Source organism: Arthrobacter sp. NPDC058127 (assembly GCF_042884555.1).
GTDB lineage: Bacteria > Actinomycetota > Actinomycetes > Actinomycetales > Micrococcaceae > Arthrobacter.
On record NZ_JBHVTT010000020.1, the window covers coordinates 55,510 to 97,585 of the forward strand.

The window sequence follows — 42,076 nt, forward strand, 5'->3', positions numbered from 1 at the left end:
GTGTGGGAATCCCCCGCGCGGGCGCCGGCTCAGCCTCGCTCATCAGACCTCGAGCAGCTCGGCTTCCTTGCGCTTGAGGAGCTCGTCGATACCGTCGACGTGTGCCTTGGTGATGGCGTCGAGTTCCTTTTCGCCACGGGCACCCTCGTCTTCGCCGGCTTCGCCGTCCTTGACGAGCTTGTCCAGGGCGTCCTTGGCCTTGCGTCGGATGCTTCGGATGGAAACCTTTGCGTCCTCACCCTTGCCCTTGACGATCTTGACGTATTCCTTGCGGCGTTCCTGGGTGAGCTCCGGGATGGTGATCCGGATGACGTTGCCGTCGTTGGACGGATTGGCGCCAACCTCGGAGTCGCTCAGGGCCCTTTCGATGTCGCGCATTGAGGTCTTGTCAAAGGGCGTGATGAGGATGGTCCTGGCGTCCGGAATAGCGAAGGAAGCCAGCTGCTGCAGCGGTGTGGGGGTGCCGTAGTATTCCACGATCACCTTGTTGTAGAGTCCGGGGTTCGCGCGACCGGTACGGATCGACGCGAAATCCTCCTTGGCTACCTCGACCGCCTTGTCCATCTTTTCCCCGGCTTCGAGCAAGGTTTCTTCGATCACGGTTTCTCCTCAGAAATAGTCGCGCCCCGGTCCACGGGCCGCAATGCACAATAAATTTCCGCCCCTGCGGGCGGAAGAGTCCTAGAAATATCCTAGCCCTTGCTAGGGGGTGACCAGGGTGCCCAGCTTTTCGCCGAGGATGGCCCGGGTGACGTTCCCTTCGCCTTCCATGCCGAAGACAACCATGGACAAATCGTTGTCCTTGCACATGGTCATGGCGGTCTGGTCCATGACGCGGATGTCACGGCGCAGGGCCTCGTCGTAGCTGAGCTTTTCGAGCTTCTCGGCCGTGGGATCCTTCTTGGGGTCCGCGGTGTAGACGCCGTCCACACCGCTCTTTGCCATGAGCACGACGTCGGCATGCACTTCGAGTGCGCGCTGGGCGGCCACGGTGTCGGTGGAGAAGTACGGAAGGCCTGCGCCTGCGCCGAAGATGACAACGCGGCCTTTTTCCATGTGGCGGATGGCACGGCGCGGAATGTAGGCCTCGGCTACCTGTCCCATGGTGATGGCGCTCTGGACGCGGGTCTCGACGCCCGCTTGCTCCAGGAAGTCCTGCAGGGCCAGGCAGTTCATGACAGTGCCGAGCATTCCCATGTAGTCGGCGCGGGAGCGGTCCATGCCGCTCTGGGACAGTTCGGCGCCGCGGAAGAAGTTACCGCCGCCGACGACGATTGCCACCTCGACCTCGGAAACCGCAGCGGCGATCTGCTTGGCGATGGCGCGGACGGTTTCCGGGTCCACACCAAGCTTTCCGCCGCCGATGACCTCGCCGGACAGCTTCAGCAGCACACGACGACGGGTCTTCTCCGGATGGATTGCAGTGTTCTCGGTTTCCATGGTGCCTTCCCGTTTGTGGACTCTGGCTAGATTATCTTGCTGGGGGCCGGGCAGAAAGCTGCCGGCTGTAGATGCGCTCGTTTGCGGGCCTGCCGTTGCATGCAAAAGGGGCGGCCACCGAAGTGACCACCCCTTTTGTATGTCTAACTAGTTTCCGACGCGGAAACGGGCAACTGCGGTTGCCTTGACGCCGGCCTCTTCGAGAACCTGTGCAACGGTCTTCTTGGAGTCCTTGGCGAACGCCTGGTCAAGGAGAACTTCGCCCTTGTAGAAGCCCGTGACGCGGCCTTCAACGATCTTGGTGAGAGCGGCTTCCGGCTTGCCTTCGGCCTTGGCGGTCTCTTCGGCGATGCGGCGCTCGGACTCGACCAGTTCGGCCGGGACGTCTTCGCGGCTCAGGTAGTTCGGGGCCATGGCTGCAACGTGGACGGCAACGTCGTGGGCCGCGGTAGCAGCGGCGTCGCCCTCGCCCTCAACGGCGAACAGGACGCCGACCTGGGCCGGGAGGTCCTTGGAGGTCTTGTGCAGGTAAGCGTCAACCGTGCCGCCTTCAATGCGGGCGATGCGGCGGACAACAACCTTTTCGCCGAGAACGGCACCTTCTTCGACGACAACCTCGGAAAGGGGCTTGCCGTCGACGTCGATGGCCAGCAGGGTCTCGAGGTCGGCAGCGCCGGACTCGACGGCGACGGCCAGGACCTTGTCGGCCAGCTGGATGAACTTGTCAGCCTTGGCGACGAAGTCGGTCTCGCAGTTGACCTCGATCATTACGCCCACGCCGTCGGTGACCTTGGCTGCAACCAGGCCCTCGGCGGTGGAGCGGCCTTCGCGCTTGGTAGCGCCCTTGAGGCCCTTGATGCGGATGATCTCGATGGCCTTCTCGGCGTCGCCGTTGGCCTCGTCAAGAGCCTTCTTGACGTCCATCATGCCGGCGCCGGTGCGCTCGCGCAGGGCCTTGATGTCAGCAGCAGTGTAGTTCGCCATGTGAACCCCTCTGTCTAGAAATTTATGTGTTTACGGACTGACAGGACGGCAGCCCACCGAGTGGGCCGCCATCCTGTCAGTAGCTCCCCGCGCCGAAATCCGGCGCAGGAAAGGTCCGGATTTACTTGTCTGCTTCGGCTTCGCCGGCAGCAGCTTCCGTGGCCTCGGCGGCCGGGGCTTCGACAGCTTCTGCAGCCGGAGCTTCAGCAGCTTCGGCCTTGCTGCCTTCGAGGAGCTCGCGCTCCCACTCAGCCAGCGGCTCTTCCGGGGCCTCTGCAGCACCGGTTGCGCGCTGGTTACGGGCGATGAGGCCCTCAGCAACGGCGTCGGCAACCACGCGGGTCAGCAGGTTTACGGAGCGGATGGCGTCGTCGTTACCCGGGATCGGGAAGTCAACTTCGTCGGGGTCGCAGTTGGTGTCCAGGATGGCAACAACCGGGATGTTCAGCTTCTTGGCTTCGTCAACAGCCAGGTGTTCCTTCTTCGTGTCAACAACCCACAGAACGGAAGGAGCCTTGGTCAGGTTGCGGATACCACCGAGGTTGGTTTCCAGCTTGGTGAGTTCACGCTTGAGGAGCAGGAGCTCCTTCTTGGTGTAGCCCGAGCCTGCGACGTCCTCGAAGTTGATCTCTTCGAGTTCCTTCATGCGCTGGATGCGCTTGGCGACGGTCTGGAAGTTGGTGAGCATACCGCCCAACCAACGCTGGTTGACGTACGGCTGGCCAACACGGGTAGCCTGCTCAGCGATTGCTTCCTGAGCCTGCTTCTTGGTGCCGACGAACAGGACGGTGCCGCCGTGGGCGACAGTGGCCTTGACGAACTCGAAAGCGCGGTCGATGTAGGACAGCGACTGCTGAAGGTCAATGATGTAGATGCCGTTGCGCTCCGTGAAGATAAATCGCTTCATCTTCGGGTTCCAACGACGGGTCTGGTGTCCAAAGTGGACGCCGCTGTCAAGCAGCTGGCGCATAGTTACGACGGGCATGCCGACGCTCCTTCCGGCAGGTCATTCATGAGAGAGCCACACGGGCCGCTCTTACCCTGCCAATAGTTGACGGTTAATTAGCCGGACCCGAACGGGCCTTGGCTCCTGGCATCCATTGCACTTCTCATCCGGCCAATGACTCGCCGGACCGCAAGAGGCACAATCCTCCGCAGCACTGAATCCACGAGGATTCGCAATTGGAGGGTTGGATACGCGTAGTCAGCCTGGAGCCCCCGCGCAACTGAATGAGAAGCGCTTCTGAACAAGCCTGAGGGCACAGCAAACTGCTCCACCAAGTGTACTACAGCGCCTTCGACCTCATGACCGCTTAAGCCCCGGGTTCAGCCTCTCGCCTTCGGCAGGTTTCCCGCATCGTTTTCCACATAGCCGCACTGGAGGCTTTCGGGATCTGCAGCGCCAACGAAGGCTGGTTCCATGAGAACCGCACATCTCCTGGCCAACGTTCTATTGCTCGTTGCCCTGGGCGCGCCGCCTGCCGTGGCATCGCCGCCTCCGGGCGCACCCAACCCGCCCGGCATCCGCCCGGACTGGGCGTGGCCGCTCTCCCCCAAGCCCGCCGTCCTGCGTGGTTTCGACCCTCCGGACAAGCCGTGGCTGAGTGGGCACCGCGGCGTGGATCTGCAAGCAGCCGACAACGGCGTCACGGTCGCCGCGCCTGCCGACGGCACCGTGAGCTTCGTAGGCGTCGTGGTGGACCGGCCGGTGATCACCATCGACCATGGGGGCGGACTGCGGAGCAGCTTTGAGCCAGTGGACAGCGACCTCGCAGAGGGGGCCACGGTGAACAAAGGACAAGCCGTCGGCGCCGTGAGGATCGGCCACTGCGCGGGATCACCGTGCCTTCACTGGGGAGTCCGGCACGGGGATGAGTATGTCAACCCGCTTGCCTTCGTCACGGATCTCCGGCCATCCGTATTGCTGCCCCTGGACGATGTATTGCCCCTAGACGATGTGCTGGCGCTAGACGATGGCGGAAATCCCCGTGATGGCCCGCCCGGTGACAAGGGTGTTGATTTCGTGGGTGCCTTCGTAGGAGTAGATGGCCTCGGCGTCGGCGAAGATCTTGGCCATCTCGTAGTCCGTGACAATGCCGTTGCCGCCCAGGATGCCGCGGCCCAGGGCAACGCTTTCGCGCATGCGGGCCGTGGTGAATGCTTTCGCCAGCGCGGATTGCTCGTCCTTGGCCACCCCGGCGTCCTCAAGCTGCGCGAGACGCACCATCATGCCCATGGAGCTGACGGTGTTGCCCAGGATCTGCACGAGTTGCTGCTGCACCAACTGGAACGATGCCAGGGGCCTCCCGAACTGCATCCGTTCAACCGCATAGCGGCGGGCGACGTCAAACGCTGCGAGCTGCTGGCCTACAGCCTGCCACGCAACCGAAAGCCGCGTGACTTTGAGGACCTTGTTGGTATCCCTGAAGCTGTTGGCATTGGCCAGTTTGAAGAAGTCCGGGACCACCACGTTTTCGAGGGTGATGTCGGCATTCTGAACGGTCCGCAGCGAGATCTTGTTTTCGATCTTGCTTGCCTTGAATCCAGGGAGGCTTGTGTCCACCAGGAAGCCCTTGACCTGGTCGTCGCCGAGGTCGCGGGCGAAGATCGCAACCCAGTCCGAGAAGGTGGCATTGCCGATCCAGCGCTTGGCCCCGTTGAGGATCCAGTTGCCGCCTTCGCGGCGCGCCGTGGTCCTGGTGCCGCCTGCGACGTCCGAGCCGCCCAATGGTTCCGTAAGTCCAAAGGCGCCGATTTTCTTGAGGGAGTAAATGTCCGGCAGCCAGGCATCCTGTTGCTCTTGGGATGCCAACGCCTCGATGGAACCGGTGAACAAGCCGTCGTGAACGCCCATGAACGTGGCAATTGAGGCATCGGCGCGGGTTGCCTCTGCGTGGACAAGGCCGGCGAACACGTTGGAATAGCCTTGCCGCCTTACCGGACTGACCAGGTCAATCTCAGCCAGCTTGGGAATCAGGTCCATGGGGAATTCCCCACGGTTCCAGCAATCGACGGCAATCGGCTTGACCTCACGGGAAAGGAAGGCCCGGATCTCAGCCAGCCGGTCTTGCTCCTTGCCCGTGAGCAATTGCTCAAAGCCGTAGAAGTCACCGTCGGCGTATGGGAGATTCTCAAGATCGATTGCTGCCTTGGACATGGCGCTCCTTCGCATAAGTTACTGATGAGTAACTTACAGTAACCACGGACCTCCAGACAAGCAACCAGGCATCCCGGGCTCCTTGTGCGCAAGGCAGCCCATTGTGTCTTGTTGATTCAAAGGGTTAGACGACTCGTTCCCGTGGTGCCGTCCTCATAGCTCACTTCGACCTCGACGCCATCGCTCGACGCATTCCGCAGTTCGTCTCCTGGCAACCACAGAGCGAAGTGTCCCCGGGACACGGTCGCTGTCACGTCCCCACGGGTCCGGCTCCTGTAGACGACTGCGAGAATGTCAGAGCCCGCGTCGCCGGCCGCGATGGAAATGTCGCCTGCGCTCATGGTTCCCGTCCCCAGAGCCGTGGCCGTTAACCCGCGAGGGCCCGGAACCGGGTGAGCGGTTGACTTTCCTGCCGAGCCGATCATTCCCTTACCGAAAAGACTGACGGCGTCATCAGTAATACACAGGGCCGAGAACCCGTCCTCACCCGTGAGCACCACCGTGGTCCACACGCCGCGCCGCTCGGCAATCGCCACCGCAGCCGAGTCGACGTCGTCCGCGTACATTCCACCACCCACATTCTTCTTGGACGCACGGCACTCGGCCGCTGCACTGTTACGTTCAGTCTCAGTCATGCCGGCAGGAGCGGGAGTCCAGCTGGCAAATGCCGGGTCCCCACCTGACAAGGACGGCAGGACAACCAGGCCTGCGGTGACTACCGCCACCATTCCTCCGACCACGGCGACCCTGCGGGCCGTCCATCCGGTACCTCCAAGACGACGACCTTTGCCGGCAGCGGTTTTCGTCGACGGGCCCGGGGATGGCGCCTGCACCGGGGCGGTGGACAAGATGCGGAGAAGATCGGCACGGGCCCGTTCATTGTCGACGGGGGCCTTGTGGTCCGCGACGTCCAATGATCGAAGGAGAGTGTCGATCTCTTGATTGCGGGTCATGGCGTGGTTGTCCTTTCGAAGGAAGCCGCAGGTGTACTGGAGTGCCGGGGTAGGTGTTCGAGAAGGAGGCGAAGCGCTCGGCGGGCACGGCTCAGTCGAAGACGGAAGGCAACCGGTGAGATGCCGAGTACCGCAGCTGCCTGTGGTGCGTTGAGGTCTTCGAAGACAACAAGGCCCAGGGCCTCCTGATGGGTCTCGGAAAGCGCGCACCATGCTTTGCCCAGGTCAATGCGATTCACGATCGGGTCTGCGTCCTCGTCCAGGTAGGCGAGAGCTGCGGCATCCGCGAGACGGACACCGAGCGCCAGGCGACGCCGTTCGCCCCGGTGGGTGTTTAGAAGAATGTTGCGCGTGATGCCGAAGATCCATGCTCTCGCGTCGTCATGGCGGCTCGGCAGCTCATCGAGGCGTCGCCACACGACAAGGAATGCGTCGGCGACGACGTCTTCGGCGTGGTCCGGGTGGGCGCGGCGCTGAACAAATCTCATGAGCTCCGGGTGGACCAACTCATACAACAATCTGAAGGTGCGCTCCCGGTCAGGAGCTTTGGAAGGTTGCCTCATGCTCTATACCTGTCTGCCACCCGACCCAGTGTGTCGCGCCCAGGGAACTGATGCCGGGAACCGACCCTCGTGGCCATCCCGGCCAAGCGATTCAGGCTTCGGGGCCAAGCCGGGCTCGGAGCCACGCGTCCATGTGGCCGACGGCGGCCCGGCCCATCCCCGTCCCGTGTCCGGTGAAGCCGTGAGGGGAGGCGGGATAGATACGCAGGTCGACCTGGACACCGGCGTCCGACATCCGTCCGGCCATGGCGAGATTGTCTTCCAGGAGGATGTCCTCGCTGCCGATCACGATCATGATCGGCGGCAGGCCGGCGAGCTCGGCGAAGAGTGGTGAGAGGTCGGGGTGTGTGCGATCCGGCGTGTTCCCGGCATAGGCGTCAAGAAAATACTCGTCGGCGATGAGGCGTCCGGCCGGCGTCGTCGCGGAGAGGTCATAGGTGCCGAACTGCAGCACGCCGCCGCTAAATGCCGTAACCCCGCGGTCGCGCAACCGGACAAGCGTAGCCATCGCCAGCGTCGCACCGGCAGAGAAGCCACCGATAGCGAGTTTCGCTGTGCCAAAACGGCCTTCGGCGTGCTCCACCAGCCACAGCGCCGCTGTCTCGCAGTCGTCGGGGGCGGACGGCCACGGGTGCTCGGGAGCGAGCCGGTAATCCACGCTGACCAATGCAATGCCGAGCGCGTCCGCGAGCCGCCTGTTGCGAAGGTCGCTTCCGGCGGCCGAGCCCATGTAGAAGCCGCCGCCGTGGATTTCCAGGAACACGCCCGCCACCGGCTTGCCGACCGGCAGGTGGATCCGCACCGGAACGCTTCGGCCAAGCGCGCTAGCCAGCTCTGCGATTGGCCGTGGATCACACTCTGCGGGTGCTGCCATGGCCGCTCGGAATGCGAGCAGCTCTTCCCGGCTGCCCGGACCACGGCCAGACGGCCTGCGGGCGTAGAAGGCGCGGGACTCATCGACGAATGTCCACAGGTCAGGATCGATCAGCGAGGGCAATTCGACGTTCACAGGATAACTCTAGGATGCGCATCCGGCTCGTGAGTTCAGTAGCTATTGCCCGCAGCCTGCCGTGGCGGGTTCGGCCCGGTAGGAGCAGTATGGAGGGATGAACGCTCCCAGCGCCGAAAGTCCGGCGCAGGGTAGCTCCGTTGGTTCCGGGGCTCGCCTGCACCCGTGGAGCCGTTATGTGGCCTTAGGTGATTCGTTCACCGAAGGGGTGGGAGATCCGGAGCCGCGCAGCCCGGGAGGCCTGCGGGGGTGGGCGGACCGGGTCGCGGAAGAACTGAGCACCGGACACGAAGATTTCGCTTACGCGAATCTGGCGGTCCGTGGACGGTTGCTCCATCAAATACTGGACGAGCAGGTGGGCCCCGCGCTAGCGCTGCAACCGGATCTGATCACTCTCAATGCCGGGGGCAATGACCTGATCTTCCGCAGAAGCGATCCCGACAAACTCGCCGTCCGGATGGACGCCGGCGTGCAACTTCTTGCCTCGACCGGCGCAACGATTGTTTTGTTCGCCGGCCCGGACTGGGGTGCTACGCCCGTGCTGGGCCGCACCCGCGCCAAGGTAGCCATCTTCAACGAGAACCTGCGGACCATCGCCGCGCGCCACGACGCGATAATCGCCGACCTCTGGGCCCTGCGCCAACTCACCCATCCACGAATGTGGGATCCGGACCGCCTGCACTTCTCCCCCCTGGGCCAGCACACCATCGCCATCATGGTGCTCGATACCCTCAACGTCTCCCACACCTTGGAACCGATGACACCGAAAGACCTACCCGGGCGCACCTGGCGCGAAGCAAGGACCGATGACATTATCTGGGCACGCGAGCACTTGTTCCCATGGGTCCTGCACCGTCTCAAACAAGGAATCTCCGACGACGGGCGGCACGCAAAGCGGCCCGATCCGGGCCCGGTCTTTGGCGCCTGGATGCCACCAGGGACCTTCCTGGGAAACGATCCACCAAGCTGATTGCAGTCTCTCCCCACAGGATTTCCCAAGGATTTCCCCGGGAACGCTACTCTTGGCCGTCCTACCTGTGAGCATTGTCTGGGGACGACGATTCGGGCCGCTCCAGTGGGATGGGGCCACCGACACGGGAGAAGTTGAGGAAGATGTCCGACGCCGGACCAGCAAGGCATGACACGGGAGTCATGCGGATGCTCGAGCTGGAACTGCGGACCGATGGTGTCGTCCACATGATCTGGAAACCGAAGGGGACCATCGAGGCCTCCCATGCGCTTGCGGCAATGGCGGCCGTCGAGGAAACCTGCCGGGGGTCCCAGTATCCGTTGCTGGTCGACATCTCAATGACGGAGGGTCTCAGCCGTGATGCCCGCTCCATCTTCTCCACTTGCGCCGCCTCGCGGATTGCGTTGCTTGGGTCCAGCCCGGTGGATCGGGTCATTGCCAGCCTTTTCCTCGGCGTCCACAAGCCGCCGTGTCCGAGCCGCTTTTTCACGTCCAGGAACGAGGCGATGGCATGGCTGGACCAGTCCGGCGGGCACTTCGTTCCGACGGGACAAGGGATAGAGGGAACCTCGTGAGATCTGAACCTGCATCACAGGACTTTCCGCTACGGCCCGGTGGCAATCTGGAGCGTGGCGGGCTGAGTGACCGGATCCCGGGACAGTCGGTCATCGAGAAGTTGCTCGCCGACAGGGCAGGTGCGTCCTCGCGGTCCTTTCTCGGCCGTATTTTCGGTGCTGACCCGCTGACCCCGGACAACCACCCCTGGTACAAGGGCGCCCTCGGCGAAGTAGCAGTTGGGAGAATCCTTGAACGTCTAGGACCGGAATGGACGGTCCTGCACGCCGTCCCGGTCGGCGCCGGCACATCGGATATCGATCACGTTTTGATAGGTCCGTCAGGGGTCTTCACCCTCAATACCAAGAACCACACGGGTCAGTCCGTCTGGGTGGCCCTGGTTGCAGCGGCGGCCTTCCGGGCGGGGACCTGGCACCGGAGCCCGCCGGCCGGTGCGGACGCCGCATCTCTCCAGCATGAATTCGCCGCGCTTCGTACTCTCGTTGACCGGGCGCGGCTCCGGCGGGCGGGATGGATGCTTGCCCTGTCTATCCTCGCCCTGGTTGTCCTGGCCAATCTCACGCGATTCTTCTGATTTCAATCTGCCCCCATCGCCCGATGACGAAGGCGGCCTTGTAACGCGCGCTGTTCTCGGCAGGCTGCCTATCGCTGGAAGGATGTGCGTGCTTTGGACTCCCGAGTGAATTTAGCCTTGGTCCTATGAGACCTGTGGCCACCCTTGTGACTGGTGTGGCATTCGGCCCTCTCCTGGCCCGACGGGCAGGTGCACGTTTTCTCAAGATCTCCGCACGCTATTGCAACCCACCGGTAAGTTACCGCAAGGTAACTAGGGATGCCGCGGACATAGGGGTTCGCGGCCAAGAGAAAGGCAAGGCCATGCGCCGATTCCGACTCACCGCCGTGCTCGCCGCTGCAGCGCTTACGATTGGACTCTTCGCCGCACCCGCGGCTCAGGCCGACTCGATCTCGCCGGACCCGCCCGGAGCCAACGATTGGACGTGCAAGCCGTCGAGCGTACATCCGTACCCGGTGGTCCTCGTCCCGGGAACGTTCGAGACGATGTTCAAGAACTGGGCGCTGCTTTCACCGGTGCTCAAGGACCAGGGGTACTGCGTCTTTTCGCTCAACTACGGCGTGGTCAATGGCGTCCCCGCCAGCGGGGCAATCCGCAACTCCGCAGTTGAGCTTGCGACGTTCGTGAAATCAGTTCTCGGCGCGACGGGCGCGAAGCAGGTCGACCTCGTCGGGCACAGCCAAGGCGGGATGATGCCGCGCTACTACATCGGCTTCCTCGGTGGCGCCAAGTACGTGCACCATCTCGTTGGCATTGCTCCGTCGAACCACGGCACACAAGGCCTCATCGCGCCGTCTCCCGCGGGGATGATTCTCGACACGACCGCAACGAGCACCCTGTGCCAGGCCTGCACGGACCAGCATGCCGGGTCGGCGTTCATGGCCGAGCTCAACTCGATCGGCGACGCCGTACCCGGCCCGTCCTACACCGTGATTTCGACCCGATACGACGAGGTCGTTACCCCTTATGCGAGCCAGGCTCTTGTTGGGCCGGTGAAGCAAGTGTCCAACCTCGTGCTCCAGGACTACTGCCCCCTCGACACCTTCGAACACGATCAATCTCCCAACGATCCAAACGTGTGGTCCCTTGTCTCCAACGCGCTTCTCCAGAGCGGCCCCGCAGATCCGACGTATCGCCCGGAGTGCGTCTAGCAACCCGGGGTGGGTCTAGCAACCCGGAGTGCGTCTGGCAATACGTAAAAGAGCCCCCGAACTGCGTTTCCGCAGCTCAGGGGCTCTTTTCGGGTAGGGCTACTCGGACTTGAACCGAGGACCTTAGGAGAATGATTTCGCGTTTTTCATTAGTATTCGGTGGATGCCAAAAATGCCTAGATTCCGCGGCAAAATGGCCCAAATCGGGCGACGGGCATGTCATCATTTTTCGTTGCGCGCCATCGTTTCCGGTGGGTAAACGGTGGGCGAATCGCGATATGAGGTTCAACCCGCGCCAACCGTCATGCCGCTTGCTTCTTCCGCTCGCATGAAGAGGAATAAGGGCCGGCGACTTCCTGGCCCGGCGATCAACGATAGATACGACGGAGACATTGATGACGACAAAGCCAGAAGCCAACAGCACAGCGGAGGCTGCCGATGAACAATGGCTGAGCCCGAAAGACATTTGCACCCAATTACAGATTCCTGAGCAGACGTTCTACCAGTGGAGGGTGAAACATATCGGCCCCCGCGCCTACAGAATCGGCCGACATCTGAGGATCAGCCGGAGCGACTTCAACTCGTGGTTGTCTTCGCACATGGAAGCATAGACACTGGCCGGGACGGCGGCATCCTCGCAGGATTCGCGGCAAAGTCCGCCGCCGAGATACGCGCCCGCCAACATGCTCGCGAAGAGGCACAGGGATCATCGCTGTTGTCGTTCGGATACTCGATCATCGCTGGGCGGGTCCTCCGCGCAACCAGGGCGCTTCGCGCCTGTCCCAATCCGAAACTTCGTTCGGCGCTCCTACGTCGCTTATTTCCTCGCGAACTTTTGGATTGTTCCCGGTTCCCCAAGTTGCACTCCGGCCCTCCATGCCCAGCAGACGATCCTTTATCAGAACGACGCCGAAACCTAACGGCCTACGCAAGTGGCCATCAGGATGCCCGATGGTGCTCCAGAAGGACCAAAGACGCTTCGTCGACCTCCAGCCCTGCTCACTCACTGTGGGTACGTGCGGCCAGTTCTGCAATTTTCCGGGCTGCCGGAGAGAAGTAGGACGATTCGCGTTGCACCAGGGCAAGCGTGTCGTAGAGAGGATCAACGAAATGCACGACCTTCAAGTTTTCTTGGAAACGCCCTGCTCTTGACTCACGAGTTTCCGCCCGTCTAACGGGCGGATCGTCGCTAAGCCGTTCCTGCGCATGGGCTGCGTCATAACGGGCGTGCAAATTCTTGTCCTGCTCCTGGGAAGTTTTGATAGACCCGCGACAGCGCGGCTGGGCAGAATTGCCAGGTGCCGGCCGCCTCATGAACATTCGGTTGAGCCTGCCTGATTCCGACGGGATATGATCCGGGATCATGAGCGCAACGCCGAAGACCATTGGGAATGTCCGCGCAGTCTTCCTTGACGTGGACGGCACGTACGCCGACTACGGCGTTGTCCCCGAGGGCCATGTGCGGGCTGTGAGGGCGGCGCGCCGGGCCGGGCACCGCGTTCTTTTGTGCACGGGACGCCCGCTGTCCATGTTGCCCGAGAGTATTCTCGCCGCGGGCTTCGACGGTCTCGTGGCCAGTGCCGGCGCTTACGTGGAGGTACACGGAAAGGTACTCGTGGACCGGCGCTTTCCGGCCGGCCTTGCGGCCAGAACATTACAGGCGCTTGACGCTCACGACGCCGTGTACGTGCTGGAGGCGCCGGACCAGTTGCGCGCGCCGTCGGCAGGGCTGGCGCGCTTGCGCACTATCCTTCAAGCCCATTTCAGCAAGGGCCCCGGCGGCCCGGTCGGTTCTTCGGCCATCCTCGACGCTGTCCGCTCGGCCGAGGACGCTGCGGTTGTGCGTTTCGCCAAGGTGTCCGTGTTCGACTCGCCAGTGACCATGGAGTCTCTGTCCGGGCAAATCGGCGGGGAGGTCGCGGTGATCGCCAATTCGGTGGCCGACGAGGGCCGGCACGCGGGGGAACTGTACCAGCGCGGGATCAGCAAGGCTGACGGGGTTGCGGCGGTCATTGCCCATCTTGGCATTGCCCGCGAAGACACGGTTGCCGTCGGTGACGGTGCCAACGACCTGGAAATGATCGCGTTCGCTGGGGTCGGAATAGCCATTGAAGGGTCCCTTCCCGAGCTTGTCGCGATCGCTGATGGCATGGCTGCCGGGCCCAGGGAGGAAGGGCTCGTCACAGCTTTTGCCGAACTGGGCCTTATCTGAACGATCCGGCGCGGGGACTTTCATCGAAAGTGCCTGTTGACATGACGGCTGTGACACAGCTAACCTTCAATTAATTCGTCTCACGAACAAACTAAGCCCTTTAGCCTAGACGGAGTCTTGAAAGGAGATAGCATTGGCTTCCAGCTCAACGCTCCGTCACATCAATCAGGCCCGGGTGCTGGATGCCCTGAGGAAACATGGACCACGTTCCCGCGTGGGACTCTCCGAGCTTCTCGGGCTCCAGCGCTCGACGATTACCGTTATCACCGGGGCCCTCATGGACGAAGGGCTTGTCCGCGAGGTTCACGATGACGCGGTGTCCCAGAAGGGTGCCGGACGGCCGCGCGTGCAGCTGGAACTCTGCCCTGATGGGGCGTATTTCGCCGGACTCGATCTCGGCAATGAGATCTCCACGGCGATAGTTGTCGATCTCAGCGGCGCGGAAGTCGGCAGGGCATCGGCCGCAACAGACCGCACCGACCCGGCTTCCGCCGAACGGAAACTGCTCGAGCTCCTCGGGGCCATCCTTGGCGACCACGACGAAGTGCGCCCACGCCTCCAAGGCATTGGCATCACGGTGCCGGGCACGGTGGTCGAGGGCAAGATCGAACGGGCCCCCATCCTGGGATGGCGCCAGGTCAGCTTCGGCGACGTCATTGCCCGCGAAACCGGACTCCCGGTCCTGATCGACAACGACGCCAACGCGGCGGCGATCAGCGAAGCGCAATTCGGAATCGGGCGTGACAGCAGCGACCTGCTCTACATCCTCCTGGACACCGGCGTGGGAACCGGACTCGTTCTTGACCGCCGCGTCTACCGCGGAAGCCTCGGCCAGGTGGGAGAGGCCGGGCACATCCGCATTCCACAGGGCGCCACTCCCCTCGCCCAGTGGCCCAGCGTTGAAAGTGTCATCGGCCTTTCGGCCCTGCGGGACAGGTACATCGCCCTTGGTGGTACCGCCGCGGATTTCGACGGCATGCTGCAGGAACTACGGGACGGCGAGCAGTCAGCAGCAACAGCCGTCACTGAATGGCAGCAGCACCTAATCTGGTTCACCTCCACCCTCGTCTGGATGCTGTCCCCGCAGCTGGTCGTGTTCGGTGGGCGCACCTCGGCCATCCTCGAGACCGACGAAGCGATGTCCGCCGTCGTCCGCGGCACCGAAGCCGATCCGGAACGGACCAACTTCGCCGTCTCCGCCTTCGGCACGGACGCGATTGCCATGGGAGCCGCAGCCCTTCCGATGAGCGAGTTCTTCTCCCTTCCCGTTTTGCGTCCCGAGCAATCAAACGCTCCGCGACGCGCAAGAACCTCAACCGGTTCCACCGCCTGAGGCCCGCGCGGCACAGCCGCAGCACACCCCCATCCATATTAATTCGTTCGCCGAACGAACATCAAAGGAGATATTCGATGGAATCCTTGACAGACACCCCGGCTCGCCGCGAACGCGGAAAGGCGCTGCGTTTCGTTGCGGCCGCCGGGATCACGGCGCTGGCCTCGGCCCTGGCCTTGACGGGTTGTTCGCCGGCGTCCAGCAGCGCGGACGCTTCTAAGACCATCACGGTCCTGGCTCCCCCGGACAGTTCGGGCTCGATGCAGAAGCTCATCGATCAGTACAACAAGGACCATGCCGGCGGGACGCAGATCAAGGTCGATACCGCCCAGACGGACATGAGCGCATACTTCGACCAGTTGCGGACGCAGTTCACTGCGGGCAGCGTCAAAGACGACGTCGTCATCGGCGACGTGACCTGGGCCGCCCAGCTGGCCGACAACGGTTGGGTCCAGGACCTCTCGGACAAGTTCCCCAAGAGCGAGCAGGACAAGTTCCTCCCCGGCGGCATCGCCGCCGACTCGTGGAAGGGCAAGATCTACGGAGTGCCGTGGTTCAACGCGACGGCGTACCTCTTCTACCGCAAGGATCTACTGGCCAAGTACGGCTACACCAGCCCGCCCAAGACCTACGACGAGCTCGAGACCATGGCAAAGAAGGTGCTCGCCGGCGGTGACGTCAAGGACGGTTACCTCATGCAGGGCGCCAAATACGAGGGCCTGGTGTGCAACGCTGCCGAGTTCGTCTGGAACTCCGGCGGGGACATTCTGGACCCGCAGGATTCGAGCAAGGTCGTCGTCAACGGCGCCCAGGCCACCGCGGGCCTGGCCCGGATGCGCCAGCTTGTTGCCGACGGCGTCGCCCCGGCGGCCTCGACCACGGACAAGGAGCAGGAGAACTACACCGACTTCTTCAACGGCAACGCCCTGTTCATGCGCAACTGGTCCGACTTCTACCGGCTCGTGAACGACCCGAAAACGTCGAAACTGACCGCCGACCAGGTCGGGGTCGCCTCGTTGCCGGTGGCCCAGGCCGGGCAGACGAGTTCCTCGTCCCTGGGCGGATGGAACCTGTTCATGAACGCCTCCAGCACCAACAAGGACGCTGCCTGGGACGTCATCCAGTACCTCTCGAGCGATGCGGCCCAGAAGGTGCGCGCCACCGACGGCGGATTCCTGCCCACCCGTGCCGCCCTGTACAGCGACCCGGACGTGAACAAGGCCAATCCGCTGACCGTGATCGGCAAGGACGCGGCGTTCAACGCACGCTCGCGGCCCGTGACCCCGTTCTATTCCGACGCTTCCCTGGCGATGCAGGACTCTTTCTACAAGATCCTCAGCGGCCAGGAGCCCGCTGCCCAGGCCACGACCGAGCTGCAGACTGCCCTTGAGAAAGTGGTGAAGGCAAAGTGAGCCAGACGGCGACACTGCACCGGCGGAGCCGGCGGATCAAAGAGTCCCGTTCGCTGCCGTACCTGCTCATCGCCCCGGCCGTCCTGATCGTGGGCGCGGTCGTGGTCTGGCCCGTGGCCCAGACCGTCTGGCTGAGCTTCTACGCGGGCACGATCCGGCGCACGGGCGACTTCGTCGGCATCGGGAACTACCAGGCCCTGTTCGCGGACCCCAACTTCACCCGTGCACTTGGGAACACCCTGGTCTTCACCGTGTGCAGTGTCGCCGTCGAACTTGTCCTTGGCACGGTGGTGGCCCTGATCATCAACCGCAGCTTCCGCGGCCGCGGCCTGCTGCGGGCCGTGACCCTCGTGCCGTGGGCCTTCCCCACCGCGATCTCGGCAATCATGTTCCGGCTGATGTTCAACGACCCCAACGGCGTCCTCAGCTGGATCGCCTACGGACTCGGCCTGATCCACCAGCCCGTCCTGGGCAGCCAGGACCTCATGGTCGTCGCTGCGGTCACGGTCGACATCTGGAAGACCACCCCGTTCGTGGCGCTGCTCATCCTCGCCGGCCTGCAGACGATCCCGGGCGAGACCCTCGAGGCCGCCTCGGTGGACGGTGCCGGCGCCATCCAGCGGTTTTTCCGGATCGTCCTGCCCCTGCTGATCCCCTCGGTGCTGATCGCCGCGCTGTTCCGGACCCTGGACGCGTACCGCGTCTACGAGCTGTTCTGGGTCATGGGCAACCGGCAGGTGGACTCCCTCTCCACCTACGTCTACGAAGGCGTCAGGGTCAGCCAGCTGCAGTTCCCCACCGGTTCCGCGGCATCCGTGTTCGTCTTCGTCTCCGCTTTCGTCATCGCGTTGTTCTTCGTCATCGCGCTCGGCCTCCGACGCAACAAGGTCTGAACCCCATGAGCATCTCCACCGAAAAGTCCTCACCTGCCCGCACCGCCGCCCCCGCCCCGCCCGCCAGCCGACGGCGGGAGCGGGGACTGTGGGCCTTCCGGCTCCTCCTCGTCTGGCTCTTCGTCGCCAGCGTCGCCCCGCTGGCGTGGATCCTGAGGATGAGCTTCTCCCACCCCGGCGACATCCAGCGCCCGCCCCTCGAACTGCTCTTCGCCCCGGTCACGATGGACTCCTGGGGACGGATCTTCGGCGACCAGACCTTCCTCGGAACTCTCGTGAACAGCGTTATCATCGCCTCGACCACGACCGCGGTCTGCATGGCCATCGGCTCCCTCGCGGCCTACGCATTCGCCCGCTTCAGGTTCCGCGGGTCCAACGTGGCCCTGGTCCTGATGCTGATGGTCAGCTTCTTCCCCCAGGTCTCGGTCATCATCCCCCTGTTCAAGCAGTTCGTGGGCTGGGGCATCATCAACAACTATCCCGCAGCGATCATCCCCAACATCGTTTTCTCGCTCCCGACGACGGTATTCGTCCTGACGGTCTTCTTCCGCGAGATCCCGGACAGCCTCGAAGAAGCCGCCAAGATCGACGGCGCCACGCAGCTGCAGACGTTCACCCGCGTCATGCTCCCGCTGGCCGTGCCCGGTTTGCTCACCGCCGCAATCCTGACCTTCGTGAATTCCTGGAACGACTACCTGTTCGCCAACACCTTCCTCTTCGACGCCTCGACCTGGACGGCGACCGTGCAGATCCCCCAGTTCGCCACCCAGTACTCGATCGACTACGGAGCACAGGCAGCAGGTGCCCTGGCCGTGACCGTCCCCTTGGTGCTGGTCGTGATGATTTTCCAGCGCAACATCGTCTCCGGCCTCACCTCCGGCGCCGTGAAAGGCTAGACCCCTTCCTCCCCTATACAAGAAGAGCTGTTTCCGCCGCGCGGGTTGCGTCCACCGGGGAAACAGCTCTTCTGCCTGCCTGGAAACAGGTCGCCTTTCCGCACGGCAGTCCGTCCTCTGATTGGCCTTTCGGTGGCCGTTAAATGGCGATGTCCCCTGGCATGCCAAGATCGGTTGGCACGGCAGGGGACAACCAGGTGCGGCTATTGTGCGTCCAGGTCGGTTTCCAGGAGGGCAGCCAGCTCCTCCAGGGCGGCCCCGGCCCCCGGGCCCTCGGCACGCAGCACCACACTGTCTCCGTTGCCGGCGCCGAGGGTCATCAATGACAGGATGCTTGACGCGTCCAACGCTTCTTCCTCCGGAGTTCCGGCCAGGGCGATGGTGACGTCGACATCCAGCCGGGCTGCCGCGTCAGCGAAGATCGCTGCGGGGCGCGCGTGCAGTCCGGAACGGCTGGCGACGACGGTGGTTCTTTCAGGCATGGATGTCTCCTTGGGTTGTGGGTTCTTGCTCGAAGTTGTGCCGCTTGCTGCGGCAGGGGGGCGGGAGGGGGCCGTGCCGCACGGCGGGCTCCGGTGGTTGTCAGGTCAGGAAGAGGCGGTTTTGCCGGGTCCGGTTCCGAACGATTCCGCTGCGCGTTTGCCGGCGGCAGCCGCCCAGCGCACCGGTTCATTCATGGCCGTCCGGGAATGGCCTGCCAGTTCGTCAAGACCAAGGGCCCAGGTTCCAGGGTCGGCCCTGAGCCGGCCTGCGATGAGGGCTGATCGGACGCCTGCCTCCGCGGTCCGTTGCAGGACGTTGCCCACGAGTTTGCCGGTGCGGCTTTGACCATCGAATGATCCCTCACCGGTTATGACGACATCTGCCCGGCGGATCCGCCGGTCCAGCTGGACGAGTTCAGCGATCCGGTCAGCACCCGAATCCACGGTGGCGCCATAGGCTGCCATGAATCCGTAACCGGCACCTCCCGCAGCCCCGGCCCCGGGAGCGTCCGGGTGGTGCCCGGCCAGACGTGCGAAGGACGTCAGTGCCTGATCCAGGATCTCGACCTGCTCGGGCGAGGCACCTTTCTGGGGCCCGAAGACAGCCGCGGCACCGCGTGGACCTGTCAAGGGTGCTGTCACGTCGGAGAGCAAGGTGATGCCGCCCGGTACCGGGAGCATGCCCGTGAAATCAAGGGAAGCGACCTCCTTCAGCCCGGCCCCACCCTCGGGAAGGTCGCGGCCCTCCGAATCACGGGCCACCGCCCCCAGTGCGCGCAGTGCACCCAAACCGCCGTCGGTTGATGCGCTGCCGCCAAGCGCCAGCCACACCTCGTGGGCTCCGTCCTCGACGGCAGCCCTGACGATTTCGCCGACACCGCGAGTGGTGGCTGTCAGCGGAGCCAGTTCATCCATGAACGGCAGTCCTGCGATCTGGGCCAGCTCGACGACGGCGACGCCGCCCGGGAGCTTTAGCCATTCGCCGCGCCGGGGTCTGCCGTCGGGCCCGGTAGCGCCTTCGATCCTTCGCCGCGCAGCCCCGGGTACGGCAGCTTCAATGGCGTCCAGCGTCCCCTCTCCTCCGTCAGCGAGGGGAACGAGTTCAAGCCCATCCGACGGTCGCACGGACGCCCAGCCCTGCGCAATGGCAACTGCCGCTTCGTGGGCAGTGAGGGTGCCCTTGAACGAATCGGGCGCTATCAGAACGCGCAACGACGACGATGTGGGTTCCTGATCCTCTTTCATAGAACGCACACACTACCATTAATTCGCGTCATGAACAATTTACCTCAGTTCCGCCTGTAGGCCTTGACACTGCGATGCGCCGGTCATAAAGTTCTATTAATTCGACTCGCGAACAAACACGCGGAAGTCGACCAGCTCCAAACCCCAAGCAGCCGCGCCACGCAAGGCGAAGGCACTTTTCAACTCAAATAATTCGCTCGGCGAACGAACATCGTTTCGAAGGAGACCACGATGACCGCCCCAACCGCCACTTTCCGCGCAACGCAGCGCGGATCCCGTCAAGGAGTCTGAGAGCATGTCCGTGAAAGAGTCTGTCGGATCGCGCATCATCGAACAGGTGGGCGGCATTGAGAACATCAGCAGCCTGACCCACTGTGCAACACGGCTTCGTTTCGAACTTCGTGATTCATCCCTGGTCAACGACGCAGCGGTAGACGCGCTTCCGGAGGTAATGGGAGTCGTGCGCCAGGATGCGCGCCGCTACCAGGTGATCGTCGGCGGGGCGGTCAACCACCTGTACGTCGAGATGACGAGGGAGTTCCCCCAGCTCGGCAAGGGCGGGGCCGATACCGACCCGGACGCGATGCGCGAGCTCAAGGCCGAGCTCCAGGGCCGTGGGCCGCGCGGCAAATTCGCCTGGCTCAACTGGTTCTTCGAATTCCTCGCAGACTCCTTCCGCCCCGTTCTGGGCGCCATGCTCGGAGCCTCGATCTTCATCACGGCCATGGCACTGCTGGCGACCATCAGGGTCATTCCGGCGTGGAACGCCCCCGGTGTCACACTGGATTCTTCGCTGAGCTTCGTCAACCTCGCCTGGCAGGCCGTCTTCGTATTCCTGCCCCTCATGGTGGCCTACAACGCGACCAAGAAGGTCGGCGCCGATCCGTGGGTCGGGTTCTCGATCATGGCCGTCCTGATGCTGCCGGCCTTCACCCAGTTGGCAGGAGCCGGCGCCAAGCTTCCGGCCGTGGTGGATGTCTTCGGCCTGCCGCTGACGATCTTCAATTACAGCTCCCAGGTCTTCCCGCCGCTGCTGATGGCGCTGCTGCTCGGACCTCTGTACGCCTTCCTGCGCAAGGTCATCCCGAGCAACCTCCAAGTGATCTTCGTTCCGTTCCTTTCGATGCTCGTCATGATCCCCGTCACCGCCTTTGTCCTTGCGCCGCTGGGCGTCTACGCCGGCAGCGGCATCGGCAACCTCTTCGTCACTGTGAACCACTTCTCCCCGTTGATCTTCTCCGTGCTGGTCGGTGCCCTGTATCCCTTCCTCGTGATCACGGGCACGGCATGGTCGGTGGTGCCGATCATGTTCCTGAACATCTCCACCCTCGGATATGACTTCATCCAGGGCCCCATGGGCGCATGGAACTTCGGCTGCTTCGGCGTGACCGCAGGCGTGCTCCTGATCTCAGTTCGCCGGAAGAACGGCCAGATGGAACAGGTCGCCGGCGGCGCCCTGACAGCAGGCCTCCTCGGTGGCATCTCCGAACCCTCGCTGTATGGCGTCCACCTGCGCTTCGCCAAGCGCACCATCCCGGCAATCCTCGCAGGCAGCATCACGGGCGCCTTCATCATGGGCCTGGGCGGCGGCGTCACCACCAACGCGTTCCTCTTCACCTCGCTTCTGACCATCCCGGCCTTCAACAACATCCCCCTGTACGCCATCGGCATCACCGTTGCGTTCCTTGTCTCCATGCTGACGATCGCAACACTGGGGTACGAAGGTCCGAACACTGGAATCTTCGGCCGAAAATCCAAGAACAACCGCGATGAGGCTCGCGAAGCCACCCACACCCGAGCCCGGCACGCCGCCGATGCCCAGCAAGAACTCCTGGCACCTGCCAGCGGCACGGTCATCCCGCTCTCGGAAGTCCCCGATCCGGTCTTCGCCGGCGGGACACTGGGCAACGGCTTCGCGATCGATCCCGGCGACGGGCGGTTCGTAGCGCCCGTCTCCGGCACCGTCGTGACAGTCTTCCCCACCGGCCACGCCTACGGCATCCGCACCGACGACGGCGTGGACGTCCTGATCCACATTGGCATGGACACCGTCAAACTCAAGGGCAAAGGCTTCACCGCCCACGTCTCCAAAGGCGACCACGTGTCCGCAGGCGAGCTGCTCTGCAACGTTGACCTCAGCGTCATCAAAGCCGCCGGCTACTCCACGGTGACCCCCGTGGTCATCACCACCAAGCAGGCCGTCGAAGGACTCTCCATCATTTCGGGCGCCACCGAAGCGGGAACCACCGCAGCCCGGTACAACCTCACCTCCCCCGTCACCGTCTGACCACCATGGGACCGGCGTCGAAGCTGAAGAGGCGACGACGCCGGTCCCGCGGTCTCCATCCACCAACCTTCCGCAGACAGGAAACACCATGACTGAGAACCCCTTCCGGGTCGGCGTCCTCGGCGCCGGCGACATCGCACAAGCCGCCCACTTTCCCGCCGCCCGCAAGTCCAAAGAGGTCGAACTCTATGCAATCTGCGACGCCGCCGATGACCTGCGCGACCGCATGACCCTGATCCACCAGCCCACCACATCCTTCAACGACTACGACAAGATGCTCGCCGACGAAAACGTCGACGCCGTCATCGTCGCCGTCGCCGACCAGTTCCACGTGCCACTGGCCATCCGTGCCCTGGAAGCCGGAAAGCACGTGCTCGTCGAAAAGCCCATGGGTGTCGGCGTCGAGGAAGCCGAAGCACTTGTGACTGCGCAGAAGCAAAGCGGTAAGGTGGTGCTCGTCGGCCACGAAAAGCGCTACGACCCGGGCATCGCCTACGCGCACGACTTCATACGCGATGAGATCGGCGAACTCATCGGCCTCAAGCACTGGTACTGCGACTCGACCTACCGTTACACCGTCACCGACACCATCCGTCCCCTGATCGAACACAGCGCGGCCGCCCGCCGTCCCGCCGGCGACCCCAAAGCGAACCGTCAGCGCTACTACGTCCTCGGACACGGCAGCCACCTGCTGGACACCGCCCGCTACCTCGGCGGCCCCATCGCCGCCATCCGCGCCCGACTGTCCACGAAGGCCGGCACCTACTGCTGGTTCCTGGACGTCGAGTTCGAAAACGGCTGCCTCGGGCAGCTCGACCTCACCCTCGCCGTACGCATGGACTGGTGGGAAGGCTTCCAGGTCTACGGCAGCGAAGGCAGCGTCATCGGCAAGATCCACAACCCCTGGTACCTCAAAGCCGCCGAAGTCCAGGCCTTCTCCGTCAAAGACGACATGTTCCACCAGCCCATCGGCGCAGACGCGAACGTATTCCGCCTCCAACTCGAAGACCTCGCCCGCGCCGCCAACACAGGCTCGACGCCGCGCGGCGCCACCGCCCTGGACGGCCTGGCCAGCGTGCGCGGCATGGTCGCCCTGTCCCGCTCCGTCGAATCCGGTGACTGGGTCCGCCTGGCCGACGTCGAGGGAGCCGTCTGATGGAAATCGGCATCTTCGCCAAAACCTTCGAAGCCGCCGGCATCGAGGACAACATGGCCGCCGTCGCGGCAGCCGGCATCAACGCCGTCCAGTACAACCTCTCCATCGCGGGCCTCCCGACCATCCCGGAAAAGGTCGACGCGGACACGATCGAAAGAATCAGGTCCGCGGCAGCAGCCCACAATGTACGCTTGGCAGCCATCTCCGGCACCTTCAACACAGCCCACCCCGACCCGGCAGTCCGCACCACAGGCATCGCCCGCTTCGCTGAACTCGTCCGGGCCGCCGTCGAACTCGGCATCCCGGTCATCACGCTGTGCAGCGGAAGCCGCGACACCCAGGACATGTGGCGGCACCACCCGGACAACGCAACCCCCGAGGCCTGGGCCGACTCCCGCAGCTCCCTCAGCCAGCTGGCCCGGCTCGCGGAGGACGCCGGCATCGTTGTCGCCGTCGAACCCGAACACACCAACGTGGTCTCCACCGCCGACCTCGCCCGCAAGATGCTGGACGAAATCAACTCACCGGCCCTGAAGATCGTCTTCGACGCTGCCAACATCCTGGACACCGAGGACCTGTCCGAAAGCACCACGATCCCGGTCATCGAGCACGCCTTGATGATCCTCGGGCCGGACATCGCGCTGGCGCATGCCAAAGAACTCGTTCCCGGCCGTCATGCCCTCGCACCCGGCCACGGCGCGCTGCCATGGAAGTCCATCCTCGACGGCTTGGCCAACGCCGGATACACAGGCACCCTGGTCATGCACGGACTGCCAGAGTCCGAAGTCAGCCCCGGCGTCGCGTTCCTCCGCCAGCAGCTGGAGGTCAGCATCTGATGCCGGCATTGATCCGGGACGACGGCGGAAGCCTCGAGTACCAGGTCGTCGAACCGACCAGACCATCCCCCGACCGTCTCCCGTTCATCTTCCAGCACGGCATGGGCGGTGACCGGAACCAGCCCCTTGGGTACGTCCGGCAGATCAAGCGGACCACGCTGGTCTGCATGGACGCCCGCGGCCACGGGGACAGCACCGACATCACGCAGGACCGGTGCTCGTTTGACGCCTTCGCCGACGACGTGGTCGCCCTCGCTGACGAACTCGGCTTCAATAAATTCGTCATCGGAGGCATCTCCCTCGGCGCCGGTACCGCACTCAACACCGTCGTGCGGTACCCCGGGCGGGTTGCCGGGCTCGTCCTGTGCCGCCCGGCCTGGCTGGAACACCGGCAGACCGACCGGAACGTTGCAGCCTACGAGCTCATCGCCGATCTCCTCGAGCATTACGGGACGGAAGAAGCCCTCCACCGGCTCACCACCAGCGAACTCTACCGGGGCGTTGAATCCGAATCCGCGGCAGCTGCCCAGTCCCTCCGCCATCAGATCACCCGGCCCAAGGCCGGCATCAACGCATCGATCCTGCGCCGATTCCCCGCCGCCGCGCCCACGTCGAGCCGGGACCAGTGGGCGAACGTTGCAGTGCCCACCCTCGTCGTAGGCCATCTGGATGACCCCTTCCACCCCTGGGACATCGCCAAGACCTACTCCAACGCGATCCCCTCAGCCCAGCTGGTGGAGGTGACCAGCAAGGACCGCGATCCGATCGCCTTCGCAGCCGAGGTCGACGCCGCTATCTCCCAGTTCGTGGACGGCACCGAGTGGAAGTCCGCATGACATGACCGTCACGGTAACGGAAGAGATACCGGAAGTCCTGGCCATGGATCTGGGTGGAACCCAGCTGCGCACCGCCATCTTCAGCCAATCAGCGCAGCTGGAACGCTGGAGCGTCCCGACGCCCAAAGGCGCCGCCGCCGTCGTGGACGAAATGGTCCGCCAGATCGAACGCGCCCGGAAGCTCACCCATGGACACCTGCAGGCGATCGGTGTCAGCGCACTCGGTCCCGTTGACCCCGTGACCGGAGCCATCCGGGATGCTCCGAACATCGGCGTCTACAATCCATTTCCGCTGCGCCAACTGCTCGCCGAACGTACCGCGCTGCCCATTGAAGTCGTCAATGACGCCAACGCGGCCACCATCGGCGAATGGCAACTGGGAGCAGGGCGAGGCACACGGGACTTCTGCTTCGTCACCATCAGCACCGGGATCGGTTGCGGAATCATCGCCGGAGGGCACCTCATCACCGGGCACCACGGAGCGGCAGGCGAATTCGGCAGGATAATCGTCAGGGCACCCGGAGAAATAGCGCCCCGGACCCTCGAAGACTACGCCTCCGGCACCGCCATCGCAGCCCACGCCACAGAGCTTCTGGGCATCACGGCCTCCCCTCGCCTGAACGAGGCAGCGTCGAACCATCCCGTCACCGCCCGGCTCGTCGGAGAGCTCGCCGCTGCCGGGGACCCGGCATGCATCAACCTGATGCGGGACGCAGGCACCAGGGTCGGCATAGCCATCGCCAACCTCGTCCGGGTACTCGACCCCGAAGTGATAGCCATCGGCGGCGGGGTCTCCCGCGCCGGCGACAGCCTGTGGGAACCCCTTTTGCAGGCACTAAGCGACTCACTCTCCAGAGACGGCTACCCCATCCCCCGCGTTGTGCACGCCGAACTCAGCGACGACGCCGGCCTGCACGGAGCAGCGATCGCCGCCCGCAAAACCGTCGCGGGAGCAAACGAGCCTGCACTCTGAGCCCGCGAAGGGCCGTTGAAAGTCCTCATGCAGGTTGCAAAAGTCATCCCTTCGACGTAGCGCGCTTCCCCGGGACCACCAATAACTCATCAGGACAGGACACCACATGCCTCAAGAGACCGCAGCCACCCAACGCACCGTGTCCATCGGTGGAGATCTCACCACGCCCCGCATCGGATTCGGGACACTCCAACTCACCGGCCCCGGCGAATGGGGGCCGCCGGCCGACCCCGATGCAGCGGCCGAGCTCCTGGTCCGGGCCGTCGAACTTGGAGTCAGATTCATCGACACGGCCGATTCCTACGGCCCTTTTGTCACCGATCAGCTCATTCACAAGGCACTCTCGCCCTACGCGGACGACCTCGTCATCGCCACCAAAGTCGGACAATCCCGGCAAGGCCCAGGTCGTTGGACAGCGCTGGGCAGGCCGGAATACCTCCGTCAGCAAGTCGAACTCAGCCTTCGATTCCTCGGGCTGGATTGCCTGGACCTCCTGCAGCTTCACCGAATCGACCCAAACGTGCCCCTGGAGGACCAAATAGGCGTGCTCTCCGAGCTGCAACGCGAGGGAAAGATCCGCCACATTGGCCTCTGCAAAGTCACCGTAGACCAAATTGCTGCCGCCCAACAGGTTGCGCCCATCGCGACCGTGCAAAACCTATATAACCTGATCGACCGAGACTCCGAAGACGTGCTCATTTATGCAGAACAGAACAACATCACATTCATCCCCTGGTACCCACTGGCAACCGGCAAACTCTCATCGGGTCAGGGTCCCTTGAATGAGCTCGCTAAACGGCATGCGTGCGCCCCGAGCCAACTCGCACTCGCCTGGCTACTGCACCGTTCGCCCGTCATCCTGCCCATACCCGGCACCACGTCAAGACAACATCTCGAACAGAACGTCGCGTCGGCAGACATCGCCCTGAGCCCCGAAGAATACATGGCCATCAACGGCCTCCCTGAGGATGGAAGCTGACCACAGGTATCGTTCACTAGCACGAGGACCGGCGCCTGCTAGTTCCTCGAACGTGATTTAAGGGACCATGCTCACGTACACATGGACTATGGGATGGATGGCCGCGATGATCTTTCCGGGTCGGCCACCATTAACCCTCTTGTCTTCGGCTCATGTTCGCCGGGAGAGACCCCGTCGACAGGGCAAAGCGGTTACAACGATCGGGCACTGTGATCTGGTAGCCGACTATTTCCGCCAGCGTGTACTTCTAAGTTGATGACCCGAGGACTGGGAACCGCCAGGCCCAAACCGTGACTAATCTTGGCTGTTTGTCATTCTGATACTCGATCATCGCTGGGCGGGTCCTCCGCGCAACCAGGGCGCTGCGCGCCGGTCACAATCCAAAACTTCGTTCGGCGCTCCTTCGTCGCTTACCTCCCCGCGAACTTTTGGATTGTTCCCGGTTCCCCAAGTTGCACTCCGGCCCCTCGTGCCCAGCGGTTAGGATCCTCTACCAGAACGACGCCGGAATCTGACGACCACGACCGCCCGAACGCCCGGAATTTGGTCCCATCGAAGCCTGGCGTGCATCACCGCCGACACGAATAGCATCCGGGACACACTCCGTGTAGACACGTCCGCCGCGTGTTGCGGGGCAGATTAGAAGCCGATTTTAGCCTTGCACGTGATGCTGCAGGCTGCGAAGGTCCAGTTCTATTTCGCGACCATTCACATGAACGACCATCTTTGCGTCTTCAACGCCCGCGGCGGAAAGATAATCCATAAGAGTCGACAGAAGCATGTCTTCGCGCCGCTCCGTCTTCGAGACCACGCTCTGATCAATCCCGAGCCTTTGCGCCAACTCGTCCTGAGTCAACTCCGCCGCCTTGCGGATCGTGGCCAGGTTCAGTGCGTAGATGCGATCCTCGCGCGCCGACGCTTCCCGGATTTCAGCGACACGCTCGGTAATGCCCGGCTTTGCCAGGATACGGTCGAGCCGGTCGTTGCCCTTCCTAAAGGTCTTCCTCACCATTTTCCTCACCCTCCCCTTCTCTGATCCATTGATCGATGATTTGGTCCGCCCTGCTTCCCACGCTGTCGTAGAAAACATCCCCCATGTTGGCCTTATCCCCCGAAAACAGGGCCACTACTGCGGTATTTTCATCGGGAGGAAACCAACAAATGAGCCGCACCGCAATGCCGTGATGGTAGGGGTGGGATACCCGCCACACTTCATGTTTCTTCGACTGACGAACCGGCTTGAGGGTCGGGGTCTCGGACGTAGGTGGTGCTGGCAACCGGCGCAGATAGTCCATCTCCGCGACGACATACTCGAATACCGCTCTGGCCCTCTCATCACCATGATCAGCTTCGTCCTCCAGCCGGTCCAGCTGCTCGTCAAAGCTTTCCGGCCAGAAAAGTTCCATATCTGATTATGGCTTCCAAGCCATATGCATTACAAGTCATCTTGACCGTCGCTCACGGTTTTTCGTCGAGCGGCCTTCGGCCAAAGCTCCCCATCCCACCCCCTCTCGTCTCTTGCCGGAATCCAAAGCAACCTACTTCGCCGAGCTGACAGAGCCACAGTCCTTGAGCTTGCCTCCGCGTGAGCACGCCTATAAGCCCTTCAACGCCACAACTCTGGCATTCAAGGCTGTCGCCGTGGGCGCTGACTCACGGCACGTCATGTCGCGGTTGGGCTCACTGTCGATGAACCGACGTGAATGAGAAAATTTGCGACGAATGTGGTGAATGCTTCGAACCTTCTCGCACCTCGCAGCGATTCTGCTTTACACTCCGCGCGAACCGGCAGCGAGACCGTCGACGGCGGACACGGACACGGCCATGACCATGTCGATCGCCAGGCTTTCTGCCCAGTCCGGCCTGAAGTACCTATTCAAGACCACGATGATGGACGACGTCTCGCCCACTCCCCCGGACGCAACCAGCTACTACATGAAGGCCGGGACACCACAGGGGCTCTGGCTTGGCTCCGGCCTGGACGGCATCAACCGCACCGGCGGCGACGCGGTCACGGAAACCGATGCCAAAGCAGTCTTCGACCAAGCTGTCCATCCGGACTCGGGCGCTCCCCTGGGCCGCCCGCACGGACAGCCTACGCTTGTCCAAGACAACCAAGGACAAAGCAGCACGCGCCGCTCCGTGGCCGGTTTCGATCTGACCTTCAGCGTGCCCAAGTCCGTGTCCGTTCTCTGGGCGCTGAGCCCACGGGCCCTCCAGGACCGGATCCTGGCAACCCACCACGACGCCGTCAACGCCACCTTGGATTGGCTCGAAGAACTTGTCATCCACACGAGGGCGGGGCGCAACGGCGTCGCCCGGATCGGCACCCGAGGCGTGATCGCTGCAGCGTTCGACCACTGGGAATCACGCGCCGGGGACCCTCAGCTGCACACGCACCTGGTCATCGCCAACCGCATCCGGCGCATCACCGACGGCGCCTGGGTGACCCTGGACTCCCGGACGCTCTACAAGGCCGCGGTCGCCGCCAGCGAGCACTACAACGGCCTGCTCTTCGACGCCCTCCACCTCCAGCTCGGGACCGACATCGACATCCGCGAACCCGCAGCAACCACGCACAACCCCGGCGCGCACCTCGCCGGCGTCGACGACGACCTGATCCGCGAATTCTCCAAACGTTCCCGCCTCATCGAGGCGGAGACCGACCGCCTGGTGGCCGAATGGACCAAAGCCCACGGCACTCCTCCTACCGCGACCACCACCATCAAGCTCCGCCAGCAGGCAACCCTTTCCACGCGAACGCCCAAGCCCGAGACGGTCACGCCGCTGCACGAGCTCTCCGCACAATGGCAAGCACGGGCCCTCGCCAAAGGTTTCGAACCCCGCCTCGTGCTGGCCAACACCGTGCGACGCGCGCATGCCGCCCCTTTCCGAGACTGCGACTTCGAAGAGTCCTGGGTCGACGCTGTCGGATCACTGACCCGGGAACGTGTCGCGGCCAAGCGCTCCACCTGGAACCGGTGGAACCTCCTCGCCGCAGCGGAACGCGTCTGCGCCGCGATCCGCTGCCATGCCCCGCAGGACCGCAACGCCCTCATCGACGCCGTCGCCACCGCCGCCGAGAGCCAGTCGGTCCCTCTGAACGAATACCGGTACAGCGTCCCCGCGGACGCGCGCCCCGATCTCCGCCTCGGCAAGCAGAGCGTCTTCGACTTCCACGGATCCCGTCTCTACACGGACGCCACGACCCTCGCCAGCGAGGAGACCATCATGGCCGGAAGGAACGACGACGGCGGCCCCTCCATCCGCGCCACCCTTGCGATGGAGGCACTCGCCGGATACAAACACCACGGCAAATTCGGTCTGCATGAGGACCAGCGGGCCGCCGCTGCCGCTGTGCTGCTGAGTGGGAACCGGCTCGACGCCGTCGTCGGCCCCGCCGGCACTGGCAAGACCACTACCCTCGGCGCGGTCAAGGCCGCATGGGAGGCGGAATTCGGGCCCGGCAGCGTGGTCGGATTGGCTCCCGCCGCGGCGAGCGCCGAGGTCCTGGGACGGGAACTGTCCATGGCCACCGAAAATGTGGCGAAGTGGCTCTACGAATCCGTCGGCCAGGGAGCCGGCCACCGGGCCGAACGCTTCTTCGCCGCCGAGCAGGGTCTCGGCAACTCCCCCGCTCCAAGCCTCCGCCTGGCGCAGGAGACAACCCGCTTGGCTGCCGAACAGGACCGGTGGCGGTTCCATCCGAACCAGTTGGTCGTCGTCGACGAAGCCTCCATGGTCTCCACCCTTCAGCTCTCGGCGCTGGTGCACCAGGCCCGGGACGCCGAAGCCAAAGTGCTGTTGGTGGGCGACCCCGGGCAGCTGGACGCCATCGACGCAGGCGGCGTCCTCGGCTGGCTCGACCGGCAAGGCAAAACGAGCCGGCTGAGCACCATCTGGCGGTTCGAACACGCCTGGGAACGGGACGCATCCCTGAAGCTCCGCCTCGGCGACTTCGCTGCCATCACCGACTACGACCGGCACGAGCGGATCCGGCACGGCGCTTACCTGGACCTGGTCGACCAGGCCTACCTGAACTGGCAATCCGACATCCGCGCGGGAAGATCGTCCATCCTCATCGCGGCGGATAACGACACGGTCGGCATGCTCAACGAACGCGCCCAGGCGGACCGCGTGATCCAAGGACTCGTGGACGCCGAACAGACCGTCCTTCTGGGCGACGGGCAGTGGGCCGGCCAAGGTGACACGGTGATCGCGCGCCGCAACGACCGCACCGTTGCGGACAGCAACGGTGACTTCCTCCGCAACGGCACCCTCCTCGACGTCGTACGTGTCCGCAGGCGCTACGGCTCCCTCGTAGCGGTCCGCAGGGACACCGGCGCCACCATCACGCTGCACCGCGACTACGTGGAGTCGGCCGTGGAGCTGGGATACGCGACCACTGCCCACCGCTCCCAGGGAATCACGGTGGACACCGGCCACACCGTCGTCACCCAAGGCCGGCTCACCCGCGAGCTTCTCTACGTCAGCATGACCCGCGGACGCGGCGGCAATTACGCTTACGTCAGCGAGAACGATCCCGGCGACCACGAACCGCTGGACCCCTCCATGGAACCGCAATGGCAGGAAATCCTGGGCGAAGTGCTCGCGGCCGAAGGTGCCGAACGGACCGCCCACGAAGTTCGCGACGCCGAACGATCCAGCGCCGACAGCCTGGAACGGCTCAGCGCCGAATACGACTACCTGGCGCAAATTGCGGCGGCCGAGGACCTAACCAAGTTCCTTAAGATCCACGCCCCGGGAAGGGCAGAGGAATTGCAACAATCCCCGTCGTGGGGAGCGACCGTGGCAGCCTGGCGCCGATCCACAAGTGTCAGCCCGCCGGGTGCACGACGGATTGTCGTCAAGGCGTTGGAGACAAGCGGGTCCGCTAAGGACCCCACCGCAGTCATCCACTCCCGGCTCCGTCACTTCTTGTCCGAGATGCCCGTTGCCGGGCCTGATCCCCTGTTTGAGGTCATCAACACCGCCCGGCCCGACCTTGCCAACACAATCAGCCAGGTACAGAAGCGAATACGACGCCGGGTCGACAAAGTCACGTTCGAAGCACTCATAAATGACCCCGAATGGAAGCGGAACCTCCTCGAGGCTCTGCGACCGAACGCTCGTGCGGATCTACGCCGCGTGATTGGCGCAGTCGCTGTCTACCGGGATAGATGGGGCATCGACGACTCGCCGCTTCCGCTCGGACCCGTCCCCGCGGATTACGAATGGGAGCGGAATTCTCAGACCGTGAGCGTTCAGCGACTCATCAAGGCCGCCGGACGCACGGCAGTCGCCAGGCAGCAGCCCGGCATGGGGCTTGACCAGCCGCCCACGCGAGAGGCCAGCCTGATAAATGTCGGCTGGCAGCTTTAAACTGAGCTCGAGCAGGCCAATCGGGCGAGAAGGGAGCACCCGCAATGTCTAGGCCACCGCTCCAAATCGGCACCTGGGGCAAGATCAGCCGAGATGAGGTATCGCCAGGGGTCTGGCGCGCAATGGCCAGATTCCGGGACTTCGACGGCGTCACCCGCAAAGTCGAGGCTCGGGCGGCCGCCACGTCGAAGAACGACAAAGGTGGAAAGGCCGAACGGCTTCTGATTGCTGCGCTCACTGACCGAGCCATGCCCGCAGGCGAAGACATCACGTCAGACACTCGGATCAGCAAGCTCGGTCTGATTTGGTGGGCGGAATTTGAGGATGCTGATCGCGCCATCAATACGCGCACTCGGTATAGGGACATCCTGGAAAATTACGTTTCTCCCGGAGTCGGGGGCTTACGGATTCGAGAAGCAACAGTCTCCACTTTGGATCGTTTCCTCAAGACCATGCGCATCAAGCATGGCAACGGTACGGCGAAGCAGTGTAAAACGGTGCTGTCTGGAATGCTCGGCCTCGCGGCACGCCACGGCGCCCTGGATGGGAACCCCTTGCGGGATGTGGCTACGATCCCGATAAATCACAAGGAAGTCCGGGCGCTAACCGTGACAGAGGTTGGGGCATTACGTGCAGGACTCAGGCAATGGGAGGCCGACAAAAAGCAGGCCGGCCGATACCCGACCGTGGACATCCTCGACGTCATCGACATCATGCTCGCCACGGGCGCACGCATTGGCGAGGCCTTGGCCATACGGTGGAAGGACGTCGATCTGAAATCCGAGAAACCAACCGTCACGGTGAACGGAACGATTGTCTACGTGCCCAAGAAGGGGCTGACCATCCAGGACCACCCCAAGAGCGCCAATTCACGGCAAAAGTACTTCCTACCGTCTTTCGCCGTGGAAATGCTCCTGAGACGGCAAATTGGGCAGCTGGAGGCCAACGCCTGGGACGTCGTGTTCCCCTCGGCCATCGGTTCGCTGCGCGATCCCAACAACTTCCGGAGGCAATGGCGTTCTGCAAGCTTGGATCTTGGATTCCAATGGGTTACCCCGCACACCTTCAGAAAGACCGTTGGAACCCTGCTGGAAGCCTCGTCAGGCGTGGCTGTCGCTTCCGCCCAGCTTGGCCACTCCAGCGAAAACGTGACGAGGAAGCACTACGTCCAGAAGACCCACGAGGCGCCGGATAACACCTCGCTGCTGGAGGCATTCGGTAACTAGCTCAAAACGTTTCCGGTGGGTTTCCGGTGGGTGATGACCCTATAACGCAAAAACGAGAGTGCCCCCTCACCGCGTTTCCGCAGGTCAGGGGCACTTTTCGGGTAGGGCTACTCGGACTTGAACCGAGGACCTTAGGATTATGAGTCCCGCGCTCTAACCAGCTGAGCTATAGCCCCGAGTCGGCCCGGGGCCGCTTTGTCGGCGTCCTCCCGGCCAAAACACTCTAGCAAAACAATTCGGGTACCGACGCCAACCGGGGGTCTACGCCGTGTCCAGGTGACTAGATGACCTTGTCCTCATAGCTCGCCCCGCGGTAGAGGTCCTCGAACGTCTGCAGCGTGCCTTGGATGCTGTGCGGCTCCACCATGGCGCGGCTCGCCTTGCCCATGGCTTCGAGTTCGCCCGCCGGCAGGCGGAAGAGCTCGGTGATCCGGGCTGCCAGCTCGCTGCTGTCCCCAGGCGTGAACAGATGCCCGTTCTCGCCTTCGCGCACGAGGTGCGGCAGGGCCATCGCGTTGGCGAGCAGAACCGGTGTCGACGCCGACATCGCCTCGAGCGTCACGAGGGACTGCAGTTCGGCGGTTCCGGGCATGCAGAACAGGTCAGCGCGAATGTACGCCTTCCTCAGGTCCTCATCGCTCGCGAGGCCCAGGAACCTGACCCGCTCCCCCAGGCCCAGGCGCTTGGCTTGGGCCTCCAGTGAGGCACGGACCTCGCCGCCGCCGACGATTTCAAGATGCACGTTGAGTTCGGCGGGTGTCTTGGAGACGGCGTCGATCAGGACGTCTACATGCTTTTCTTCGGCAAGGCGGCCGACAAAGAGGACGGTGGGGTTGGCATGCGGCTCGATCTCTTCGCCCGGGCCCAATTCATAAGCGGCCGCGTCAATACCGTTGGACAGAGGCAGGACCTTGCGAAGGAAAGCGTGCTGATGCATGGCTTTCGCGGCAAGCGGCGTGGGAGTGGTTACGACGTCTGCCAGGCCCATGACCTTGCCCATGTCCTTCCACGAGACCCGCCCGATGATGTCCTTGAACCACTGCGGGAACGGCAAGAACGGGTTCAGGTTTTCAGGCATGAAGTGGTTGGTGGCTATGATCCGGATGCCACGTTTCTTGGCCTCGTAGAGAACGTGCTCGCCGATCATGTAATGGCTTTGGATGTGAACGACGTCGGGCTGCACCTTGTCGAAGAGCAGCCGAATGTCGTTCTTGATTTCCCAGGGGTAGCAAATGCGAAAGTACTCGTGTGTAAAGACGCCGTGGGACTTCAAGCGGTGCACGGTGCCTTCATCCCCGAATTCGGTGAAGCTCTTGCCGTTGTCCGCCCGGCAGGCCAGCACGTGGACGTTGTGCCCCCGCGCCTTCATGCCTTTGGCAAGCCGGTACCCGAACTGAGCAGCACCGTTGACGTTCGGGCGGTAGGTCTCCGCCGCGATCAGGATGGTGAGGGGTTTGTTGGTTTCGGGAACGGTCACGTGGAGAACTCCTGATGGTCACGGTGCGAACATCGCAAAACGCCTGGCCCTGCGGTGTCTTCGCCGGTTGCCTGCCGCGGGTGTGCGGGGCACGGTTGTCGAACTTTTTGCCCTAGGCCTTCCGGCTTGCTGCCGCCTTCGCGTCACGTTTTCGCTTGGTGACCTCGGGATGGTGCCGGCTCAGGGCAATAACCCCCACGATAGCAAGGGAAGCGGCCACAGCCATGGCGATTGCCAGCACGGCGTGCACATCGGGACGAAGCTCACCCAAAATTGCGATCCCGATGGCAATTCCGACAATGGGGTCGATCACAGTCAACCCAGCGATCACCAGGTCCGGCGGCCCGCCCGAATAGGCACTCTGCACGAACCAAGAACCGAGACCGCCGGCAGCGGCAATGGCAACCACGGTATACCACTGCACATTGAGCAGGAAGTGCCCATTGGGGTCCAGCAGGTGCCGGCCGATGATGCGTGTCAGGACCGCCACGAAGCCGAACAACACGCCGGCACCCAGGATGTACACAAAGGCGCTCATGCGGTGCCGGAACATGACCGCCAACGTTCCAAAAAGCCCGACGGCGAGTGCCAGCAGGAGAACGATGGTAATTTCGTCCTCGCCGCTGACGTGATGGTTCTCCTGTGTGGCGTTGACAGCCAGTAGGACGAACATCGCCGATCCGGTCACGCAAGCCGAGATCGCCACCACCGTGCCGCGGTTGATACTGAGTCCCTGGTCCTTGGCGTTGACCACCGTGGTGATGACCAAGGCGATGGCTCCGATGGGCTGCACCACCGTCAGGGGTGCCGACACCAAGGCAATGGCGTTCATGCACATGCCCAAGGCAAGCAACAGCAGGCCGAGCACCCACCGCGGATTTCGGAGAAGCCTCAGGAAACCCTGGGAACTAAGGGCGAGGCCACCGGTATCGGCCTTGACCGCGCTGCCCTGGCGCTGGGCGCCAATGGCGAGGCAGAAAGCGCCAAGCACCGCAAGAAGGACTGCGAACCAGGCCATCAGCTGCGGCCGCCGTCGTGGGCTTTGAGTTCTTTCCCCTTGCGGAGGATTGCCCAGAAGTAGTTGTAGGCCGCCACCCAGTGCCCTGCCAGACCCAAGCCCAGGCAGACCCAGGCGATCACGAAGTAGACGTTGGTGTAGGGAATCGCGAGCTTCGAGAGGACCAGAAGAGGCGTGCCGAGGAGCAGGAACGCCGTCCGGATCTTGCCGATCCTGCTCACTGGAAGGTCGGGGTGGCTATGGAAATAGAACAGCGAAGCGGTGGCAAGAACGACGTCGGGCACCACCAGGGCGGCCAAGTACCACCAATCCACCACCCCGGCGATGGCGAGAGTGACAGCGACGGTGATGAGGGCCAGACGGTCCGCGACGGGATCGAGGATGCGGCCCAGTTTGGAGGTTTGGTTGAAACGCCGCGCGACGTAGCCATCCACCCAGTCTGTGCCGCCCATGATCGCTAGCACGAGCACAGCGAAACCGTATTCCCTTTGCCACAGCACCAGCCACACGAACAGGGGAACACCCATGAAGCGCAACACAGTCAGGAAATTGGGGACGGTGAAGATGAGATCGTGGTCGATCTGTGGCTGGCCCGGGCGTGCGCCTGCACCAATGAACTTCACCTGTCCCCCTTTCCGTAGTCCGCAGCTGGCGCTGCTGCTTGCCGTTCCGATTACTTCTTGAACAGCTTCCGCAGTCCTACTGCGGCCACCGTGGCGGAAGCGGCGAAGAGAAAGAGCTCTTTCCAGTGCGCGGCGAGCCGCTCCGGCAGCCCGGCTGGAACCTTCTCACTGAAATCTGCGAGCTTGTCGGCAGCAAGCCGGAGTCCGTCGTCGAGCTTTTGCCCTGCAACGTCGCGCAGGACCTTTCCCTGGGTCTTGACGTCGAGCTCGACGCCCAGCTGATCGCGAACGTCGGCGAGGTGCTCGCGCCGCTGCTCCAGACGGCGGAGCAGCTCAGCTTCGCTCGGGGCGGGGGGCTGCTCGGCCTTGTGTGCTTCTGCCTTGGCGGCCTTTTCGGCCTTGGCCTTCTCGGCGGCGGCCGTTTTCGCTGCTTCCGCCGCTTTGTAGGCATCCGACGACGGGTCAAGGATGCTGGCGTCGAAGGACGTGCCTTCCTTGACTATGCCGAGATCGTGCTTGATGCCTCGGATGGTCTTCTCAGGTACAAACGGCATGGCCCCCTTGAACGCGCGGAAGGCGACGAGGGCTCCGATGAGGATGATCAATAGGAACGCCGCCGCGACCACGAGCGCAGCCAGCCACGGAGGCATGACGGTGGCCAAACCCAAGATGGCCGCTACAACCAAGGCGATGACGAGCAAAGAGAGAAAGATCAGCGCAACGCCAACGAAAGCGCCGGCGATACCCAGCTGTTTGCCTTTGCCCTTGAGTTCAAGCTTGGCAAGGCTGATTTCGTCATTGAGCTGCCGCGGCGCGAGCCTGGCCGCAAGTTTCAGGGTGTTCGGCAACGCCGAAATGCCCGGGCGTTGGCCAGCCCGGCCGCTGTGACGTCCACTCATAGGTTCCGCCTCACTGCTTCCTTCTTGCTCGTACCCGGCTCCGGCACGGAGACGAATACAACCGCCCACGCGCACCTGTCCACAAAACTACCATTCAGCTTCAGCCTCAACTTCCGGACGGTCCTGCGGCGCGCCTCCGCCATCGCCGATAAATATGATCTGTCGCACATAGGATTGATAATCGTGAACACTCCCCCTGTACCGGGCGATTCCCTCAGTCGACGCGAAAAACTCCTCTATATCCTGCTACTTGGCGCATTGACCGCCTTGGGTCCATTTACAGTGGATCTCTATTTGCCGGCGTTTCCCGCGCTGGAGCATCATTTCGACGTGTCTGCGGCTGCGATCCAACTCACACTGACCGGCACAACAGTTGGCTTCGCCATTGGCCAATTGGTGGTGGGGCCGTTCAGCGACAAATTCGGACGCCGCATGCCCTTGATCCTGGCGACGGCTCTGCACATCGGGTCCTCCCTCGGCGCCGCACTGTCCACGGACATCAGCACCCTTGCCCTGTTCCGTGTCCTCATGGGCGTAGGTGCAGCCGGCGGGGGCGTGGTGGCAATGGCCATGGTCCGGGACCTCTTCGCGGGCTACGCCATGGTGCGGATGTTCTCCCGCATGTCGCTGGTGAACGGCCTCGCGCCTATTCTGGCTCCGATTATCGGTTCACAACTGCTGTTGATAATGCCATGGCCCGGGATCTTCTACTTCCTGGCCAGCTACGGAATCCTCGTGATCATTGCCGCAGTGTTCCTCATCCGGGAAACGTATCCTGCCGAACTCCGCCGGCAGACGACTTCGACGGCGGGCCAACGCTACAAGGCCGTCTTCGCCGACCGGATTTTCGTCGGGATGCTGCTCGTGGGCGGGTTCAACTTCGGCGGCCTGTTTGCCTACCTTTCCGCGTCCACTTTCCTGTTCCAACAGGTCTACAACTTCTCCCCGCAGGAATACGGCCTGCTGTTCGGTGTCAACTCCCTGGGCATCGTAGCCGGCGTCCAAATCAGTTCCAGGGTCATCAGGCGAGTGGCACCCCAGTGGATCATGGCGTTCGCCACGGTCTGGATGTTCCTGATGGCGGTGTTGATCGTGGTGTTCGATCTGCTCGGCTTCGGTCTGTGGGGCGTCATGGTCCCGCTGTGGTTCTACATCCTAGCCACCGGGTTCATGTTCCCCTGTGTCCAGGTGATTGCCCTGGCCAACCATGGCGCGCAGGCCGGAACCGCGGCTTCCCTGCTGGGTGCCTCGAACTTCCTGATGGCCGGAATCATCCCGCCCGTGGTTGGTTGGCTTGGCGTTGGCTCTGCCGTTCCCATGGGTGCCGTCCAGGCCGTGTGCCTCGCAGGCGCCGTGGCCGCCCTCTGGCTCGTCGTGCGGCCGCGGTCCGTGCCCTCCATCCACTGATGCACAGTCCACTGATGTTCGAGGCCCGGACCTGTGCGCGGGCAAGTAGGCTCAAGCCATGACGCGCAAACCGCACCGCAACGGCAGGGGACTTTTCCTCGGAGCGATGCTTGGCGCCGTCGTCGGCTTCTTCCTTGGCCGCGGGGCCGGAAACCCTGTATTCGGAGCCCTGCTGGGCGCCGTCGTCGGTTCCGCAATCCTCTACCGGATCAATCCCGGGCCCTGGAAACGGGACTAGGCAGGCCTCCCCTTGGTTCGAGGCCTGTTGCCGGTCATGGCCCGGCGATAAAGTTGAGGTGTGCCCCGTTGGCAGGAACTGCAACCCATTCCAGCCCCATGGCAGCGCAGGGATGATGGCATCCTGCCGCTGTGGTGGGATCGTCTATGCACGGTGACAAGCCCGCAATCCGCGGCCCTCTATGCGGCCGGACTCTTCACGGAGGACCGCCGCCGCCCGATTGCGCAATGGTTCAATCCGACAAATGGCGCGGCACTGCTCGTGGCTCCGGAGACCTCTCCTGAATGGCCCGTCCAACGCTTCGGAATCTTCTACGCACCACCGGGTGGCGGATTCACCCGAGTCCATTCCGCCGCCCATGAATGGCATCCGAGGGAACCGAGGACGCCGCCCACCGAGGATGACGCCTTCCAGTCCGCCGTGGCCGAAGCAGCAAGGTTCCTGCAAGTGGAGATGGACTTCGTCTAAAGACGTGGCGGTGGGATTCTGCCGTTCGAATGATGGAACAAAATCAGGCAAAAAATAAGGCCCCGCACCTGGAAAACCGGTGCGGGGCCTTTGCGCTCCTCCGACTGGACTTGAACCAGTAACCCTTCGATTAACAGTCGAATGCTCTGCCAATTGAGCTACGGAGGAATGAAGCGGTTATGACTTTAGCAAAGGTTTTGCCTCAAGTGAAATCGAGCCTCGGGCACCGCGGGAGGGACGGCACAATACCCCTCCGGGGTATCACTAATACTGCGGAGCCCGCGCCCTCACCGAGGATAGGATGGTCCGGCGCGCACGAGGCGCGCACGAGGCACCTCCCAGGCCCATACGAGGCGCCCATGCGAACAGGGGAAGCATGTCGAAGAACTGGTCTGCTGAGGACAACGTGAAGGAGGTTGCCGAGGACGTCTTTTTCGTCCAAGGCCCCGCTGTCAACTGGACGATCCTCAAGCGGGACGAAGAATTCACCCTCATTGACACGGGCTATCCCGGTAACTGGCCATTGCTCCAATCGAGCATCAATTTCCTGGGACTGGCCATGGAAAATGCCGCCGGAGTTCTCCTGACGCATGGTCACTCGGATCACATCGGCAATGCAGCGAGAATATCGGCAATGGGCATTCCGGTATTTGCGTCTCATGCGGAGTTGCCAAACATTCGCCGCGAGGTCCTCGAACAAGTCACCGTCAAGGATCTTGGATTGCGCATCCTCCGCCCCAGGGTCGGCGCGTGGGCCATACACGCCATCCGATCCGGGGGCTTGTCCGACGTCGCCGTCCCGGGCGTCGCTGCAATGACCCAGGACACTCTGGCCGCGCTCCCGGGATCTCCCCGGATCATTGCCACCGGCGGGCACACCAGCGGCCATGCATCGTTCTTCGTCCGTTCAGCCAAGGCCGTGGTCACCGGGGACGCGCTCATCACTGGCCACGCGGTCAGTCCGGTCTGCGGGCTTCAGCTGTTGCCCGCCGTCTTCCATCACCGCCCGGCGAAAATCTTGGCCAGCGTAGAAGTCCTCAAGCAGTTGGACGCAGAGATCATCCTGCCGGGCCATGGGCCGGCGTTGAGCTCACTCGACGGGACAATCGAGCTAGTCTCTGACGGCACGTACTCCCCCTTCGCTTGAGTCGGCAGCCTCCCGGCCGGATACGCGTATCGGAGCCCGAGTGAAGAGAGCGGGAACCCGGTCCAAAACGGGTACCACCCACTCTTAACCTTGCCTTGCATAGCCAATAAGCTCCGGACCTGGGGATTCCGACCCGGTCTGTTCAGAAAAAGGGGAAGCCGATGCGGCTCCTGACCATACTGTTCCGGCGGCACCCGGGGCGCTCTTCCGCTGGGCACCCCTCCGCTTGGCATGGGAGGACACCTGGCATCCGTAACGCATGGTTCCGCTTCGCCACGGCCGCGTCCGTGCTGTTGTTGCTCGGCTACACCGTTGTCTACTCGGGGACCCCTGCGCGGGCTGCAGTGCCGAAAACAATCATCAGCCTGACCTTCGACGATGGCAACGCCGATCAGCTCCCTGCCGAACAGTTGCTGAAATCGCTCGGATTGCACGGCACCTTCTTCATTACGACCAGTTGGATCGATAATCCGTCATGGCTCACGCGAGCCAACTTGAACACCATCGCTGCGGACGGCAACGAGATCGGTGGCCACACCATCACCCACCCGGACCTCACCACGTTGTCCACCTCGGCCGCCACCAACGAGGTTTGCGGCGGACGGACCACGCTTGCAAGCTGGGGGTTCAACGCCACAGATTTCGCATATCCCTTCGCCGCCGAAAACCCTTCCGTCGAGCAAATCGTGAAGAATTGCGGTTTTGCTAGTGCGCGCAATTTGGGGGACATCCGTTCGCCGGCCAGTTGCTCGGGCTGTCCCTTCGCCGAAACCCTTCCCCCGGCCAATCCATACAACACAGCGGCTCCGGACGAAGTCGACAGCACGTGGACGCTGCAGAACCTCGAGAACCTGGTTACCAACGCGGAACCGGGAGGGGGCTGGGTCCAGCTGACCTTCCACCACATCGCCGTCGGGACAGATCCCACTTTGACCATCGACCCCAATCTCTTCAAGACCTTTGTCACTTGGCTGGCGGGGAGAACAGCCAACGGAACCACATCCGTTCAAACGGTCGCCCAGGCGCTGGGCAACGCATCAACCGTGACGGCGCCTGCGGCTCCGGCCGGGGTGGCCGCGACGGCGGGCAACGCCTCGGCGGTGGTGTCGTGGACGGCTCCGGCCAACGGCGGCTCGGCGATCACTTCGTACGCCGTGACCCCGCATGCGGGGGCCACGTCCCTGGCTCCGGTGACGGTTACCGGAAATCCGCCCTCGACGACGGCGACCGTCACCGGATTGACTAACGGCACGGCCTACACCTTCACGGTCACG

The 42,076-nt window shown here is 63.3% G+C and carries 40 protein-coding genes, 2 tRNA genes and 1 pseudogene (1 of these 43 cut by a window edge); 24 read left to right on the plus strand and 19 right to left on the minus strand.

What is annotated here, in order from left to right:
• From ACFVTG_RS20645 to rpsB, 5 genes are all read right to left on the minus strand, one after another.
• Positions 1-43 carry the beginning of a phosphatidate cytidylyltransferase gene (locus ACFVTG_RS20645; RefSeq protein WP_390282709.1) on the minus strand. It extends 881 nt beyond the left edge of the window, so only the first 43 of its 924 coding nucleotides appear in the window; its start codon is at positions 41-43; the stop codon falls past the left edge of the window.
• Positions 43-600, minus strand: a complete 558-nt coding sequence (gene frr / locus ACFVTG_RS20650) for a ribosome recycling factor (protein WP_078105729.1) — start codon at positions 598-600, stop codon at positions 43-45. The genes ACFVTG_RS20645 and frr overlap by 1 nt, the downstream gene beginning before the upstream one ends.
• 102 nt (positions 601-702) lie before the next feature.
• Positions 703-1,440, minus strand: a complete 738-nt coding sequence (gene pyrH, locus ACFVTG_RS20655; RefSeq protein ID WP_284752651.1) for a UMP kinase — start codon at positions 1,438-1,440, stop codon at positions 703-705.
• Between the two features lie 147 nt (positions 1,441-1,587).
• Positions 1,588-2,424, minus strand: coding sequence for a translation elongation factor Ts (gene tsf / locus ACFVTG_RS20660; protein ID WP_184735951.1), 837 nt, complete (start codon positions 2,422-2,424; stop codon positions 1,588-1,590).
• A gap of 121 nt (positions 2,425-2,545) precedes the next feature.
• Complete coding sequence (gene rpsB / locus ACFVTG_RS20665) at positions 2,546-3,409, minus strand: 30S ribosomal protein S2 (protein WP_284752650.1); 864 nt, start codon at positions 3,407-3,409, stop codon at positions 2,546-2,548.
• A gap of 435 nt (positions 3,410-3,844) precedes the next feature.
• Here rpsB and ACFVTG_RS20670 point away from each other — a divergent pair.
• A pseudogene (locus ACFVTG_RS20670) lies at positions 3,845-4,300 on the plus strand (M23 family metallopeptidase); the annotation flags it as partial.
• 90 nt (positions 4,301-4,390) lie between these two features.
• Here the strand turns inward: ACFVTG_RS20670 and ACFVTG_RS20675 are convergent.
• The 4 genes from ACFVTG_RS20675 to ACFVTG_RS20690 form a co-directional block, all read right to left on the minus strand.
• Positions 4,391-5,581 (minus strand): acyl-CoA dehydrogenase family protein, encoded by a 1,191-nt coding sequence (locus tag ACFVTG_RS20675; RefSeq protein ID WP_390282710.1) that lies wholly within the window; start codon positions 5,579-5,581, stop codon positions 4,391-4,393.
• 116 nt (positions 5,582-5,697) lie between these two features.
• Positions 5,698-6,534, minus strand: coding sequence for a hypothetical protein (locus ACFVTG_RS20680; protein WP_390282711.1), 837 nt, complete (start codon positions 6,532-6,534; stop codon positions 5,698-5,700).
• Positions 6,531-7,097: an RNA polymerase sigma factor gene (locus ACFVTG_RS20685; protein ID WP_390282712.1), complete on the minus strand. Its 567-nt coding sequence runs from the start codon at positions 7,095-7,097 to the stop codon at positions 6,531-6,533. The genes ACFVTG_RS20680 and ACFVTG_RS20685 overlap by 4 nt, the downstream gene beginning before the upstream one ends.
• A 91-nt stretch (positions 7,098-7,188) precedes the next feature.
• Positions 7,189-8,106, minus strand: coding sequence for an alpha/beta hydrolase (locus ACFVTG_RS20690; protein WP_390282713.1), 918 nt, complete (start codon positions 8,104-8,106; stop codon positions 7,189-7,191).
• Between the two features lie 97 nt (positions 8,107-8,203).
• Between ACFVTG_RS20690 and ACFVTG_RS20695 the strand changes: the two genes are divergently transcribed.
• The 10 genes from ACFVTG_RS20695 (at position 8,204) to ACFVTG_RS20740 (ending at position 18,123) form a co-directional block, all read left to right on the plus strand.
• Entirely contained in the window at positions 8,204-9,076 is an 873-nt protein-coding gene (locus ACFVTG_RS20695) for an SGNH/GDSL hydrolase family protein (protein WP_390282714.1), read from the plus strand.
• A 182-nt stretch (positions 9,077-9,258) separates the two neighbouring features.
• On the plus strand, positions 9,259-9,651 hold the full coding sequence (locus ACFVTG_RS20700; protein WP_390282715.1) for an STAS/SEC14 domain-containing protein: 393 nt from the start codon (positions 9,259-9,261) through the stop codon (positions 9,649-9,651).
• A complete protein-coding gene (locus ACFVTG_RS20705; RefSeq protein ID WP_390282716.1) occupies positions 9,648-10,226 on the plus strand; it encodes a nuclease-related domain-containing protein in 579 nt (192 codons plus the stop codon). The genes ACFVTG_RS20700 and ACFVTG_RS20705 overlap by 4 nt, the downstream gene beginning before the upstream one ends.
• 302 nt (positions 10,227-10,528) lie before the next feature.
• Complete coding sequence (locus tag ACFVTG_RS20710) at positions 10,529-11,377, plus strand: esterase/lipase family protein (RefSeq protein ID WP_390282717.1); 849 nt, start codon at positions 10,529-10,531, stop codon at positions 11,375-11,377.
• Positions 11,378-11,772: 395 nt separating this feature from the next.
• The gene (locus ACFVTG_RS20715) at positions 11,773-11,988 is read left to right on the plus strand and encodes a helix-turn-helix domain-containing protein (protein WP_390282718.1); all 216 of its coding nucleotides are present in this window, start codon (positions 11,773-11,775) and stop codon (positions 11,986-11,988) included.
• Positions 11,989-12,740: 752 nt separating this feature from the next.
• Positions 12,741-13,589: an HAD-IIB family hydrolase gene (locus tag ACFVTG_RS20720; protein ID WP_390282719.1), complete on the plus strand. Its 849-nt coding sequence runs from the start codon at positions 12,741-12,743 to the stop codon at positions 13,587-13,589.
• A 133-nt stretch (positions 13,590-13,722) separates the two neighbouring features.
• Complete coding sequence (locus tag ACFVTG_RS20725; RefSeq protein ID WP_390282720.1) at positions 13,723-14,922, plus strand: ROK family protein; 1,200 nt, start codon at positions 13,723-13,725, stop codon at positions 14,920-14,922.
• A 77-nt stretch (positions 14,923-14,999) separates the two neighbouring features.
• Complete coding sequence (locus ACFVTG_RS20730; RefSeq protein ID WP_390282721.1) at positions 15,000-16,334, plus strand: ABC transporter substrate-binding protein; 1,335 nt, start codon at positions 15,000-15,002, stop codon at positions 16,332-16,334.
• Positions 16,331-17,227, plus strand: a complete 897-nt coding sequence (locus tag ACFVTG_RS20735) for a carbohydrate ABC transporter permease (protein ID WP_390282722.1) — start codon at positions 16,331-16,333, stop codon at positions 17,225-17,227. The genes ACFVTG_RS20730 and ACFVTG_RS20735 overlap by 4 nt, the downstream gene beginning before the upstream one ends.
• A 5-nt stretch (positions 17,228-17,232) precedes the next feature.
• Entirely contained in the window at positions 17,233-18,123 is an 891-nt protein-coding gene (locus ACFVTG_RS20740; protein WP_390282723.1) for a carbohydrate ABC transporter permease, read from the plus strand.
• Between the two features lie 203 nt (positions 18,124-18,326).
• On the opposite strand, the gene ACFVTG_RS20745 is transcribed toward ACFVTG_RS20740, so the two are convergent.
• Positions 18,327-18,605, minus strand: coding sequence for an HPr family phosphocarrier protein (locus ACFVTG_RS20745; protein ID WP_390282724.1), 279 nt, complete (start codon positions 18,603-18,605; stop codon positions 18,327-18,329).
• Positions 18,606-18,710: 105 nt separating this feature from the next.
• A complete protein-coding gene (locus ACFVTG_RS20750; protein WP_390282725.1) occupies positions 18,711-19,850 on the minus strand; it encodes a glycerate kinase in 1,140 nt (379 codons plus the stop codon).
• A gap of 295 nt (positions 19,851-20,145) precedes the next feature.
• On the opposite strand from ACFVTG_RS20750, the gene ACFVTG_RS20755 reads away from it, so the two are divergent.
• The 6 genes from ACFVTG_RS20755 to ACFVTG_RS20780 all read left to right on the plus strand — a co-directional run bounded on the left by ACFVTG_RS20755 (position 20,146) and on the right by ACFVTG_RS20780 (position 26,917).
• Positions 20,146-22,137, plus strand: a complete 1,992-nt coding sequence (locus ACFVTG_RS20755; RefSeq protein ID WP_390282726.1) for a glucose PTS transporter subunit IIA — start codon at positions 20,146-20,148, stop codon at positions 22,135-22,137.
• 88 nt (positions 22,138-22,225) lie between these two features.
• Entirely contained in the window at positions 22,226-23,293 is a 1,068-nt protein-coding gene (locus ACFVTG_RS20760; protein WP_390282727.1) for a Gfo/Idh/MocA family protein, read from the plus strand.
• Positions 23,293-24,129, plus strand: coding sequence for a sugar phosphate isomerase/epimerase family protein (locus ACFVTG_RS20765; RefSeq protein ID WP_390282728.1), 837 nt, complete (start codon positions 23,293-23,295; stop codon positions 24,127-24,129). Before ACFVTG_RS20760 ends, ACFVTG_RS20765 begins: the two co-directional genes overlap by 1 nt.
• The gene (locus ACFVTG_RS20770) at positions 24,129-24,965 is read left to right on the plus strand and encodes an alpha/beta fold hydrolase (protein WP_390282729.1); all 837 of its coding nucleotides are present in this window, start codon (positions 24,129-24,131) and stop codon (positions 24,963-24,965) included. Before ACFVTG_RS20765 ends, ACFVTG_RS20770 begins: the two co-directional genes overlap by 1 nt.
• Position 24,966: 1 nt before the next feature.
• Positions 24,967-25,938, plus strand: a complete 972-nt coding sequence (locus ACFVTG_RS20775) for an ROK family protein (RefSeq protein WP_390282730.1) — start codon at positions 24,967-24,969, stop codon at positions 25,936-25,938.
• A gap of 106 nt (positions 25,939-26,044) precedes the next feature.
• Positions 26,045-26,917 carry an aldo/keto reductase gene (locus tag ACFVTG_RS20780; protein ID WP_390282731.1) on the plus strand — a complete coding sequence of 291 codons (873 nt, stop codon included), beginning with the start codon at positions 26,045-26,047 and terminating at the stop codon, positions 26,915-26,917.
• A 652-nt stretch (positions 26,918-27,569) separates the two neighbouring features.
• On the opposite strand, the gene ACFVTG_RS20785 is transcribed toward ACFVTG_RS20780, so the two are convergent.
• Positions 27,570-27,929, minus strand: coding sequence for a helix-turn-helix domain-containing protein (locus ACFVTG_RS20785; RefSeq protein ID WP_390282732.1), 360 nt, complete (start codon positions 27,927-27,929; stop codon positions 27,570-27,572).
• Positions 27,910-28,323: a hypothetical protein gene (locus tag ACFVTG_RS20790; RefSeq protein ID WP_390282733.1), complete on the minus strand. Its 414-nt coding sequence runs from the start codon at positions 28,321-28,323 to the stop codon at positions 27,910-27,912. The genes ACFVTG_RS20785 and ACFVTG_RS20790 overlap by 20 nt, the downstream gene beginning before the upstream one ends.
• A gap of 325 nt (positions 28,324-28,648) precedes the next feature.
• On the opposite strand from ACFVTG_RS20790, the gene mobF reads away from it, so the two are divergent.
• The gene (gene mobF / locus ACFVTG_RS20795; protein WP_390282734.1) at positions 28,649-32,299 is read left to right on the plus strand and encodes a MobF family relaxase; all 3,651 of its coding nucleotides are present in this window, start codon (positions 28,649-28,651) and stop codon (positions 32,297-32,299) included.
• A gap of 44 nt (positions 32,300-32,343) precedes the next feature.
• Positions 32,344-33,525, plus strand: a complete 1,182-nt coding sequence (locus tag ACFVTG_RS20800; RefSeq protein ID WP_390282735.1) for a tyrosine-type recombinase/integrase — start codon at positions 32,344-32,346, stop codon at positions 33,523-33,525.
• Between the two features lie 102 nt (positions 33,526-33,627).
• Here the strand turns inward: ACFVTG_RS20800 and ACFVTG_RS20805 are convergent.
• From ACFVTG_RS20805 to ACFVTG_RS20825, 5 genes are all read right to left on the minus strand, one after another.
• A tRNA-Ile gene (locus ACFVTG_RS20805) sits at positions 33,628-33,701 on the minus strand.
• Positions 33,702-33,805: 104 nt separating this feature from the next.
• Entirely contained in the window at positions 33,806-35,002 is a 1,197-nt protein-coding gene (locus ACFVTG_RS20810; protein WP_390282736.1) for a glycosyltransferase, read from the minus strand.
• Between the two features lie 112 nt (positions 35,003-35,114).
• Complete coding sequence (locus tag ACFVTG_RS20815; RefSeq protein ID WP_284752621.1) at positions 35,115-36,020, minus strand: DMT family transporter; 906 nt, start codon at positions 36,018-36,020, stop codon at positions 35,115-35,117.
• Entirely contained in the window at positions 36,020-36,643 is a 624-nt protein-coding gene (locus ACFVTG_RS20820; protein WP_390282737.1) for a CDP-alcohol phosphatidyltransferase family protein, read from the minus strand. Before ACFVTG_RS20820 ends, ACFVTG_RS20815 begins: the two co-directional genes overlap by 1 nt.
• Before the next feature lie 50 nt (positions 36,644-36,693).
• On the minus strand, positions 36,694-37,542 hold the full coding sequence (locus ACFVTG_RS20825; protein ID WP_390282738.1) for a phage holin family protein: 849 nt from the start codon (positions 37,540-37,542) through the stop codon (positions 36,694-36,696).
• 177 nt (positions 37,543-37,719) lie between these two features.
• On the opposite strand from ACFVTG_RS20825, the gene ACFVTG_RS20830 reads away from it, so the two are divergent.
• The 3 genes from ACFVTG_RS20830 to ACFVTG_RS20840 are packed head-to-tail and all read left to right on the plus strand — an operon-like array spanning position 37,720 to position 39,655.
• Entirely contained in the window at positions 37,720-38,949 is a 1,230-nt protein-coding gene (locus ACFVTG_RS20830) for a multidrug effflux MFS transporter (RefSeq protein ID WP_284752699.1), read from the plus strand.
• 58 nt (positions 38,950-39,007) lie between these two features.
• Positions 39,008-39,187 carry a glycine zipper domain-containing protein gene (locus ACFVTG_RS20835; protein WP_284752618.1) on the plus strand — a complete coding sequence of 60 codons (180 nt, stop codon included), beginning with the start codon at positions 39,008-39,010 and terminating at the stop codon, positions 39,185-39,187.
• 60 nt (positions 39,188-39,247) lie between these two features.
• Positions 39,248-39,655, plus strand: a complete 408-nt coding sequence (locus ACFVTG_RS20840; RefSeq protein WP_234750734.1) for a hypothetical protein — start codon at positions 39,248-39,250, stop codon at positions 39,653-39,655.
• A 95-nt stretch (positions 39,656-39,750) separates the two neighbouring features.
• Here ACFVTG_RS20840 and ACFVTG_RS20845 read toward each other — a convergent pair.
• A tRNA-Asn gene (locus tag ACFVTG_RS20845) sits at positions 39,751-39,823 on the minus strand.
• Between the two features lie 208 nt (positions 39,824-40,031).
• Between ACFVTG_RS20845 and ACFVTG_RS20850 the strand changes: the two genes are divergently transcribed.
• Positions 40,032-40,802: an MBL fold metallo-hydrolase gene (locus tag ACFVTG_RS20850; RefSeq protein ID WP_390282739.1), complete on the plus strand. Its 771-nt coding sequence runs from the start codon at positions 40,032-40,034 to the stop codon at positions 40,800-40,802.
• A gap of 161 nt (positions 40,803-40,963) precedes the next feature.
• On the plus strand, positions 40,964-42,076 hold a 1,113-nt coding region (locus ACFVTG_RS20855), incomplete at its 3' end, for a polysaccharide deacetylase family protein (protein WP_390282740.1).

Bases quoted from the DNA above. Each gene is read 5' to 3' on its own strand.
- ACFVTG_RS20720 (WP_390282719.1), top strand. From the start codon at position 12,741: ATGAGCGCAACGCCGAAGACCATTGGGAATGTCCGCGCAGTCTTCCTT.
- ACFVTG_RS20710 (WP_390282717.1), top strand. From the start codon at position 10,529: ATGCGCCGATTCCGACTCACCGCCGTGCTCGCCGCTGCAGCGCTTACG.
- ACFVTG_RS20680 (WP_390282711.1), bottom strand. From the start codon at position 6,534: ATGACCCGCAATCAAGAGATCGACACTCTCCTTCGATCATTGGACGTC.
- ACFVTG_RS20755 (WP_390282726.1), top strand. From the start codon at position 20,146: ATGTCCGTGAAAGAGTCTGTCGGATCGCGCATCATCGAACAGGTGGGC.
- ACFVTG_RS20785 (WP_390282732.1), bottom strand. From the start codon at position 27,929: ATGGTGAGGAAGACCTTTAGGAAGGGCAACGACCGGCTCGACCGTATC.
- ACFVTG_RS20815 (WP_284752621.1), bottom strand. From the start codon at position 36,020: ATGGCCTGGTTCGCAGTCCTTCTTGCGGTGCTTGGCGCTTTCTGCCTC.
- ACFVTG_RS20685 (WP_390282712.1), bottom strand. From the start codon at position 7,097: ATGAGGCAACCTTCCAAAGCTCCTGACCGGGAGCGCACCTTCAGATTG.
- ACFVTG_RS20740 (WP_390282723.1), top strand. From the start codon at position 17,233: ATGAGCATCTCCACCGAAAAGTCCTCACCTGCCCGCACCGCCGCCCCC.
- ACFVTG_RS20770 (WP_390282729.1), top strand. From the start codon at position 24,129: ATGCCGGCATTGATCCGGGACGACGGCGGAAGCCTCGAGTACCAGGTC.
- pyrH (WP_284752651.1), bottom strand. From the start codon at position 1,440: ATGGAAACCGAGAACACTGCAATCCATCCGGAGAAGACCCGTCGTCGT.
- mobF (WP_390282734.1), top strand. From the start codon at position 28,649: ATGCTTCGAACCTTCTCGCACCTCGCAGCGATTCTGCTTTACACTCCG.
- ACFVTG_RS20695 (WP_390282714.1), top strand. From the start codon at position 8,204: ATGAACGCTCCCAGCGCCGAAAGTCCGGCGCAGGGTAGCTCCGTTGGT.
- ACFVTG_RS20835 (WP_284752618.1), top strand. From the start codon at position 39,008: ATGACGCGCAAACCGCACCGCAACGGCAGGGGACTTTTCCTCGGAGCG.
- ACFVTG_RS20715 (WP_390282718.1), top strand. From the start codon at position 11,773: ATGACGACAAAGCCAGAAGCCAACAGCACAGCGGAGGCTGCCGATGAA.
- rpsB (WP_284752650.1), bottom strand. From the start codon at position 3,409: ATGCCCGTCGTAACTATGCGCCAGCTGCTTGACAGCGGCGTCCACTTT.
- ACFVTG_RS20775 (WP_390282730.1), top strand. From the start codon at position 24,967: ATGACCGTCACGGTAACGGAAGAGATACCGGAAGTCCTGGCCATGGAT.
- ACFVTG_RS20790 (WP_390282733.1), bottom strand. From the start codon at position 28,323: ATGGAACTTTTCTGGCCGGAAAGCTTTGACGAGCAGCTGGACCGGCTG.
- ACFVTG_RS20730 (WP_390282721.1), top strand. From the start codon at position 15,000: ATGGAATCCTTGACAGACACCCCGGCTCGCCGCGAACGCGGAAAGGCG.
- ACFVTG_RS20675 (WP_390282710.1), bottom strand. From the start codon at position 5,581: ATGTCCAAGGCAGCAATCGATCTTGAGAATCTCCCATACGCCGACGGT.
- ACFVTG_RS20760 (WP_390282727.1), top strand. From the start codon at position 22,226: ATGACTGAGAACCCCTTCCGGGTCGGCGTCCTCGGCGCCGGCGACATC.
- ACFVTG_RS20850 (WP_390282739.1), top strand. From the start codon at position 40,032: ATGTCGAAGAACTGGTCTGCTGAGGACAACGTGAAGGAGGTTGCCGAG.
- tsf (WP_184735951.1), bottom strand. From the start codon at position 2,424: ATGGCGAACTACACTGCTGCTGACATCAAGGCCCTGCGCGAGCGCACC.
- ACFVTG_RS20780 (WP_390282731.1), top strand. From the start codon at position 26,045: ATGCCTCAAGAGACCGCAGCCACCCAACGCACCGTGTCCATCGGTGGA.
- ACFVTG_RS20765 (WP_390282728.1), top strand. From the start codon at position 23,293: ATGGAAATCGGCATCTTCGCCAAAACCTTCGAAGCCGCCGGCATCGAG.
- ACFVTG_RS20700 (WP_390282715.1), top strand. From the start codon at position 9,259: ATGCGGATGCTCGAGCTGGAACTGCGGACCGATGGTGTCGTCCACATG.
- ACFVTG_RS20800 (WP_390282735.1), top strand. From the start codon at position 32,344: ATGTCTAGGCCACCGCTCCAAATCGGCACCTGGGGCAAGATCAGCCGA.
- ACFVTG_RS20825 (WP_390282738.1), bottom strand. From the start codon at position 37,542: ATGAGTGGACGTCACAGCGGCCGGGCTGGCCAACGCCCGGGCATTTCG.
- ACFVTG_RS20750 (WP_390282725.1), bottom strand. From the start codon at position 19,850: ATGAAAGAGGATCAGGAACCCACATCGTCGTCGTTGCGCGTTCTGATA.
- ACFVTG_RS20745 (WP_390282724.1), bottom strand. From the start codon at position 18,605: ATGCCTGAAAGAACCACCGTCGTCGCCAGCCGTTCCGGACTGCACGCG.